45 protein-coding genes and 1 other RNA gene (2 of these 46 running past the window's edge) are annotated in these 57,671 nt (G+C 36.1%); 22 read left to right on the forward strand and 24 right to left on the reverse strand.

Going from position 1 to position 57,671, the window contains the following annotated elements; all coding sequences use genetic code 11:
* Positions 1-667, reverse strand: the beginning of a protein-coding gene (locus AC3IS6_RS19190) for a M43 family zinc metalloprotease (protein WP_489161739.1). It extends 4,637 nt beyond the left edge of the window; 667 of the gene's 5,304 nt are visible here — the first part of the coding sequence; the start codon lies at positions 665-667; its stop codon lies beyond the left edge, outside the window.
* A gap of 533 nt (positions 668-1,200) precedes the next feature.
* On the opposite strand from AC3IS6_RS19190, the gene AC3IS6_RS19195 reads away from it, so the two are divergent.
* Positions 1,201-1,617, forward strand: coding sequence for an acyl-CoA thioesterase (locus tag AC3IS6_RS19195; protein ID WP_489161741.1), 417 nt, complete (start codon positions 1,201-1,203; stop codon positions 1,615-1,617).
* 108 nt (positions 1,618-1,725) lie between these two features.
* Here AC3IS6_RS19195 and AC3IS6_RS19200 read toward each other — a convergent pair whose 3' ends face one another.
* Both AC3IS6_RS19200 and AC3IS6_RS19205 read right to left on the reverse strand, forming a co-directional pair.
* A complete protein-coding gene (locus AC3IS6_RS19200) occupies positions 1,726-2,418 on the reverse strand; it encodes an SIMPL domain-containing protein (protein WP_489161743.1) in 693 nt (230 codons plus the stop codon).
* Positions 2,419-2,471: 53 nt separating this feature from the next.
* Positions 2,472-3,110 carry a rhomboid family intramembrane serine protease gene (locus AC3IS6_RS19205; protein ID WP_173964600.1) on the reverse strand — a complete coding sequence of 213 codons (639 nt, stop codon included), beginning with the start codon at positions 3,108-3,110 and terminating at the stop codon, positions 2,472-2,474.
* Between the two features lie 113 nt (positions 3,111-3,223).
* On the opposite strand from AC3IS6_RS19205, the gene AC3IS6_RS19210 reads away from it, so the two are divergent.
* Positions 3,224-4,096 carry a lysophospholipid acyltransferase family protein gene (locus tag AC3IS6_RS19210; RefSeq protein ID WP_489161745.1) on the forward strand — a complete coding sequence of 291 codons (873 nt, stop codon included), beginning with the start codon at positions 3,224-3,226 and terminating at the stop codon, positions 4,094-4,096.
* Between the two features lie 77 nt (positions 4,097-4,173).
* Here AC3IS6_RS19210 and glmM read toward each other — a convergent pair whose 3' ends face one another.
* Entirely contained in the window at positions 4,174-5,562 is a 1,389-nt protein-coding gene (glmM, locus tag AC3IS6_RS19215; RefSeq protein WP_263361383.1) for a phosphoglucosamine mutase, read from the reverse strand.
* Between the two features lie 184 nt (positions 5,563-5,746).
* On the opposite strand from glmM, the gene AC3IS6_RS19220 reads away from it, so the two are divergent.
* From AC3IS6_RS19220 to AC3IS6_RS19260, 9 genes are all read left to right on the forward strand, one after another.
* Positions 5,747-6,334: an acyl carrier protein phosphodiesterase gene (locus AC3IS6_RS19220; RefSeq protein ID WP_489161747.1), complete on the forward strand. Its 588-nt coding sequence runs from the start codon at positions 5,747-5,749 to the stop codon at positions 6,332-6,334.
* Positions 6,335-6,386: 52 nt separating this feature from the next.
* The gene (gene ggt / locus AC3IS6_RS19225) at positions 6,387-8,072 is read left to right on the forward strand and encodes a gamma-glutamyltransferase (RefSeq protein WP_489161749.1); all 1,686 of its coding nucleotides are present in this window, start codon (positions 6,387-6,389) and stop codon (positions 8,070-8,072) included.
* Positions 8,073-8,148: 76 nt separating this feature from the next.
* The gene (locus AC3IS6_RS19230) at positions 8,149-9,933 is read left to right on the forward strand and encodes a chloride channel protein (RefSeq protein ID WP_173964594.1); all 1,785 of its coding nucleotides are present in this window, start codon (positions 8,149-8,151) and stop codon (positions 9,931-9,933) included.
* A gap of 63 nt (positions 9,934-9,996) precedes the next feature.
* Complete coding sequence (locus AC3IS6_RS19235) at positions 9,997-10,950, forward strand: Fic family protein (RefSeq protein WP_489161751.1); 954 nt, start codon at positions 9,997-9,999, stop codon at positions 10,948-10,950.
* Positions 10,951-11,050: 100 nt separating this feature from the next.
* Positions 11,051-13,882, forward strand: a complete 2,832-nt coding sequence (gene uvrA / locus AC3IS6_RS19240) for an excinuclease ABC subunit UvrA (RefSeq protein ID WP_489161753.1) — start codon at positions 11,051-11,053, stop codon at positions 13,880-13,882.
* 13 nt (positions 13,883-13,895) lie between these two features.
* Positions 13,896-14,969 (forward strand): hypothetical protein, encoded by a 1,074-nt coding sequence (locus tag AC3IS6_RS19245; protein WP_489161755.1) that lies wholly within the window; start codon positions 13,896-13,898, stop codon positions 14,967-14,969.
* 350 nt (positions 14,970-15,319) lie between these two features.
* The gene (locus AC3IS6_RS19250; RefSeq protein ID WP_068845660.1) at positions 15,320-16,048 is read left to right on the forward strand and encodes an LOG family protein; all 729 of its coding nucleotides are present in this window, start codon (positions 15,320-15,322) and stop codon (positions 16,046-16,048) included.
* Positions 16,049-16,348: 300 nt separating this feature from the next.
* Positions 16,349-19,099, forward strand: a complete 2,751-nt coding sequence (locus AC3IS6_RS19255; RefSeq protein ID WP_489164933.1) for a gluzincin family metallopeptidase — start codon at positions 16,349-16,351, stop codon at positions 19,097-19,099.
* 188 nt (positions 19,100-19,287) lie between these two features.
* A complete protein-coding gene (locus AC3IS6_RS19260) occupies positions 19,288-21,699 on the forward strand; it encodes an alpha-ketoacid dehydrogenase subunit alpha/beta (RefSeq protein ID WP_489161757.1) in 2,412 nt (803 codons plus the stop codon).
* 447 nt (positions 21,700-22,146) lie between these two features.
* On the opposite strand, the gene kdsB is transcribed toward AC3IS6_RS19260, so the two are convergent.
* Positions 22,147-22,881 carry a 3-deoxy-manno-octulosonate cytidylyltransferase gene (gene kdsB, locus AC3IS6_RS19265; RefSeq protein WP_489161759.1) on the reverse strand — a complete coding sequence of 245 codons (735 nt, stop codon included), beginning with the start codon at positions 22,879-22,881 and terminating at the stop codon, positions 22,147-22,149.
* Between the two features lie 140 nt (positions 22,882-23,021).
* Here kdsB and AC3IS6_RS19270 point away from each other — a divergent pair, with 140 nt between their 5' ends.
* Complete coding sequence (locus AC3IS6_RS19270; RefSeq protein WP_489161761.1) at positions 23,022-24,359, forward strand: outer membrane protein assembly factor BamB family protein; 1,338 nt, start codon at positions 23,022-23,024, stop codon at positions 24,357-24,359.
* A 191-nt stretch (positions 24,360-24,550) separates the two neighbouring features.
* On the opposite strand, the gene ygiD is transcribed toward AC3IS6_RS19270, so the two are convergent.
* Both ygiD and AC3IS6_RS19280 read right to left on the reverse strand, forming a co-directional pair.
* Positions 24,551-25,381 carry a 4,5-DOPA-extradiol-dioxygenase gene (ygiD, locus tag AC3IS6_RS19275; protein ID WP_489161762.1) on the reverse strand — a complete coding sequence of 277 codons (831 nt, stop codon included), beginning with the start codon at positions 25,379-25,381 and terminating at the stop codon, positions 24,551-24,553.
* Between the two features lie 75 nt (positions 25,382-25,456).
* The gene (locus tag AC3IS6_RS19280; protein ID WP_489161763.1) at positions 25,457-26,881 is read right to left on the reverse strand and encodes an ATP-dependent DNA helicase; all 1,425 of its coding nucleotides are present in this window, start codon (positions 26,879-26,881) and stop codon (positions 25,457-25,459) included.
* Positions 26,882-27,127: 246 nt separating this feature from the next.
* On the opposite strand from AC3IS6_RS19280, the gene AC3IS6_RS19285 reads away from it, so the two are divergent.
* Together AC3IS6_RS19285 and AC3IS6_RS19290 are read left to right on the forward strand one after the other, a co-directional pair.
* The gene (locus AC3IS6_RS19285; protein WP_489161765.1) at positions 27,128-27,949 is read left to right on the forward strand and encodes a DUF3822 family protein; all 822 of its coding nucleotides are present in this window, start codon (positions 27,128-27,130) and stop codon (positions 27,947-27,949) included.
* Positions 27,946-28,551: an RsmD family RNA methyltransferase gene (locus tag AC3IS6_RS19290; RefSeq protein ID WP_173964585.1), complete on the forward strand. Its 606-nt coding sequence runs from the start codon at positions 27,946-27,948 to the stop codon at positions 28,549-28,551. Before AC3IS6_RS19285 ends, AC3IS6_RS19290 begins: the two co-directional genes overlap by 4 nt.
* Positions 28,552-28,788: 237 nt before the next feature.
* On the opposite strand, the gene AC3IS6_RS19295 is transcribed toward AC3IS6_RS19290, so the two are convergent.
* Positions 28,789-28,920: a hypothetical protein gene (locus AC3IS6_RS19295; RefSeq protein ID WP_489161766.1), complete on the reverse strand. Its 132-nt coding sequence runs from the start codon at positions 28,918-28,920 to the stop codon at positions 28,789-28,791.
* A 402-nt stretch (positions 28,921-29,322) separates the two neighbouring features.
* On the opposite strand from AC3IS6_RS19295, the gene AC3IS6_RS19300 reads away from it, so the two are divergent.
* Together AC3IS6_RS19300 and AC3IS6_RS19305 are read left to right on the forward strand one after the other, a co-directional pair.
* On the forward strand, positions 29,323-30,681 hold the full coding sequence (locus tag AC3IS6_RS19300; protein WP_489161768.1) for a sensor histidine kinase: 1,359 nt from the start codon (positions 29,323-29,325) through the stop codon (positions 30,679-30,681).
* A 10-nt stretch (positions 30,682-30,691) separates the two neighbouring features.
* A complete protein-coding gene (locus AC3IS6_RS19305) occupies positions 30,692-31,381 on the forward strand; it encodes a response regulator transcription factor (RefSeq protein WP_489161769.1) in 690 nt (229 codons plus the stop codon).
* A 335-nt stretch (positions 31,382-31,716) separates the two neighbouring features.
* Here AC3IS6_RS19305 and AC3IS6_RS19310 read toward each other — a convergent pair whose 3' ends face one another.
* The 3 genes from AC3IS6_RS19310 to rnpB all read right to left on the reverse strand — a co-directional run bounded on the left by AC3IS6_RS19310 (position 31,717) and on the right by rnpB (position 33,525).
* Positions 31,717-31,953, reverse strand: a complete 237-nt coding sequence (locus AC3IS6_RS19310; protein ID WP_489161770.1) for a hypothetical protein — start codon at positions 31,951-31,953, stop codon at positions 31,717-31,719.
* Positions 31,954-32,096: 143 nt separating this feature from the next.
* Positions 32,097-33,017 (reverse strand): ketopantoate reductase family protein, encoded by a 921-nt coding sequence (locus AC3IS6_RS19315; protein ID WP_489161772.1) that lies wholly within the window; start codon positions 33,015-33,017, stop codon positions 32,097-32,099.
* A gap of 190 nt (positions 33,018-33,207) precedes the next feature.
* An RNA gene (gene rnpB, locus AC3IS6_RS19320) (RNase P RNA component class A) lies at positions 33,208-33,525 on the reverse strand.
* Between the two features lie 124 nt (positions 33,526-33,649).
* Between rnpB and AC3IS6_RS19325 the strand changes: the two genes are divergently transcribed.
* Complete coding sequence (locus AC3IS6_RS19325) at positions 33,650-33,943, forward strand: SH3 domain-containing protein (protein ID WP_173964579.1); 294 nt, start codon at positions 33,650-33,652, stop codon at positions 33,941-33,943.
* A 349-nt stretch (positions 33,944-34,292) separates the two neighbouring features.
* Here AC3IS6_RS19325 and AC3IS6_RS19330 read toward each other — a convergent pair whose 3' ends face one another.
* Both AC3IS6_RS19330 and AC3IS6_RS19335 read right to left on the reverse strand, forming a co-directional pair.
* A complete protein-coding gene (locus AC3IS6_RS19330; protein WP_489161774.1) occupies positions 34,293-34,742 on the reverse strand; it encodes a nuclear transport factor 2 family protein in 450 nt (149 codons plus the stop codon).
* A gap of 163 nt (positions 34,743-34,905) precedes the next feature.
* Entirely contained in the window at positions 34,906-35,304 is a 399-nt protein-coding gene (locus AC3IS6_RS19335) for an NIPSNAP family protein (protein ID WP_489161776.1), read from the reverse strand.
* Positions 35,305-35,588: 284 nt separating this feature from the next.
* Here AC3IS6_RS19335 and dnaX point away from each other — a divergent pair, with 284 nt between their 5' ends.
* A complete protein-coding gene (gene dnaX, locus AC3IS6_RS19340) occupies positions 35,589-36,674 on the forward strand; it encodes a DNA polymerase III subunit gamma/tau (protein ID WP_263361398.1) in 1,086 nt (361 codons plus the stop codon).
* 13 nt (positions 36,675-36,687) lie between these two features.
* Here dnaX and AC3IS6_RS19345 read toward each other — a convergent pair whose 3' ends face one another.
* Positions 36,688-36,879: a hypothetical protein gene (locus tag AC3IS6_RS19345; RefSeq protein ID WP_489161777.1), complete on the reverse strand. Its 192-nt coding sequence runs from the start codon at positions 36,877-36,879 to the stop codon at positions 36,688-36,690.
* On the opposite strand from AC3IS6_RS19345, the gene AC3IS6_RS19350 reads away from it, so the two are divergent.
* Complete coding sequence (locus AC3IS6_RS19350; protein ID WP_489161778.1) at positions 36,869-37,312, forward strand: DNA polymerase III subunit gamma/tau; 444 nt, start codon at positions 36,869-36,871, stop codon at positions 37,310-37,312. The two genes, AC3IS6_RS19345 and AC3IS6_RS19350, sit on opposite strands and share 11 nt — an antisense overlap.
* 3 nt (positions 37,313-37,315) lie before the next feature.
* On the opposite strand, the gene AC3IS6_RS19355 is transcribed toward AC3IS6_RS19350, so the two are convergent.
* The 7 genes from AC3IS6_RS19355 to AC3IS6_RS19385 form a co-directional block, all read right to left on the reverse strand.
* A complete protein-coding gene (locus AC3IS6_RS19355) occupies positions 37,316-37,894 on the reverse strand; it encodes an NAD(P)H-dependent oxidoreductase (protein WP_489161780.1) in 579 nt (192 codons plus the stop codon).
* 6 nt (positions 37,895-37,900) lie between these two features.
* Entirely contained in the window at positions 37,901-38,929 is a 1,029-nt protein-coding gene (locus AC3IS6_RS19360; RefSeq protein ID WP_489161781.1) for a saccharopine dehydrogenase family protein, read from the reverse strand.
* Between the two features lie 61 nt (positions 38,930-38,990).
* Positions 38,991-39,551: a Crp/Fnr family transcriptional regulator gene (locus AC3IS6_RS19365; protein WP_489161782.1), complete on the reverse strand. Its 561-nt coding sequence runs from the start codon at positions 39,549-39,551 to the stop codon at positions 38,991-38,993.
* Between the two features lie 17 nt (positions 39,552-39,568).
* On the reverse strand, positions 39,569-40,150 hold the full coding sequence (locus AC3IS6_RS19370) for a TMEM175 family protein (protein ID WP_489161784.1): 582 nt from the start codon (positions 40,148-40,150) through the stop codon (positions 39,569-39,571).
* 130 nt (positions 40,151-40,280) lie between these two features.
* Positions 40,281-41,171: a Ppx/GppA phosphatase family protein gene (locus tag AC3IS6_RS19375; RefSeq protein WP_173964570.1), complete on the reverse strand. Its 891-nt coding sequence runs from the start codon at positions 41,169-41,171 to the stop codon at positions 40,281-40,283.
* Positions 41,172-41,214: 43 nt separating this feature from the next.
* Complete coding sequence (ppk1, locus tag AC3IS6_RS19380; protein WP_489161785.1) at positions 41,215-43,284, reverse strand: polyphosphate kinase 1; 2,070 nt, start codon at positions 43,282-43,284, stop codon at positions 41,215-41,217.
* Positions 43,285-43,289: 5 nt separating this feature from the next.
* On the reverse strand, positions 43,290-43,775 hold the full coding sequence (locus AC3IS6_RS19385) for a SixA phosphatase family protein (RefSeq protein WP_173964568.1): 486 nt from the start codon (positions 43,773-43,775) through the stop codon (positions 43,290-43,292).
* Between the two features lie 501 nt (positions 43,776-44,276).
* Here AC3IS6_RS19385 and AC3IS6_RS19390 point away from each other — a divergent pair.
* The 3 genes from AC3IS6_RS19390 (at position 44,277) to AC3IS6_RS19400 (ending at position 55,227) form a co-directional block, all read left to right on the forward strand.
* Complete coding sequence (locus AC3IS6_RS19390; protein WP_489161787.1) at positions 44,277-52,199, forward strand: choice-of-anchor L domain-containing protein; 7,923 nt, start codon at positions 44,277-44,279, stop codon at positions 52,197-52,199.
* A gap of 158 nt (positions 52,200-52,357) precedes the next feature.
* On the forward strand, positions 52,358-53,275 hold the full coding sequence (locus AC3IS6_RS19395) for a PorP/SprF family type IX secretion system membrane protein (protein WP_489164934.1): 918 nt from the start codon (positions 52,358-52,360) through the stop codon (positions 53,273-53,275).
* An 11-nt stretch (positions 53,276-53,286) separates the two neighbouring features.
* A complete protein-coding gene (locus tag AC3IS6_RS19400; RefSeq protein WP_489161788.1) occupies positions 53,287-55,227 on the forward strand; it encodes an OmpA family protein in 1,941 nt (646 codons plus the stop codon).
* A gap of 156 nt (positions 55,228-55,383) precedes the next feature.
* Here the strand turns inward: AC3IS6_RS19400 and AC3IS6_RS19405 are convergent, their stop codons facing one another.
* The 3 genes from AC3IS6_RS19405 to AC3IS6_RS19415 all read right to left on the reverse strand — a co-directional run.
* Positions 55,384-55,896, reverse strand: coding sequence for a CAP domain-containing protein (locus AC3IS6_RS19405; RefSeq protein ID WP_489161789.1), 513 nt, complete (start codon positions 55,894-55,896; stop codon positions 55,384-55,386).
* A 177-nt stretch (positions 55,897-56,073) separates the two neighbouring features.
* On the reverse strand, positions 56,074-56,718 hold the full coding sequence (gene pdxH / locus AC3IS6_RS19410; protein WP_395342965.1) for a pyridoxamine 5'-phosphate oxidase: 645 nt from the start codon (positions 56,716-56,718) through the stop codon (positions 56,074-56,076).
* A gap of 137 nt (positions 56,719-56,855) precedes the next feature.
* A protein-coding gene (locus AC3IS6_RS19415; protein WP_395342967.1) for a ribonuclease Z crosses the window boundary here: on the reverse strand, positions 56,856-57,671 show its 3' portion. It continues 90 nt past the right edge of the window; 816 of the gene's 906 nt are visible here — the last part of the coding sequence; the start codon falls outside the window, past its right edge; the stop codon is at positions 56,856-56,858.

Below are 57,671 nucleotides of genomic sequence, written 5' to 3' on the forward strand. Positions count from 1 at the left end.
CCAAATAAGCTCCATTATAAACGCATCGTGCCAAATTATTATCAGACATCCAGGAATCCGGATACCAGCATACTCCCGAATTGTTGGTTGCTCCATCCGCATACAAATCGTTTTGAATGTAAACGTTCATGTATTTGTAGTTGTCCCATGCATCTGCCTGGATCTGGTTGTCGTAACCGCCTCCGTTACCGTAACCGTCTTTTTTTCTTTCAAAAATTACTCCAGTGGTACATTTTCCGCTAGGATCGATTTGTGCCAGCCTGAACTCAATATTTAAAGTTCCCCTTCTGGCCTGAAAAAAGGGTTCAACGGTATTGAAATCATCATTCAACCCCTTAAAATCATCATTAAGATTTTTTAATGCAGCTTGTATTTTTTGAAGTGTAACCGTTTTACCATTGAATGAAGTCCCATACACATGAAAAACAACCGGTATGATGTAGGTCGTATTTTCGGAACTCTTTCTAGTACTCATCTTTTTAGCATACTCTTTACTAAAAAGATTAAAAGCTTTATTCTCTTTTAAAGAACCGGGGTGATTCTTCAATTGCAATTCATTGACCTCCTTTGTGCGACAGCTGTGCGAAGGCTCAATTAAGTCTTGTGCTCTAATTCCCTGGGCGCTCCAGAGACAGCACAACACTAATAAAAGTAGTTGCTTTTTCATAATACTTGTTTTTGGTTATCTTTTTTGTTGTTTTGTTAATTATTTGCAATACAGATAATTTAAATCTTAATTTATTGAGATTTAAGCCAAAGTATTTAACCTGTATTGCAAATTTATCTTTCAAATCTAATCCTAACCCAAGTGTTATTTTTATGTTATATTATTATCAAATGATATTATATTATTGTTTTTTGCTCTAATCTTACTTTTTAACACAATTAATCTTCATTCTTACAATTAAAAACAAAATATGTAAGTGTTTTTTTTCGTTTAAAAAGACACTAAAAATCAGCGGTTTAATTGGTTCTGAAACTTTATGCTTTTTCTATTAATAAGCTCAAATTTTAAATGCTGACAACTTCACTTCGTACTATCGAAAATTGTAGTACGCTTTCAGATTTGAATTCTCCTATTCTAAATTAAAAGTTTATACTTTAGATCTATTTTTACGTGAAAACTATCTAAAAAAACAAGAATCATATCGTAATAAACTGTAAGGAAATACGTTTAACACATTCTAACTTTAATTATATATGGAATATTTAAAAAATTACACTGTTGCAGAAGGACACATAGACGTACAAGGCATTATGGACGGCTTATATTACCCATTTTATATGGAAGAATGCCGTCATGCCTTTATAAAAGATATTTTAGGTTTTGATTTTGTACAACAGGCAGAAAACGGCGTGTTTATGGTTTTATCTGAATACAGTATAAAATTTATCCGGTCATTAAAAAAAGGCGATAATTTTGATGTTAACTGTGCTGTTTATACTGATGCTCAAGGATTACCCCGTTTACATTTCAAACAATCAATCATAAAAAACGGAAAGATAATGGCTTCAGCAGTATTTACAGGAACCTGTATTCCTGCTGCGGGAGGCAGACCTTATTTGCCTGAAGAACTGAAAGCAAATTTTAAGGATACTCCTTCCCTGCAACTATAGACTTGAGAAATTCTAAACATTTTCACCACAATAAACAAAAAATCCCAAACTCCAGTTTTAAATTGGAATTTGGGATTTGTAATTTGAGATTTTTATTTTTTTTTAAATCTAGTCTAACACAAAACTTACACTTACGTTTGCTGTAATTTCAATTTCTCCAATTGCAAGCGTTTCATTTTCAGCACCACCGTTAGTATCCATAGCCATTGATTTCATAGCTGCATACATTGGTCTTGGATTGTACACCTGAGAATTGTCTGAGATTGTAATAGCTTTACCAACTTTTTGTCCTAAAACCGAAACATAATCTTCTGCCTTTGCCTTAGCATCTTTAATCGCTAATTTACGAGCTTCTGATTGATATTGCGCTAATTTAGAAGATTCAAAAGAAACATTATCCAAACGATTGATTCCTTGTTGAACTAAACCTTCCATTACTTCATCGTATTTAGATAAATCTTTCAATACAATTTCTACAGTCTGAGTAGCATTATAATTTGTTTTCTTTTTTTCGTAATCGTATTGCGGATTAAGCGAAACTTGCTTCGTTTTGTAATCAGCAACAGGAACATTCATTTTTTTAATGAATTTCAAAACAGCGTCGATTTTTTCGTCGTTTTGTTTTTTGACATCTTTAGCATTATTCCCTTTTGTCTCAACCGTAGCTGAAATACAAACCTGATCTGGTGCTATTTTTATCTTTCCTTCTCCATTTACATTGATTTGAGGAATTTGTTTGGTTTCTTGTGCGTACGACATAGACATAAACATGATTGTTAAAAATAATACTACTTTCTTCATTTTTGTTATATTTAAATTATTTGATTAGTGACCTTTCAAAAGTTGTGCCATTGTTACAATTTTCCCAATTTGGCCATTACGAAAAGGATCAAAATTGGGATTGCCAACAATATCACCATCATGCTATGATCTACAAATAAGGAAGGTTCTTTGATCAAAGTTATCAAATATCCTCCAATAGCACCTCCAAAATGCGCTGTATGTCCGATATTATCATTTTTAGCCTTCATTCCGTATATCGAATACAATAAATATAAAATTCCAAATAAATAGGCTGGCATTGGTATGACAAAAAAGATACCCAACATCATATCCGGTTGTAATAATATCGCAGAATATAAAACTCCCGTCACCGCACCCGACGCTCCTACAGCTCTATAACTATAATCGTTTTTATGAAACAGCATTGTTAATAAACTTCCAAATATTAAACTTCCGAAATAAATCAACAGAAAAGAAAAATTACCCAGCCATTGCAGTACCACCGGAGCAAAAAACCAAAGCGTAAGCATATTAAAAAGTAAATGCATCATATCGGCATGTAAAAAACCAGATGAAAGCATTCTTATTTGTTCTCCCGAGCGAATACTTCCTACATGAAACTCATATTTTCTAAAAAAAGCAAGATTGTTGAAACCCTGATAACTAATCAAAACATTGGCAACTATAATTCCAATCAAAATGGTATTCATAAAAAACATTTAATGTGAATTGTAAATATAGTCATTCTTAAACATATGTTAGCATCAATCCAAAATATCGATCGTAATTCATTTTTGCTTTATATTTGTAAAAAAAACAATACATGCAATTTCTCGTTTATATAATAGCCTATCCTTTTCTATGGCTTATCTCTATTCTCCCATTCCGAATATTTTACTGGTTTTCTGATTTTGTCTGTTTTCTGATTTACAGAATCGTAGGCTATCGTAAAAAAGTAGTACGAGAAAACTTAAAACTTACTTTACCACATTTAAACGATGCTGAGCGAAAAGAAATCGAAAAGAAATTCTATAGCCACATGTGTGATATGTTTCTGGAAATGATCAAAACGATGAGCATTTCGCCTGAAGAGATGGAAAAAAGATTTAAGACTACAAATATTGAGCTTGTAAACGAGTATGCAAAAAAAGGTAAAAGCACCATTCTGGTAGCTGCGCACTACGCCAGTTATGAATGGCTTTTAACTATGAACACAAAAATTGCTTTTCAGGGTATAGCGGTCTATAAAAAAGTGGCCAATCCATACTTTGATAAATTGGTTCGAAAAATACGTTCTAAATACGATACCGAATTGGTTGAAACCAGAAAAGCAATTCCAACAATGGCTCAAAACCAACGTGACGGAATTTTAAGCATGTATGGTTTAGCAAGCGATCAATCGCCAAAACTGGATCGAATTTTTCACTCGATGAAGTTTATGGGAATCGAAGTTCCAGTGCATACAGGTGCCGAAATGCTGGCCAAAAAATACGATCTAAGTGTTATTTTTGTAAAAGTAAAAAAAGTAGCCAGAGGTTATTATGAAGCTACCTTTGTACCGATAGCAGACAATCCAAATGATTATGAAAACTTTGATATTACTGAAAAGTACTTAAGAGAAGTAGAAAAACAAATTTATGAAGCCCCTGAATTCTATTTATGGACACACAAAAGATGGAAACATCGTATTGAATAATTCAGCGCTTACACCAAATAAAAAACACCTTTTTCATTGACGAAAAAGGTGTTTTTTGTTTATAAACGATCCAAAACTTAGATTCCTGCAATCGCTTTTATTTCATCAATGATTCGAAGTGCCAATACGTCGGCTTTTTCCTGAGAAGGAGCTTCTGTATAAATCCTAATGATTGGCTCTGTGTTAGATTTTCTTAAATGAACCCATTCTGTAGCAAAATCAATTTTCACACCATCAATTGTACTGATATCTTCATTTTTGTATTTTTCGGTCATGGCTTCCAAAATTGCATCAACATCAATTTGCGGTGTTAATTCAATTTTATTTTTACTCATATAATATTCAGGGTAAGAAGCTCGTAATGCCGAAACTGACATTTTTTTATTTGCTAAATGTGTCAGGAATAAAGCAACTCCTACCAAACTATCTCTTCCGTAATGAGATTCAGGATAAATAATTCCACCGTTACCTTCACCTCCAATAATAGCATTGTTTTTCTTCATTAACGCTACTACATTTACTTCACCTACAGCACTTGCTTCATATTTCCCGCCATGAGCAACGGTTACGTCGCGCAAAGCACGTGACGATGACATGTTTGAAACCGTATTTCCAGGAGTTTTACTCAACACATAATCCGCACAAGCTACCAAAGTGTATTCTTCTCCAAACATTTCTCCGTCTTCAGAGATAAATGCTAAACGGTCTACGTCCGGATCAACAACAACACCTAAATGTGCTTTCTCTTTCACAACCAGTTCAGAAATATCCGTTAAATGTTCTTTTAACGGTTCCGGGTTATGAGGGAAATGCCCGTTTGGTTCGCAGTATAATTTTACAACTTCAACGCCCATTAATTCTAGTAATTTTGGAATAATGATTCCTCCAGAAGAATTTACTCCATCAACTACTACTTTAAATTTCGCAGCTTTTACTGCTTCAACATCTACCAAAGGCAAGTTTAAAACCTCGTCGATATGGATATCCATATAGGCGTCATTTATGGTAATTTCACCCAAACTGTCCACATCCGAGAAATCGAAAGCTTCTGCTTCGGCAATTTCAAGAATTTTAGCGCCTTCTTCTCCGCTTAAGAATTCACCTTTTGCATTCAGCAGCTTTAAAGCATTCCATTGTTTTGGATTGTGAGAAGCCGTTAAAATGATTCCTCCATCTGCCTTTTCTAAAGGAACAGCTACCTCTACAGTTGGTGTAGTAGAAAGCCCAAGATCAATTACATTAATTCCTAAACCTATTAAAGTATTCACTACAAGGTTATGAATCATTGGCCCCGAAATTCTGGCATCACGACCAATTACTACTGTAAGTTTTTCTTTTGATGTATTGTTTTTCAGAAAAGTTCCATATGCCGATGCAAATTTCACAGCATCAACAGGAGTCAGGTTATCTCCTACTTTTCCACCGATTGTTCCTCTTATTCCTGAAATTGATTTTATTAAAGTCATTTTTGTGAGTTATGGTTATTTTTTGTCACAAATATAGAAAAGTTACTAAGATTCTAAGTTGCTAAGGTTCTAAGTTTTCAGATTTTAAATACGAAGTGATCTATCATTCCTTAAAACGATGTCAAAAAGTTTTCATACTTTTACTAAAATAACTTAGTTTCTTAGAACCTCAGGACCTAAACAAATGAATTTCCTAGCCCATATATATCTTTCCGGCGAAAATGATCTGATCAAAATTGGCAACTTTATGGCCGATGGAATTCGTGGAAAACAGTTTGAGCATTTTCCTGAAGATGTTCAAAAAGGTATTCTCTTACATCGTTCTATAGATACCTACACCGATTCGCATGATGTTTTCAGACAAAGTACCAAACGTTTACACGAAAAATACCATCATTATGCCGGTGTTATCGTAGATATTATTTACGATCATTTCCTTGCAAAAAACTGGGAAAAGTACTCCGATGAAAAATTGGATCGTTTTGTTAACCGATTTTACAGATCTTTGCATGAAAATTATCCTATTTTAACAGAAAAGACACAAGACTTAATGCCTTATATGATCAAACAAAACTGGCTTTTAAGTTATCAGTCTGTTGAAGGAATACACCAAATTTTAACTCAGATGGACCGAAGAAGGTCTAAAAACCAATCCAATATGCAATTTGCCAGTGCAGAACTAGTCGAATTCTATCCGGAATTTGAGCGTGAATTCACACTCTTTTTTGAAGATATCAAAAGTCACTCCAGCCAAAAATTACTTTCTCTTTAGTACCGCTTTTTACAGAAAAAGCACCAATATTACATTTTAATTTTACATCAGCATGAAAAAAATAACTTTCTTAGTTACCCTAATCTACATTAGCTGTACCGCGCAGCAAAACCCAATAAAACCAACAGGACTTGTAGTTTCAAAAGCCATGGTGGTATCGGCACGTGCAGAAGCTTCAAAAGTTGGAGCAGACATCATGAAAAAAGGCGGTAATGCCTTTGACGCAATGGTCGGTACTGAGCTGGCTTTGGCTGTTGCATTCCCGTATGCTGGAAATATTGGCGGTGGTGGTTTTATGGTTTATCGAAAAGCAAATGGCGAAGTGGGCTCACTGGATTATCGAGAAAAAGCACCTCTTGCCGCAACAAAAGATATGTTTCTGGATAAAGATGGAAATGTCATTAAAGGAAAAAGTACCGAAACAGCTTTAGCAATTGGAGTTCCGGGAACTGTGGCCGGGGTTTTCGCTGTTCATAAAAAACTAGGATCTCTCCCGATGTCCGAAATATTAAAACCTGTTATTGCCCTTGCCGAAAAAGGTGTAATTGTAACCTTAAAACAGCAAAAGCAACTGGAAGCTTATCATGACGCCATTGTAAAAGTAAACGGTCCGAATACACTTATGGCCGGAAAATTCAAAGAAAACGACACCATCAAATATTCTGCTCTCGCCAGCACTTTAAAGCGCATTCAAAAGAATGGAAAAGATGAGTTTTATAAAGGTCAAACTGCTAAAACCTTAGTAAATTATATTCAGAAAAAAGGAGGCATCATAACGCTTAAAGATCTGGAGAAATACGAGGCCAAATGGAGAAAACCATTACAGTTTGATTATAAAGAATTAAAAATCACTTCGATGGCACCACCAAGCAGTGGTGGAATTTGTCTGGCTCAAATCATGAAAATGATTACTCCTTATGATTTATCCAAAATGGGACATAATTCAGTAGAATCCATTCAGGTTATTGTTGAAGCCGAGAGAAGAGCTTACGCTGACAGAAGTCAATTTTTAGGTGACCCTGATTTTGTAAAAATTCCAATGAAAGCTTTGCTATCTGATACGTATTTAAAAGACAGAATGTCGAGTTTCAATACCGAAAAAGCCAGTTTATCCTCTGAAATAAAAGAAGGAAAAGTAACATACAATGAAAGTACCGAAACTACTCATTATTCTATCGTTGATGCACAAGGAAATGCTGTAGCTGCAACTACCACAATAAATGACGCATTTGGATCTAAATATTACTGTGACGAGCTGGGTTTCTTTTTAAACAATGAAATGGACGATTTTAGTGCAAAACCTGGATCTCCTAATATGTTTGGTTTAGTAGGAAATGAAGCCAACAGTATTGCACCGCAAAAAAGAATGCTAAGCTCAATGACTCCAACGATTGTCGAAAAAAACGGAAAACTGTTTATGGTGGTAGGTACTCCGGGCGGATCGACTATTATCACTTCTGTATTACAGGCAATTTTAAATGTATACGAATACAATTTAAGCATGCAGGAAGCTGTAAATGCTCCCCGTTTTCACCACCAATGGCTTCCGGATCTGATTACATTTGAACCTAACGCCTTTAGCAATGTTACGATTGACAAACTAAAAGCAAAAAACTATCTGATCAATGAAAAAAATGCTCCTGTAATTGGCAAGCTGGATTGTATCCTGATTCTCCCAAACAATTCTCTTGAAGGCGGTGCTGATTTTCGCGGTGACGATACAGCGGTTGGTTTTTAATATTAGTTCTCTATTTTCGTGAGTTTTCAAACATTATAGACTAAATTTGTATTTTCCCTAACCTTTTACAAACAGCATGCTAAAAAAATATTTTAGAAAACTAGAAAACATTATCGCTTTAGGACAATCGTTAATGACTCCAAAGCAATTTATTTTCCTGTCAAGCGTTTTAATTGGTATCTCCTGCTCTCTGGCAGTAATTGTTTTAAAAACTTTTGCCCATAGTGTTTTTTCATTCGCCACTTATATCAACGGAATTTTAAAACTGAGTTTTATTAACAGTATACTTCCAATTATTGGTATTGTACTTACTGTTTTTGTTGTCAAAAGAGTTCTAAACGGTAGCATCGAAAAAGGAACATCACAAATATTGTATGCTGTTGCAAAAAAAGCGAGTATTATTCCCAGAAAACAAATGTATGCCCAAATCGTTACAAGTTCCTTAACGGTTGGCTTGGGAGGTTCCGCGGGTCTTGAAAGCCCCATTGTGGTTACAGGGGCCGCTTTTGGGTCAAATTTTGCTCAAAATTACAGATTACCTTATAAAGACCGGACTTTACTGATTGGCTGTGGTGTTGCAGCTGGAATTGCCGCTGCTTTTAACGCTCCTATTGCCGGAGTTCTTTTTGCAATTGAGGTTTTGCTGGTAGATGTAAGTATTTCAGCTTTTACTCCTATCATGATTTCGGCCGCAACAGGGGCTTTAGTTTCGGCTATTGTTTTGGACGAAACGATTTTATTATCCTTTAAAAAACAGGAAGCATTTAATTATCATAATATTCCATTTTACGTACTTTTAGGAATTTTAACCGGTTTTATGGCCGTTTATTACGCCCGAAATTTTCAAAGAATTGAGCATTATTTTGCCAATCTAAAAATGGGAGCCTACAAAAAAGCATTAATAGGAGCTTCGTTATTGGCCTTACTAATTTTTGTTTTCCCAACACTCTTTGGAGAGGGTTATGAAAGTATAAAAACACTATCCGAAACCGATCCCGGAAAAATATTAAACAATACCCTGTTTGAAGATTTCAGAAACAATCAGTGGGTTTTATTATTATTTGTAGGATGTACTATGATGGTCAAAGTTTTTGCCTCGGCATTAACTATTGGTAGCGGTGGAAACGGTGGTAATTTTGCACCTTCCTTATTTCTAGGATCTTATTTAGGTTATTTTTTCTCTAAATTCATTAGTCTTATCGGTTTATCAAAACTGCCAATCAGTAATTTTACAATGGTTGGAATGGCGGGAATTTTAAGTGGATTGTTTCATGCACCTTTAACCGCTATCTTCTTAATTGCTGAAATCACGGGAGGTTACAGCTTAATGATTCCACTGATGATTGTATCATCAATCAGTTTTGCAATTTCAAAACGTTTTGAAAAATATTCACTAGACGTTAAAGGTCTTGCTAAAAAAGGACACGCTTTTACAAGCAATAAAGATTCAAATATTTTATCAACTTTAGATATCGACACCATTATTCAATGTGACTATCTAACAGTACATCCAGAGGAGAACTTAAGCAAACTGGTCGATCTTATTTCCCACTCCAACCAGGTGGTTTTTGCAGTTGTAAACAATGAAAAAGAGCTTGTTGGTATTGTTCATTTTAACGATATAAGGGAGATTATTTTTAACTCTTATCGTGTCAAGTACACTTTAATTAAAGACGTCATGAAAACGCCGGCAGCTACCATTTCTTCTACTGACAGTATGGAAATTGTAATGAGCAAATTTGAAATATCAAAAACAGCATTCCTTCCCGTTATCCGAAACGAAAAATACTATGGCTTCATCTCCAAATCTATAGCACTTGAAGCCTATAGAACCAAACTGCGTTCTATGACAATTGAGTAGCCTTAATATCGGATAGGTTATTTTTTTGAATTATCCGATATTAAGAAGTACCTTTGGCAAGTAATGTGGAATATAGACTTAACATATAGAACTGAATTTCAATCAACATTTGATCGATTGTATCAAAAAAGGCTCGATCTGCAAAACAGCAGACCACTGCCCAATATTGCTTTGCATAAAATTCGAGAGAGTTTATCTTTAGAATGGACATACAACTCGAACAGCATAGAGGGAAACACCATGAGCTTGCGGGAAACCCAAATGGTCATCCAGGAAGGCATTACCATCAAAGGAAAATCACTTCGGGAACATTTTGAAACCCATAATCATGATAAAGCTATTGATTATCTATATCAAATTGTAGACGATACGTACAAACTTCGAAGCATCGATATTTTCTCTATTCACGGATTGGTTTTACGTTCTATTGAAGATGATTTTGCCGGTCGTTTACGCAACGGAGGTGTCCGCATTTCCGGAGCTAATTTTATGCCTCCCAATGCAAACAAAGTTTCAGATTATCTTGATGAACTAATCGATTTCATCAATACAAATCCATTAGAGCTGAACGATATTGAACTAGCTACGATTTACCATCATAAACTAGTTTGGATTCATCCTTTTTTTGATGGAAACGGACGTACAGTTCGTTTGAGTATGAATTTATTACTAATGCGTTGTGGTTTTCCGCCTGCCATTATTCTTAAAAACGATCGAAAGAAATATTATGAAGCACTCAATCAGGCTAATAACGGTAATTATCAAAAACTAACCCTTTTGATGTGTCAGGCTTTGGAACGTAGTTTAAATATTTACCTAAGTGCAATGCCCGGCAATGATTATGATTACCAGAAAATATCTGATATTGTAAGTGAACCAGAAACTCCATACGGTCAGGAATATGTAAGTTTACTAGCCAGAACAGGCAAAATAGACGCTTATAAAGAAGGCCGAAACTGGTACACCACCAAAGAAGCCATCGAAGAATATATGCTTACCCGAAAAAGAAAACGCTAACTTTGGTTAGCGTTTTTTGTTACTATTTGTAACATAAACTTTTGCACTCCAGTATCAAAAGAACAAATCAAAATGGTAACTTTGCTTTTTGCTCAAATTTATGTTAGAAAAAGACAATACTATTGAAGTTCTTGGTGCAAGAGTTCATAATCTAAAAAATATAGACATTTCAATTCCGCGCGAAAAACTGGTTGTTATTACCGGTTTATCAGGCTCGGGAAAATCATCTTTGGCATTTGATACCATTTATGCCGAAGGACAGCGTCGTTATGTAGAAACTTTTTCGGCTTATGCCAGACAGTTCCTTGGCGGCTTAGAACGTCCCGATGTAGATAAAATCGATGGACTTTCGCCCGTAATTGCAATTGAACAAAAAACCACCAGTAAAAGCCCACGTTCTACCGTAGGAACTATTACTGAAATTTACGATTTCCTGAGGCTTCTTTATGCTCGTGGTGCCGACGCCTATAGTTACAACACCGGCGAAAAAATGGTTTCCTATTCTGACGAGCAAATTAAAGATTTAATCATTCAGGATTTTAATGGAAAGCGCATCAATATTCTGGCTCCGGTAATTAAAGCCAGAAAAGGACATTACGCTGAATTGTTTCAACAAATTACCAAACAAGGATTCCTAAAAGTACGTGTCAATGGGGAAGTTCAGGATTTAGTTTCCGGAATGAAACTGGATCGTTACAAAACACACGACATAGAAATTGTGGTCGACAGAATGTTGATCGAAGATAATGAAGACAACCAAAAACGTCTGGCCGAAAGTATCAATACAGCGATGCATCACGGCGAAAATGTTCTGATGATTTTGGATCAGGACACTAACGAAGTGCGTTATTTCAGTAGAAATTTAATGTGCCCTTCAACTGGTATTTCGTATCAAAATCCGGAACCTAATTTATTTTCTTTCAACTCCCCAAAAGGAGCTTGTCCGCATTGTAATGGTTTGGGAACTGTACATGAAATCAATGTCAAAAAAATTATTCCAAATCCTAAATTATCAATAAAAGCAGGTGGTTTTGCTCCGCTTGGTGAATACAAATCATCCTGGATTTTTAAACAATTAGAGGTTATTGGTGAGAAATATGGTTTTAAGATAACAGACCCTATTGAGAAAATTCCGGAAGAAGCCATGACTGTTATTTTACATGGTGGAAAAGATAAATTCACGGTAAATTCAAAAGATCTTGGCGTTACCCGAGATTATAAAATAGATTTTGAAGGAATTTCTCATTTTATCAAAAATCAATACGATGAAAGTGCTTCAACAACTATCAAACGTTGGGCAAAAGATTTCATGGACGAGGTTAATTGCCCAGTTTGTGAAGGCTCCCGTTTGAAAAAAGAAGCTTTGTTTTTCAAAATCAATGATAAAAATATCACAGAGCTATGTGATATGGATATTTCTGATTTAACAACCTGGTTTCAGGATCTAAATACGCACTTAACCGACAAACAACTTTTGATTGCCTCAGAAGTCGTTAAAGAAATCAAGGACCGTTTAAATTTCCTAATGAATGTTGGCTTGAATTATCTGGCATTAAGCCGAAGTTCAAAATCACTTTCAGGCGGTGAAGCACAGCGTATACGTCTGGCGACTCAAATTGGATCACAGCTGGTTGGTGTTTTGTATATTCTGGACGAACCAAGTATTGGTTTACATCAAAGAGACAACGAAAAACTAATTAAATCATTAGAACAATTACGTGATATTGGAAACTCGGTTATTGTGGTGGAACATGATAAAGACATGATTGAAACTGCCGATTATGTAATTGATATTGGCCCAAAAGCCGGTAAATATGGCGGAGAAATCATCAGCATTGGGACTCCGGCAGAAACATTAAAATCCAACACCATTACTGCTCAATATCTGAACGGTAAAATGAAACTCGAGATTCCGAAGGAACGTCGCAAAGGAAATGGCAAGTCCTTAAAACTAACGGGAGCAACAGGAAACAACTTAAAAAATGTTTCTATTGAACTGCCTTTAGGACAACTGATCTGTGTGACGGGAGTTTCAGGAAGTGGAAAATCAACTTTGATTAACGAAACGCTTTATCCAATTTTAAATGCTTACTATTTTAATGGTGTTAAAAAACCACAGCCCTATAAAAAAATTGAAGGACTAGAACATATCGATAAAGTAATTGATATCGACCAAAGTCCGATTGGAAGAACACCACGTTCTAATCCGGCGACCTATACCGAAGTTTTTACAGAAATCAGAAACCTGTTTACTATGACTTCCGAAAGTATGATTCGAGGTTATAAAGCAGGACGATTTAGTTTTAACGTAAAAGGTGGACGCTGTGAAACCTGCGAAGGATCTGGCGTGAGAACCATCGAGATGAACTTCTTACCTGATGTTTATGTAGAATGTGAGACCTGTCAAGGCAAACGTTTTAACAGAGAAACACTGGAGATTCGATACAAAGGAAAATCCATTTCCGATGTTTTAAATATGACCGTTGATGAAGCGGTTCCGTTTTTCGAGAACATTCCGAAGATTTACAGAAAAGTAAAAACTATACAGGATGTTGGTTTAGGCTATATTACCTTAGGTCAGCAAAGTACAACATTGTCAGGTGGTGAAGCGCAACGTATTAAACTGGCTGGAGAACTGTCAAAAAAAGATACCGGAAACACTTTTTATATTCTAGACGAACCGACAACTGGTTTACATTTTGAGGATATTCGCGTTTTAATGGATGTCATAAATAAATTAGTGGATAAAGGAAATACAATTTTAGTAATCGAACATAACATGGACGTTATTAAACTTGCGGACTATATTATCGATATTGGTCCAGAAGGCGGAAAAGGCGGCGGACAATTGATCGCTAAAGGAACTCCGGAAGAAGTTGCGAAAAGCAAAAAAAGTTACACCGCTAAGTTTTTGAAAAAAGAATTGGAGTAATATTTTTAAATATATGAAGAAAATCTTTTTCCTTTTTCTATTGGTAAGTCACACTATATATAGTCAGCAGATAGAAACTTTTAACGATCCTAAAGATTATTATCGAGTTGCAATATGGGATTTTAAAATCAATCCCACACTAAATCTTTTTCCAACTAACCTAGAAAATCTTAATTTAAAAAAGGCAAAGCCTATTAAAAATATCAGCTGTTATTATTATGACAATAATACAAAAACGTATTATATCGAATTTAACCCTGATGGTAAAATAACGCGGAGTGAGGATTTTTATAGAAATGAAAAAATCATATTTAATTATTCTCAAGAAATCATCACCAGACAGCGTTATGAAATTAGGAACGACAAGTCAGAAAGATTATGCTCTATAGATAGTATCGTTTATGATCACAACCATAATATCATAAGAAAATCATCAACTAACTATGATTTAAAACAAAAAATTTATGAGAGAAATATTAAAGATTATGAATATCTTGAAAAAAACAAATTAGCAAAAAAGTATCAATATAGCATCGTGGAAAACACGCCCTATGTTGCTGGAAATTTATCTATTTATGAGAATAAAATAAATTTCATTATAGAAAAAATTCATCATTTTGAAAACAAAAATCATAATGCGAAAGAATTAAAAAAGGACTCAGTAACAATTAATTCCAATTTCGATAAAAATGTCTATCACCTAAACAAAAAAGGGGAAATTTCAAGATTTGACCAATTTCTTAGAGATGATCGTATAGAAAAATCGACTAATCTAAAATATGACAATTTCGGAAGAATTAATTCAATTACTGCTACTCGATTTGAAGATTCTGACAATGATACCTTTCTATTTGACATTAACAACAATCTTATTGAACTGGCTTATGACGGAGCAGTCCGAAAATGTAAATATGACAAAAACAACAATCTTATATCTGATATATTAACAGATAAGGAGAGTAATAAAAATATTTACACCTTAAAACAAAGCTATCAGTATGACATAAATAATAACTGGACTTCAATTTTGATTTTTAAAAATGGATCTTTCGATACAAAAATGACTCGAGAAATAAATTATTACTAAAATAGTTTTTATTACCTTATAGATAACTGATATTCAGAACAAATCGACGAAACAAACTTCGTCAAACCATTTTTGAGATCTAATAATTATCTATTTCTATGACAATTCTAGAAAAAAGAGTTAATTTAGTAGTCGCTTTTTCAAAAAAAATCAAATTTTTAAGAAAAGACTCTTTTCAACTAAACCAATAATTTATTTGAAAACTAATGGCCTAGCCTCGATGGGAACGGCATCCTTTTGTAACGCGGTTCGACACAAAAGATATAGTGGACAGCGGGAAATAGCTCCTTCTGCCCCTACTAAACTTGACACAGCTAGAAATAAAAATATAAATAATTAAAATACCTAAAATGAGATTAGAAGATTTTGATAATGATGAGGATAAAGTAATTCAGGACCGTTTAAAACAAAAAACGTGGAATGAAATCAGAACCAACGACAGCTGGGCGATTTTTAAAATCATGGCTGAATTTGTAAACGGTTATGAAAGTATGGGACGTATTGGTCCATGTGTATCTATTTTTGGATCCGCAAGAACAAAACCAGACGACAAATATTATTTATTGGCAGAAAAAATTGCTTATAAAATCAGTAAAGCAGGTTACGGAGTAATCACAGGAGGTGGTCCCGGAATCATGGAAGCTGGAAACAAAGGAGCACATTTAGGTGGCGGAACTTCTGTTGGACTAAACATTGAATTGCCTTTTGAGCAGCATTTCAATCCTTATATTGATCACGACAAAAACCTGAATTTCGATTATTTCTTTGTGAGAAAAGTAATGTTCGTTAAATATTCACAAGGTTTTGTAGTAATGCCAGGAGGTTTTGGAACTCTTGACGAAATGTTTGAAGCCATCACTTTGATTCAAACTAAAAAAATTGGAAAATTCCCAATTATATTAGTTGGAGTTGAATTTTGGTCAGGATTAATCGAATGGGTTAAAACTGTACTTGTAGAAAAAATGCATACAGTAAGTCCTGAAGATTTAAACTTATTCAAGATTGTAGACACTGAAGATGAAGTAGTTGATGTATTAGACAAATTCTACAAAAAATACGATTTGAGTCCAAATTTTTAATACAATTATCAATTTTACAAGTGATATAAAAATTTAAGTTTCCTGCTGAACAGGCAGAAAACAAGAGAAACTCATATCGGCTATAAAATTACATTAAATAAAATACTACAAAAATTAAAAGCTGTTTTTTAAACAGCTTTTTTTATACTATTTTTACAAAAAACCAAAATCATTATTTACGCTTGAGTTTATTTACAATTTAAATTATTTACTCTATCCTTGAAATCATTTTATAAAATCATATTCTATATTTTCGTTTTATTCAGCTCGATAAAACAATACGCACAACATCAGTCTAAGATGGAGGTTGCCGTTAATCTTGAGCTCAAAACCCTGAATATAAAACAAGACATCACCTATTACAACACTTCAAATGATTCTTTGATTTCGATTGTCCTTAACGATTGGAACAATGCTTTTTCCGATAAAAATACGCCATTAGCCCGACGATTTTCCGACGAATTTTACAGAGGTTTTCATTTGGCAAAAACTACAGAAAGAGGAAGTACAACGGTTTTAAGCCTAACCGATTCAGATAACGCTGCACTTGAATGGGAAAGAACAGCAAAAAATCCGGATTATATTGTAGTAAAACTGAATCGTAAATTACGTCCGGGAGAAAAAATCGATTTGCATATAATTTATATTGCCAAAATACCGAGTGATAAATTCACCCGTTATGGTTTTGATCAAAATGGCGGTATGAATTTAAAAGACTGGTTTTTAAGCCCGGCGCGTTTTGAAAATCATCGTTTTATGAAATACAACAATTTCAATTTAGATGATATTGCCAATGCCGGTACCGATTACGAAATTGAAATAAAAGTACCGCAACAGTACTCTGTAACTTCTGATTTGAATCAGATTTCAGAAGACAATGCAACTTCATCTTTTAAAACCTATGTACTTGCAGGGAAAAATAGAAATGATTTCACCTTGTTTATCGAAAAGCAAAATAGTTTCAAAAACTACGAAAATGGTTCGCTTCAGGTACTTACAAATCTTAAAAACAAAAGACTGACTGATATTCAAAGTGCCATCATCATCAATAAAGTAGTTACTTTTGCCAATTCTTTTATTGGAAAATATCCACATCAAAAAATCACAATCTCACAGGTTGATTATGATCGAAATCCGTTCTACGGGCTGAATCAGTTACCCTCATTTATTAGTCCGTTTTCAGATGATTTTGTCTTTGAAATTACGTTCCTAAAAACCTATCTGAACAATTATCTAAAAAATAGTTTGCGTTTGGACCCCCGAAAAGACAACTGGGTTTATGACGGTATTCAGATCTATACAATGATGAAATACATTGAAGAAAATCATCTGGATCAAAAAATGCTAGGAAGGCTTTCTGATATGAAACTTTTTTCGAGTTTCAATATTACTAATCTGACATTCAACGAGCAATACAGCTATTACTACATGCTTATGGCCCGTAAAAATCTGGATCAGCCGTTGGGAGATCCGAAAAACACTTTAATCAAATTTAACGAACAAATTGCAAGTAAGTATCGTGCAGGTTTAAGTCTTAGCTATTTAGATGATTATTTAAACCACAATATTGTTCCTGAAAGTGTTCAGCAGTTTTATAATTTAAACAAATCAGAACAGACCAATCGATACGATTTTGAAAAAATACTGACTAAAAACAGTCCCAAAAAAATTGACTGGTTTTTCAACACCATTATAGGCTCCCGTGATATTATTGATTATAAATTCACCCATGTTTCCAGAACTAAAGACACTGTAGCATTTCGAATTAAAAACAGAACCGGCATCTATGCTCCGATTCCTATTTATGGAATTAAGAAAGATGAAGTTGTTTTTAAAGAATGGGTCGAACCCAAAACAGCTGATTCGACCTATACTTTTGTTCGAAAAAATGCCGACAAGATTGTTATAAACTACGACAATGAGGTTCCGGAATACAACCAAAGAAACAATTGGAGATCACTAAAAAGTCTGGTAATCACCAATCGTCCTATAAAATTTAATTTTGCCAAAGATCTGGAAGATCCATATTACAATCAGATTTTATACATTCCAACGCTAACGTATAATTATTATGATGGTTTTACTCCCGGAATGCGTTTTCACAACAAGACAATTCTAGACAAACCTTTTACATTTGACATTAATCCGGCTTATTCACTTAATGCAGGAACGCTATCAGGTTCTTCTTCTTTTTCCTGGAATCAATACTACCGAAACAGTACCTTATATAATGTGCGATACTCGATCAGTCAAAACTATTACCACTATGCGCCTGATGCGACTTACTTAAGGTTAAATCCAATGGTGCAATTCAGAATCCGTGAAGAAAATTTCAGAGATAACAGAAAGCAACTGATTATGTTTAGGCAGGTTATCGTAAATAGAGAAGCCAGTACCTATATAACAGACAATTCAACTCCAAATTATTCTATTTTTAATGCGCGTTATTCCAATACAAAAACGGAGTTAGTGAATCATTTTAATTTTATGACTGATGTCCAGTTCTCCGGAAACTTCGGAAAATTGGCTGCAGAAATTGAGTACAGAAGGCTTTTTGAAAACAATCGTAAATTAAATTTAAGATTATACGCCGGAAGCTTTATGTACAATACAACAAATTCCGATTATTTCAGTTTTGGTTTAGACCGTCCATCAGATTATATGTTTGACTATAACTTTTTCGGAAGATCAGAAAGTACTGGGATTTTTAGCCAGCAGTATGTCATAGCCGAGGGCGGATTTAAATCCAAAATTGAGCCAAGATATGCCAATCAATGGATGGCAACCCTAAACGCCAGCTACGCGATCTGGAACTGGATTGAAGTTTATGGCGATGTTGGTTTAATGAAAAGCAAACATGAAAGTGAAAAATTCAGATATGATAGTGGTGTCCGGTTAAATCTGGTTCCGGATTATTTTGAACTGTATTTTCCTGTTTATTCTAATAATGGATGGGAGATTTCTCAAAATAAATACAGTGAAAAAATACGATTTGTGGTCACATTTTCACCAAAAACATTACTTAATCTTTTCACTAGAAAATGGCTTTAATCGAATGAATTACCTGTAAAAACATACATTATTCCCATTAAAAAAGCAAAAACACCAAACATTACACAAAAAACACACCTGCTTTTAGCAATTTAATTACAGATAATTAAATTATATTTACTTTAATGAATTATGATTATTAATACTTTTTAATTATTTTTGCTGCGTAACATGACCCATTTGAGATTATGATTAAAGAAAAAAATAATACTACACTTACTTTCGAAGATTTCAAGACTGAAGTAATGAACGATTACAAAATTGCGGTTACCAGCCGCGAATGTAGTCTTTTAGGACGTAAAGAGGTTTTGACAGGGAAAGCTAAATTTGGAATATTTGGAGACGGTAAAGAAGTCCCACAACTTGCAATGGCGAAAGCCTTCAAAAACGGAGATTTTCGTTCCGGATACTACCGCGATCAGACTTTTATGATGGCCATTGGCGAATTGACTCCAAAGCAGTTTTTTGCAGGTTTATATGGTCATACAGATTTAGATTTTGATCCAATGTCCGCCGGAAGACAAATGGGCGGTCACTTCGTTACCCATAGTTTAAACGAAGACGGTTCCTGGAAAGATTTAACAAAACAGAAAAATTCAAGCGCAGATATATCTCCTACTGCCGGACAAATGCCAAGATTATTGGGATTAGCACAGGCTTCAAAAATCTACAGAAATGTTGACGGAATTACTGTTAAAGACAAATTTACAGTAGACGGAAATGAAGTTGCCTGGGGAACTATAGGAAACGCAAGTACTTCTGAAGGCTTGTTTTTTGAAACTATAAACGCCGCAGGAGTATTACAGGTTCCAATGGTAATGAGTGTTTGGGATGATGAATACGGAATTTCGGTTCACGCCAGACATCAGACTACGAAAGAAAATATCTCTGAGATTTTAAAAGGATACCAACGCGATGAAGATGCTAAAGGTTATGAAATTTTCAGAGTTAAAGGCTGGGATTATGCCGAACTTGTTTCGACATACGAAAGAGCGGGTGCCATTGCACGCGAAGAGCATATTCCGGTTTTAATTCACGTAAACGAATTAACACAACCACAAGGACATTCTACTTCAGGTTCACACGAGCGTTATAAAAATGCCGAAAGACTGGCTTGGGAAAAAGATTTTGACTGTATTCGTCAGATGAGATTATGGATGATTGCTATCAATATTGCATCTCCTGAAGAATTGGCTGAAATTGATTTTGATTTGAAAAAAGAAGTTCTAGAAGCTAAAAAAGAAGCTTGGAATTCTTTTATCAATCCAATTATTGAAGATCAGAAAAATCTTTTGGCTTTATTAGGGCAAATTGCTGAAGCGAGCATAAACCATAAAGAAAGAATACAAAAATATATTTCAGAATTAAGCGCTATAAAATCCCCTTTAAAAAAGGAAATGCTTGCCATAGCAAGAAAAATATTGCGTTTTATTGAAGTTCCAAACAGCAAAGTTTTATTATCAAACTGGATTACAAATTATATTGAAATTACACAGCCACGATTCAGTAGCCACCTATACTCTGACTCTGATTTAAATGTGTTTTCAGTTGAAAAAGTACTTCCGGAATACGCCGAAGATGCTAAAGCTGATTTGGATGGAAGAATGATTTTGCGTGACAATTTTGATGCTTTGTTTACTAAATATCCGGAAACTTTGATATTTGGAGAGGATGTTGGAAATATTGGTGACGTAAATCAGGGATTAGAAGGTATGCAGGAAAAATACGGAGAACTTCGTGTTGCCGATATCGGAATCCGTGAAGCTACCATAATTGGTCAGGGAATTGGAATGGCGTTGAGAGGCTTACGCCCGATCGCTGAAATTCAATATTTAGACTATTTACTATATGCCATCCAAATCATGAGTGATGATTTGGCGACATTACAATACAGAACGGTAGGAAAACAAAAAGCACCGTTAATCATCAGAACCCGCGGACACCGTTTAGAAGGTATCTGGCACTCAGGTTCGCCAATGGGAATGATTATCAATGCTATTCGTGGTATTCACGTTTTAGTACCAAGAAACATGACTCAGGCTGCAGGATTCTACAACGCGCTTTTAGAGTGTGACGAACCGGCTTTAGTAATCGAATGTTTGAATGGTTACCGCTTAAAAGAAAAAACACCACTAAACTTTGGAGAATTCAAAACACCAATTGGTGTCGTTGAAACTTTAAAAGAAGGTTCGGATATAACTCTTGTTTCTTACGGATCGACTTTAAGACTCGTAGAACAGGCTGCAGTTGAGTTGTTAGATTTAGGAATTGATTGTGAGGTAATCGACATCCAGTCACTTCTTCCGTTTGACATTAATAAAGACATTGTAAAAAGTATCGCAAAAACCAACCGTTTGTTAGTAATTGACGAAGATGTTCCTGGTGGAGCTTCAGCGTTTATTTTACAACAAATTCTGGAAGAACAGGATGCTTACCATCACTTGGACAGTAAACCGCAAACTCTTGCTGCAAAAGCGCACAGACCAGCTTATGGAACTGACGGTGATTATTTCTCAAAACCTTCAGCCGAAGACATCTTTGAGAAAGTATACACAATGATGCACGAAGTTAACCCATCTAAATATCCAAGTTTATACTAAGAATTTAGTTCAGTTTTCGATATAAAAAAGCTCCAATCTTAACGATTTGGAGCTTTTTCTTTACATTATTCTATGTCTGCAGTTTACCATTTCGATCGAAAGGAGAAATGACAAAAACGTTGTCTATAACACAAAAAACTGTTTAGTAGTTCAAGCTTCGACTTCGCTCAGCCTAACATCAACAAATATCAAAACTTAATACTAAGAAATCCAAGCCTTCGCATAAGCAAATCCGTGTCATCCGTGTGCCATTTCGCAACTAAGACTTTGCTGAATCTAACCTAAGTAAACAAAAAAATCCGCGACAATCCGTGTCTTCGCGTAAGCGAATCCGTCTCATTCGTGTACCATTTCACAACTAAGACTTTGCTGAATCCAAAATAAGTAAACAAAAAAAATCCGCGACAATCCGTGTCTTCGCGCAAGCGAATCCGTCTCATCCGCGTACTACCTAGAAGCCAAAATTGCTCTCGCCTTCTCCAGATCTTCTGCCGTATCAATCCCGATTCCAATATGCGTCGTTTCGACCATTTTAATACGTTTTCCGAATTCTAAATAGCGTAGTTGCTCTAGTTTCTCAGAAGCTTCTAAAGATTTCATTGGCAAGCTGTAAAAATCCAGTAAAGCCTGTTTTCTAAACGCGTAAATTCCGATATGCTGAAAATAACGAACCCCAACATCTTTATCCCTAGGGTATGGAATTACTGATCGTGAAAAATACAATGCAAACTGCGACTGATCAACTACCACCTTCACATTATTCGGATTATTAATTTCCATTTCCTCTGTAATCTCGCGCATTAAAGAAGCCAAATCTATTTTGTGATCTTCATCGTTTTTAAATACCGACAAAACCTGCTCTAAAGGCCCCGCTTCGGTAAAAGGTTCATCACCCTGTACATTTACAACAATATCCACATCAAGACCCGCAATAGCTTCTGCAATTCGATCACTACCGGATTCGTGTTCTTTGATACTCATAATAGCTTTCCCGCCCTGGTTTACAATTTCATCAAAAATTAAATCTGAATCAGTTACTACAAATACATCATCAAACAATTTTGTCGCAACGGTTGCTTCATAAGTTCTTAAAATCACCGACTTTCCTCCCAGATCCTGCATGAGTTTAGCAGGAAAACGTGTTGATGCATATCGCGCCGGAATTACAGCTATTATCTTCATTTTATTTTTATTTTTTAAACTTCTAAACAAATGTAACTATTCAGAATTAATAAGTTTAAAAAAATATTCCTAGCCGCATTTTATAAATCTGAAGAACAGCAATTTAAAAAATATATTATATTTATGAGAAAAAAACTACTATGAAAAAACACCTGATTTTGCCCTTACTTTTATTGAACTTAACTTTTATTCCCTCGGCCTTCTGCCAAAAAAAAGCAACAATAAACAATGCTTTTACAGATCGAGTTTTTGACGGACAGGGCTATCAGCCAACTTCTAATCTGAAATGGAAATTCAAAACTGACGGTAAAATTTTCTCCTCTCCAATTGCAAAAAACGGCACTGTTTATATAGGCAGCGAAGACGGTTTTCTCTATGCTATTGAAGAAAAATCAGGAAAAACAAAATGGAAATTTAAAACCAATGGAGCTATTCATTGTACTCCCGGCATTTATGGAAACTCTATTTTCTTTGGAAGTTTTGACGGAAATTATTACGCCGTAAATACCCAAAACGGTAAATTAATCTGGAAATTTAAAACTGGCGGTGAACACTGGCTAGGAGAAAACGGCAGGTTCGGAATGCAACCTTCAACACAGTATATGGACGATTTATGGAGTTTTTATATATCATCTCCCGCAGTTTATGAAAAAGGAAAACAGGCAGTTGTCCTGTTTGGGAGCAGCGACGGAAACATCTATTCGCTGGATGCTAAAACCGGAGATTTAAAATGGAAAATCAAAACCAATGAACCTGTACATGGAACTCCGGTAATCGATAAGGATAAAATTTATATCGGTGGCTGGGATGCTGTATTGTATGCACTTAATATTGAAACCGGCAAGGAAGTCTGGCGTTTTGCAACCGGAACAAAACCAGGTTTTAAAGGAATCCAATCCGCTGTTGCTGTTGCTGACGGGAAGCTTTATTTTGGAGCCAGAGAACCTTTCTTTTTCGCTTTAGATGCCGAAACAGGAAAACTACTCTGGAAATACGATGCCGAAAATTCCTGGTTTTTAAGCACAGCTGTTATTCAGGACAACACCGTTTATGTAGGAACCTCAGATACTTATGCTTTATTGGCTCTGGATGCTAAAACGGGTGCAGAGAAATACCGATTCAAAACTAATGGTTATGTTTACGGATCGCCTGGTATAGCAGGTAATACCGTTTATTTTGGCGATTTTACCGGAAATTTCTTCAGTCTGGATCTACTTTCTAACGGAAAAAAATCTAAAATCGTAAGCACCGAAAACCGCAAACAATTGGCCTCTTCTACATTAAAGAATGATCTTTTAGATTTTTCCTACGCCGGCCGTAACGCAGATCTTTCGCTGTATGATAATTGCAAAAAGGTGATGGATGATTTTTATAAATTAGGAGCTATTGTTTCTTCTCCATTTATCAGCAACAACACGGTGTATTTTGGAAGCGCCGATGGTTACCTCTATGCTTATAACTTAGAAGAGGAAAAGTAATCCTAATAATGTATTTCACAGAGATTCACGAAACCTTCAAGGAGATCCACAAAGTTTTTTGGTAGGGAACTTAATTTTTCTCACGCAGATTTTCTTTATAAAATTTCGAACGAATTTGAATCACTTCAATATGCTAAAATCAGCGTGAATCTCTGTGCAATAACCCTCCCTTTAGGACTCCTAAAGTCGTATTACATTATTTCAACTGAGGTCATACTCAAAGAACCAGCTAATAGTTTATCATTAAACAAGCTAAGTTCTTCTGATTTTCCTTTTAATCCCAAAGTGTAGAGTAATGGCAGATAATGTTCTGGTGTAGGAATCGCCAGTTGAACTGCTTTATTCATTTTTTCGAAGTCAATCAAAGGCTGAAAATTATCGTCCAGCAAATACGAATTGATTGTTTCGCGTGCTTCAATTGCCCAATCGTAACCATAATTATCTTTATCAAAGTTCCTGAAATCGACCATTCGTAAATTATGAACGATGTTTCCGCTTCCAATAATCAAAACACCTTTATTGCGTAAGGATTGTAGTTTTTGCGCCAATTCAAAATGATACTGTCCTGACTTCGTATAGTCTATACTCAACTGAATTACAGGAACATTGGCTTGCGGATACAAATGTTTGATTACACTCCAGGCACCATGGTCCAGTCCCCAGTGTTCATCCAGATCTACTGGAACTGGTTCTAATATTTTTTTAGTTTCATGTGCCAGTTCCGGACTTCCTTTTGCGGGATACTGCACATCAAAAAGAGCCTGTGGAAATCCTCCAAAATCATGAATTGTTCTGGGCATCTGCATCGACGTTACTTTGATACCGTTGGTAAACCAGTGAGCCGAAATACACAAAATTGCATTTGGCTGCGGCAGTGTTTTGGCTAAATTCCGAAAACCGGTTACAAACTGATTTTCTTCAATTGCATTCATAGGACTTCCGTGTCCTAAAAACAGGACCGGCATTTTATCAGTATTCGAAAATGCTGACGAAATCGAATGTAAGTCGTTTAGTGTTGTCATTGTAAATGGTTCTAACACGAATTTCACTAACGTTAAATTTAAGAAAAATCCGTGAGAATTAGTGAAATTCGCGTTTTACTCCTCAAAACTCTCGTCTTTAAATCCTATCAAATATAGCTTATTTTTAGCACGTGTCATAGCGGTATACAGCCATCTAATATAATCACGATCAATTCCGTTAGGCAAATACGGCTGTTCAATAAAAACCGTATCCCATTGACCTCCCTGCGATTTATGACAGGTTATAGCATACGAGAACTTCACCTGCAAACCATTAAAATATTCGTTCTCTTTTACCTTCTGAAATTTTTTATACTTGGTCGTTTCGTTTTCATAATCTTTCATTACTTCCTCATACAAGCGGTTGGATTCTTCATAGGTTAACGATGGAGATTCACTTTTTATCGTATCTAAAATCAATACCGTTTCAAAAGGCTTCTGATCCGGATAATCGACCATTCTGATTTTTACCTTTGCAAAATTAAATCCGTACAACTCCTTGATTCCAAAAAGTTCAAGGACTTCGATAATATCACCATTAGCAATAAATCCTGCTTCATCTGTTTCTTTCAGCCAGAAATAATTATTCTTTACTACCATCAGGAAATCTCCTGCTGACAGCTCACTTTCTTTAAATAAAATTCTGGTTCGAATTTGTTCATTGTACTGATTGGCTCTTTTGTTCGAACGGACAATAAAAGCGGTATCTTCAATACTATAATTACTATAAGCCGAATTAATAGCATCCTGAATATCATATCCATCGGTCAATCGAACAATATCTTTGAATTTTTTAACATTGAATCTAAATTCAGTAATAAAACTCTCTTTCAGCAGCTCCCTTAATTCTGTTGCGTTAAACAAAATTCCTGAGCTTTCCTCCTGACGCATTACCTCATCGAGTTCGATATGTTCAATTTCTTTACCGTAATGAATCCCTAAAGTGTGAGTATCCAAAGCGGGGCTAATATCTAAATTAACCGGAGGCAGCTGCGCTGTATCTCCCAGAAGAATCATTTTACAATTTGTTCCCGAATACACATACGAGATCAAATCATCCAGCAGCGATCCGTTATCATACATTTTGGAATCGGAATTACTGTCGGAAATCATCGAAGCCTCGTCGACGATAAAAATGGTGTTTTTATGTTTGTTCTGCTGTTTGGTGAAGGCTACGCCCCCTCCCGAAGATTTCTTAGGAAAATATATTTTTTTATGAATGGTAAATGCAGGCGTATTCGAGTAATTGGCAATTACCTTTGCCGCACGCCCGGTTGGTGCCAGCAAAACAAACTTTTTATTGATATCGCCCAAATTGTTTACGATGGTCGAAATCACGGTTGTCTTTCCCGTTCCTGCGTATCCTTTCAGTACAAAAATGGTATCATTAGCCGGTTCGGTCAAAAAAATAGCAATTTTTTGAAAAAAAATATCCTGTTTGTATGTTGGAGCAAAAGGAAATTTTTTTTGCAAAACGCCGTAAAACAATGCTGAATTCATAGGGTAAGTTTGAGGCACAAAGTTCGTCTTTTTTAATGGCAATGCCAATTTAAAATTTCGCCTCTACAACTCATTTCTAAAATTAAGGCTTCCCTTTTTCAAAAAAAATTCTTTTCTTAACCTTCTTTTAAAATGTAAGTGAAATTGTTTTTTGAAATTGCAATTATTATTGTTCCTTTTTAATTTGTAAGTTTGTGGTCGCCTAAAATTCTTTCTTGTAAAACAGGTAACGAATTGTAAATCAATATGTCATTACAAAACACTAACATCACTTCAAAAAAATACAAAAAGCTTTCTATTCAGGTTTCCTTGACCGGATTGTCATTTTGTTGTTTTGATACTTTAAATAATACCATCTCTTCTTTAAAAGAAATTCATTTTGAAACGTTTCACAAAGCGACCAAAATAGAAGAACTGTTTGGCGATGCTTTTAGAAACCATCCGGAACTACAGGAAACTTATGACGAAGTTTTGGTAATTCACAATAATAATCTTTCCACCTTTGTTCCAACGGCTTTGTTTGATGAGAACTACCTTGGAAGTTATCTGCAATACAACACAAAGGTTTTTGAAACTGATTTTTTTGCTTTCGATCAAATTTCAAAATATCAAATGAATGCGGTTTACATACCGTATGTCAATATCAACAATTTTTTCATCGATCAGTTTGGGACTTTTGACTACAAGCATGCCAACAGTATTTTAGTCGAAAAAATTCTGGATGCTTCAAGAAACAATGACGATAAAAAAATGGTCGTTAATTTTAATTATGGGCATTTTGAGGTGATTGTAGTGCAAAATCAAAAACTATTATTGTTCAACTCATTTGAATACCAGACACCCGAAGATTTTATTTATTATTTGCTTTTTACTGCCGAACAATTGAGTTTGAATCCAGAGAGTTTCCAACTTGAATTATTAGGTACAATCGACCAAAACGATCCGTATTATGCCGTTGCATATAAATACATTCGTCATATATCCTTTTTGGATGTAAGCAACTTACAGCAAAGAAATAGCTTCACAACAGCCGAAAATCAAAAACATTATATCCTATTCCAATCATGAGAATCATTTCAGGAAAATACAAAGGTCGCCGCATCTTTCCACCAAAAAACCTTCCTGTAAGACCGACAACCGATATGAGTAAAGAAGCATTGTTTAATGTTTTGAACAATCATTTTAGTTTTGACGGCCTAAAGGTACTGGACTTGTTTTCAGGAACAGGTAACATCAGTTTTGAATTCGCTTCACGCGGAAGCGCTCCAATTACCTCTGTAGATGGTGATTTTGGATGTGTAAAATTTATCAAGCAGGTTTCATCAGAATACGATTTTGATATCGCTGCAACTAAAAGTGATGTTTACAAGTTTCTGGACAACTGTAAAACTTCTTACGATATTGTTTTTGCCGATCCGCCTTACGGATTAGATCAGACCGCATTTGAGAAGATTGTAGTAACAGTTTTCGAAAAAGAACTACTTCATGAAGACGGTATGATGATTATCGAACATTCAAAATATACCAAAATGGATCACTTGAGTAATTTTTCTTTTCAAAAAAGCTACGGAGGATCTTTCTTTAGTTTTTTCGAATTGAACTCAACCGATGACGACGAAGAATTACCGGACGATTTATCGACCAAAATAACAGAAGAAGACGAAGGGTAATTTTTTCTCTGTAAACAAAGTCATGTCGAGCGAAGCCAGAACAATCTAAGGTTCAGGCTTCGCTCAGAAAGACAAGTATCAGCTTCTATTTTTTATCTAAGCCGATCTGAATTCTCCTCCATACTTTTTCCTTTGAATTCCGTTTCCTTCACCTTCCCAAAAGAGTATTTAACTGAAACCGAAATCTCCCGCTCATCGAGCAGATATCTTGCTTTTGAACTATTAGTAAAGGTCTTTTTACGGGCAATCACAATCGCTTAATGTATTCGAAAGACCGTCTTTTGGAGTTTCATTTTGTGCATATCCTGTCAAAGAAAACAAGAACAAAAAGAGAATTAAAAAAAGTTTTACCAGCAAATTAATGTTCATTTCGGATTTGATTTTAGATTGTAGTCCTGCAAAAATGCTTCTAAAAAAGAGTTCCGAAAGTTAATTGAAGGTTAATGCGGGGTTAATGTGCCTATTGTCTCTTAAAAGCTTTATTTTTGAATTGGTAATAGCCCACGGATTTACTCCTGTTTAGTAAATAAATCCCATCGCGGTCATTAAAAAATTTATCAAACACATAGAAACATAGATTTCTATTTTTAAAAGAGGTTATAAAAGAGAAATATATTTCTTTCGCATAGCGTTATGCGTTTTATTTAAAGTGAAACGACTTTCTCAGCATTTAGAACTATGTTTCTATGTGTTAAAAACAATTACAACGGGCTGAAAAAACCAGCACAGACCAGTTCAATCTGTGTGATTAGCATACCAATAAAACAATCCATGAAACAAAGAATCAATTTACTAATAGCCTTTTCTATCCTCGCTCTCATTGTTTTATCGACAGTGCAATGTTATTTGGTAAAAACAACATACGATTATAAAGTAGCGCAGTTTCATACTGAAATTAAAAATAAAATTGCCGGGATTACCAATGATTACAGCGATATAGATTCGGTAATCGTTGCCAAAAAAGAAGCCCTTTACCAACAATTATCCGAAAATTACATTCAAGGAAAAAACAGCAAGTTTGAGATTAAAAACTATATTCTCGGAAATGAATACAGCGATGCTTTGACACAAAAAATCCAGCGTAAATTCAAAAGAGATTTACCCAACTTAAAAATAGATTTTGCCATTGTTCTGAATAAATTTGTTCTCTACCAAAACACCAAAAAAGCAGACACGATTTTCTCCGAAAAGCCTTTTATCCAAAACAAACTGTACGGAAATCTTATCTCATTAAATCATGCCTTTCTAGTTCGGAATTATGTTGGAACTACTAACGGAACTTTTGAAAATAAGGGCTACAAATTGCTAACCGAGGATTCGATGTACGTTTCAGTAATCGACTGGGAAATAATTATTTTAAGACGAATGACTTTCGTTTTAATTTTGTCTTTACTTTCTATAGCAACTCTTATCACGCTTTTTTTCATTGCCATAAAAGCTTTAATCAAGCAGAAGAAAGCCAACGATATTAAAACCGATTTCATCAATAATATTACACACGAACTAAAAACACCTTTGACGACTTTAGGCATTTCGACCAGGATATTAGAGCGAAAAGACATCCGGGATAATGATGAAAACTTTAGTGCTATTGTCAATACAATTTCACGTCAGAACAATCGTTTACAGAATTTGATTGATCAGGTAATGGCAAATTCTTTGGCTGAAAACGGAATCGAATTGCAAAAAGAAAAAATAGAAACCGAAGAGTTCCTTCTTACGATTGTAAATGATTTTAAAATCACCTACCCTAAAATCGACATTAAAACCAATTTTCATACGCAGAAAACCAATCTCATTCTGGACAAATTTTATCTGACTACTGCTCTTTTGAATGTATTGGAAAATGCCGTAAAATATGGTTCAACCACCATTACAATAAAAACAAATCTGAACCAGAATCAATTTTCAATTAGTGTTGAAGATGACGGAATCGGAATTGAAAAGAACAAACAATCGCTTCTTTTTGAAAAATTCTATCGTGTCGAACAAGGAAATCTTCATAATACAAAAGGATTAGGATTAGGATTGTATTATGTCGATCAGATCATAAAAGCGCATCAGGGCTCTGTTAGCGTTGTGAGTGACTTAGGAAAAGGAACTCAGTTTACTATTTTATTAAAAGTTTAATACCCTTATTTTGAAAAAATTACTTTTAGCCGAAGACGATTCTGATTTTGCGGCAATTTTAAAACAATATTTAGAACTGCATCAATTTGAAGTAATCTGGGCAGAAAATGGAGAAATAGCTTTAGACTATTTTGCAAAGCAGACATTTGACATTTGCGTTCTTGACGTTATGATGCCAAAGTTGGACGGATTTTCACTGGCCGAAAAAATAATTACAATCGACCCCGAGATTCCATTTATTTTTCTAACAGCAAGAAAATTAAAAGAAGACAAAATCATTGGATTAAAACTAGGTGCAGACGACTATATCATAAAACCTTTTGAAGTCGACGAACTCGTTCTGCGTTTACAGAATATTCTAAAAAGAATCGAACAAAAGAGAAGTCTGAACGGAAATAATATAATTGAAATTGGTTCTTATGTTTTTGATAATGAAAGATTAACCCTAAACAATAAAAATCACGTCCAGCAGCTCACAGAAATGGAAGCTTCTCTTATTGAGTATCTATATCTGAACCATAACCAGTTATTAAAGAGGGATCAAATTTTAATGTCGGTCTGGAAAAAAGATGATTATTTCTCAGGACGAAGTATGGATGTTTTTATTAGCAGACTTAGAAAATATTTTAACTCCGATCCAAAAATCAGCATTGAAAGCACTCGAAATATTGGACTGGAATTTAAAATAGAAAAACCTTGACGAATCAAGGTTTTTCTATTCTTATGATTATTTTCCAATAACCCAACCTAATGTAAAATTAGCTACCGGAACAAATTCAGTATTGTATTTATCAATATTTATTCCGGGCCCCAGGTTAAATTCCATATTAAATTTTCGATTGTACGTTCGTTGCAATCCCCAAAGTACCGCAAGCGTTGTTGATGGTACACGCTCTCTATATCTCTCGTTAGTCGAAACCGTTCGGAAATTATATTGGCCATTTAGAGCAAAAAAATTAGCCGAGTTATGAGCTGTTCTCTTTCCTTTTTTCGTTCTCTTTTCTAAATTGTAATAATGGCGAAATTGCTCACTGATTAACGGGAAAAATAGACGTTTGACTCGTTATAGAAACTGTTATAACTGTAACCAACTCCTAAGCTAATTTCTGAATAAAGGGTGTTATTAGCCGTAAAACCATGCTCATAAACGAATCCCGGAGAAATCATATTTATTTTAAATTGATTTTTTTCTACTGAGGGTGCTTCATCTTGCGCCTGAATCACATTGATAATAAGAACAGATAAAAACAAGAGCAGATACTTTTTTTTCATTTTGATTGTTAAATTAATTGTGCCAAAAATAAGATAAAAACAATAAAAACAAACCTTAAAAAAAATACTTCTTTTCTTACATTAATATCGCTCTTACCATCAGGAAAATCTGCTTCGTTCACTGCACAAATGAATCACAAATTCTAAGGCAGCAATACCTTAGTAATTTTTTCATAAAGCGGTGTTTTTACACCATACTTCATCCCTTCGTTCAATACAAACTTAGTAAGTGAAAGGGCTTCGGTATTCTTGCCTGCCAGTAGATCTCTGTGCATCGATGATGTTGCTTCGCGTGGTGATTTTTCCAACTTAAGTACGGTCTGATTTACGATATCTTCCGGCAGCTTTAACCCTTTTGCTTTAGCTACTGCATCAATTTCATGTAGCAATTCAACATAGACCGCCATAGCATCTGCATTGTCCAAAATTTCACCAATATACTGATTCAGATACGAAGTCGTCGACGCTAGTGCCGAAATAAAAATAAACTTTTCCCATACTGTTTCTTCAATATTCTCAACCAAATAACTTTCAATTCTGGCCTGCTGAAAAATTTCTTGTAATTCTTCTAATTTTGAAGCAGAAACCATCTTAGATCCAAAAAATAGCTTTTCATAAAAACCCATTTTTCTGATAGTTCCGGGTAAAGTAATCATCGAAATAATATAAACACAACCGTGCAGAATATCGTTATGAGGAAATATTTTCTGAATGCGTTCAGGTGCATCAACTCCATTATACAAAGGAAGAATAACTGTTTTAGCAACAATACAACTTTGAAGTGAAAGCAGACTTTCCTCAATGTCATACGTTTTGGTTGCGCAAATCAAATAATCTAACTCTCCAATTTCTTTTGGATCATTTGAAACTAATTTTGAATGTACAATAATCTCCGAATCGTCGGTCACGATTTTCAGTCCGTTTTCGGTTATTGCCTGCTGAGTAGCTCCGCGCGCAATAAAAACAATCTCAATCTCTTCAGACTCCTGATAAGCCTTTGCCAAAAGTCCTCCAAAATAACCACCTACTCCACCAAGTCCTAAAATTCCAATTCTTTTTTTCATAATAAATTAATTAAAAAGGGGTTATCACAAATTACATGAATTTTGAATCCTAAATTTTAATTTTCAAAAAAAGCAATTCACTTATTTTTAAAAATCAATACTTTCGCAACAGTAAATCCGATATAGTTTATGTGTTATTGTTTTGAAGAAGTCACGTTTATGAAAAAAGACTAAAAAGTTTCATAAACATAAAAAATGCAGACCTATAAGCCGGATTCTGTCTCTGATAAATCAGAGCCTTATCATTTATCTAGATCCTGTATTACTACAGGACTCAAGCTACCTACCCTTCAACAACGGACGAGAAGCCCTTAAATGCTGATATACTTGGTATTTCACCGCATAGAGTTTACCTGGTTTCACTACAGCATTACCTGTACATACTTTCTGTTGCACTTGTCCTTGCGCTATTACTAACGCCGACGGGTGTTACCCGCTATGCTTCTCTGTGGTGTCCGGACTTTCCTCCCTTCCGATAAATCGGAACGACGATAAGGCGGTCTGCGGGGCAAAAGTAGCAATTTATCTACTAAGAATAATGATTTTAAATTTTAGATTTTCGGCCTATTTTCATAACAATTTAATTTTAAATTGGTTATCTTTAAAATCCATAATTTTAAAATTCAATTATCATGACTAGAATGTATCACTACGCAACTGTTTCAAAAGCTTTAGATCAATTGAATGAAAAAGGATTCACGTTTGATTTTAACTTAAACTCAGACCTGATAAAAAAGAATCCTGAAAAATTTGAAATTGTTCATGTGTATCGATACGAAGGGAATTCAGACCCAGGCGATGAGGCAGTTGTATACGGAATTAAATCAACATCAGGTAAAAAGGGGGTTTATGTTGCAGGTTTCTCTGCCGACTCCGATCAGGAAACGGTAAAATTTTTATCGGATTTAAGCATTAAAGGAAGGTGATTTTCAGAAGCCAATCCTGCTATCCGCTTTATCTTTTCCTTGCTAAAGGAGCAAGAAAAAGGATACCGCTCCTATCAGGGCTAGGGCACTTGGTTTCAGAAGAAAATTATACCTTCTGATTTAATAAAGCGACTAATAATAATGTCTTCTCAAGGAACGAGAAATCTCCGTAAACAGTTCGCCAAAGATTAACTTTTTTCTTTACAGCGTTTGCATAAAAATCTTTCGTTCCTTGGAAAGACAAAAACACGGATCGAATCAAAAGTATAATTCCAAATTTCAGATAAATCTTCACCGCTTTATTACTTCAATAATAATTGCAAAATTTCCATCGAAAAAAAGAAATTACTTACTCATGCTGCGTTACATCATTGTATTGCCACAGCACATTTATAATCTTCCATTCCCCATTTGTTTTTACAATGTGCATATAATCGATCCAGGCATCAGCAATCAATTTAACAGACGCTGTTCGTGCCGAGACATCCAGTAATTTCACTTCTTTTCTTGGATTTTTAGGAAACTTATCCCCTTTTGCATTGTAAGTTTCTGCCAGAATCACCATGTTCTCTGCAAAGTATTCTGAGATATAATCTTTTTTGGCAGCTTTACTTCTAAAAACAGACCGTTTTACCAATCTGGGATGCAAAGCACCTTCCATCAATTTCGGATTCGGATTATGCTGTGCCTCGATATAAGCCAAAGCAACACGTTTGATATCAACCGAATCCTGAGCGGTTTGCGCCTGAAGAGTAAACGAAAAAAAAACAAATGCAATTACCAATAAATAGTTTTTCATAAAAATTAAGGAGTTAAAATGAGATTGCGGCTAAACTTACCAACGAGACGCACGTTTTAAATATTTTTAAGCAGAACCCACGACATACTTGCTGCTTAAGTAGTACTTTCTATACATTTCGGGGTATAAACTCTCTAAACAGTCCTTGAAAAAAGTACAGGGATCATTTTGGAGAATAGTCTGTCTTTGTCAAAATCCGATCTTCAATATTCCCAACTACATCGCCATATTTTGCTGTAAATTCTTTTTTAATCGCGATCCATTCCTGATCTGTTTTAAAACCTTCCCAGGCTTTTTTCATAGTGGTTTCGTCCGGCCATTCCAGAAAATAAACAAATTCTGTTTTTTTGCCCGATTTTGATTCCCAGATGGAGGTGATCTTAAAATTATACTTCTTCATGATACGCATTGCGTGATCGCGAAAACGTTCATGGAACTGATTTTTATTAGACTCAAAAATCTCATAGATACGCAGTTGATAAACCGGACTGCTGGTAGCTGCAGTTTGAGATTTTACAATAAATGTGGTAACCAAAAGCAAAGTCGATAAAAATAATTTCATATCCGGCAATTTTAATTGGTTTTAGATTTCCTTAAAGGATTGCATCAAAAATATAAATTTAAACCTGAATTCTTACAACTATATCGAAATCAGTTTCATAAGAAAAAGTTAAAAATGAGGAGCAAAAAAATACATCTTCTGATTTTTTTTCAGTGCCAAAAATCAAATTCTAAAACGTTACTTTCTCATATTCAAAACACTTAAAAACTACTCCAACATTTATCAATTTCAGATTTGTGATTTGGCAATTTTCGGCCTATATTTGCTATCGAATAAAATAGAACATGGAACAATTTGTAGTATCGGCCCGTAAGTATCGCCCACAGACGTTTAAGGATGTAGTGGGACAAAAAGCCATTACCAACACTTTGCTGAATGCTATTGACAGCAATCACCTTGCTTCTGCCCTTTTGTTCACCGGACCTCGTGGTGTTGGAAAAACAACCTGCGCGCGTATCCTGGCCCGAAAAATCAATCAGCCCGGATATGATGATCCTACTGAAGATTTTGCTTTTAACGTTTTTGAGTTAGATGCTGCTTCAAACAACTCTGTTGATGACATTCGTAATCTGATTGATCAGGTTCGAATCCCGCCACAAACCGGACAATATAAAGTCTATATTATTGACGAGGTCCACATGTTGTCTTCGGCAGCTTTTAATGCTTTTCTGAAAACATTGGAAGAACCGCCAAAACATGCCATTTTTATTCTGGCTACAACAGAGAAACACAAAATTATTCCAACGATCTTATCTCGTTGTCAGATTTTTGATTTCAAAAGAATTACGGTAAAAGACGCTAAAGAACATTTAGCAGATGTTGCCGCAAGTCAGGGAATCAATTTTGAAGACGATGCTTTGCACATTATCGCCCAAAAAGCTGATGGTGCAATGCGTGACGCTTTATCTATTTTTGATCGTGTGGTTTCGTATTGCGGAACTAACTTAACACGTCAGGCCGTAACCGAAAACCTAAACGTTTTAGATTACGAAACTTACATTAGCATCACCGATTTACTTTTAGAAAATAAAATCCCGGATCTTTTACTGGCCTACAACGACATACTTGCAAAAGGTTTTGACGGACATCATTTTATTGCCGGACTTGCATCTCATTTCAGAGATTTACTGGTAAGCAAAACTCCTGCTACAATCGCTTTACTTGAAGTAGGCGAACAGGCACAACAAATGTATGGAGTTCAGGCACAAAAATGCTCACAGGATTTTCTATTAAAAGGGATCGACATTGCCAACGACTGTGATTTAAAATACAAATTAAGTCAGAACCAACGCCTTTTAGTCGAGTTATGCCTTATGCAATTGGCCTCTATCAATTTTGATGGAGAAAAAAAAAAGTTGAGCAATTCATAATTCCTCCCACTTATTATAAAAATGGCGGATATTCTATCGTTGAAGTTAAAACTCCAAAGACAGAAACTCCCCAAACGACTGTACCCGGAACCGAAACTTCAAAAAACAAAGAAACAGCTTCAGCTCCAAAACCTGAAGCTCCATCAACTCCAAAATCTGAAGTAAGCACAGAACCAAAAGTTTCTGCCTTTTCTTTGTCAAGCATCCGCAAGAAAAAAGAATTAGAAGCGGCCAATAAAACTTATGTAAAACCTACTTCTGTAATGCCTACAGAAGAATTTACAGAGACTGAAATGTTAGTTCAATGGAACAAATACGCACAACGTCTAGGCGATAAAGGTCATAAAATTATGCAGTCGTTATTATTAATCAATGACCCAAAGTTAAGCGGCACAACTATTACTTTCGAATTACCAAATGAAGGTTCTAAACTAGATTTTGAAGGTCAGATTCATGGGCTTTTAGGCCATCTAAAAGGACATTTACACAATCACGATATTACAATTGAGGTTAATGTTAATGAAGCAATCGAAGTTAAACGCAGTCTTAATGATCAGGACCGATACAATCGTCTGATGGAAATCAACCCAAATATAGACCTTTTGCGTACTACATTTGGATTGGATTTACACACCTAGTTTTTATTTATGCTGCACCCCAAAATTATATACTTTTTGCAACCATTTTTTCCTTTGTGATTCATCAGCTGTTTTTATAATTCCAATATAACTCACTTTTACAGGCTTGATCCCGCAGAATTCTAAAGTAGCCTTTCTTAGCTGATTGACACTTGGTCTTGCATAAAACAATCTGTAGTACCATCCGGGCTGATCTAAGGTAGTGATAATATGAGCCGTTTTTCCTTTTAACAACTTATCCCACCAAACCGAGTTTTCACGGTACTGGAAAGCCATACCCGGTAAAAACAACCTATCAATAAAGCCTTTTGTAATCGCGGGCAATCCACCCCACCAAACCGGATGAATCCAGACTAAATGATCTGCTTTTTTTATTTTCTCCCAAGACTCTAACAAATCGGGCTCTAATTCGGTACGCTTTTGATAACCAAACTGTAAATTCGGATTGAAGTTTAGCTTCGCAATTGTAATTGTATCTACTTCCGCTTTAGACTCAATTACCCCTTTAAGATAAGAGTCAGCTATTGCAAAATTAAAACTGGACGGATTGGGGTGACCGTTGATAATAAGAATCTTTTTCATATTCAATTAGCTTATATTAACATTAATTGTACTGTAAGCACTTAAGGCCTCATAAATTTCGGCAGATGAGTGTATTTGGTGGCTAAAGTAAATTCCTTCTTCTACACTTTCGCTCAATAGCTTTTCGACATGCAAAACTGCCGAAAATGCCGTTAATTCTGCCTGACCTTTTAAACTCTGCAAACCGATGCGCTTTGTTTTGTTCTGAGTTTTAACCATGACTTCAAAAACTGTCTGATCTCCTTTTCCGCTCGAACCAAACAAAAGCTGCCTTTCTTTTAACGACATGATATTAAACACTTTCAGCCCTTGGAGGTACCCCATGAAACGCGTAACTATTTTAGAATTATAAGTCATCTTAACCGAAACGGTTGGTATTTTTTCGATCTGATTTAATATGAATAAATCCGGAACATCAAGATTGTAAACTTGTCGTTTTCCTATTCCAAATGAAAAATTAAAATTTTCTGAGTCAGAAAAATGCCTGACATTTTTAGATTTGTCATTCTCATAAACCACAAAGGATTTACACACATTTTCTGCTAAAAAATGAGCAGAGCTTTTCCCCGCCGAATCTTTGATCGAATAATAAATATACAGATTTGTTTCCTGAATTTTAGAAGTATCGGGTTCGACAAGATCAACCAAACTGCTGACGATTCCACCCATCCAGCCCGAACTAAAAACGATTCGGCTTTCAATTTTTTGTTTATTGACTTTAGCAAAATCATACGCAGCCATTAAATCCGGAGTCGGTTTTGTAATATCAAGATAATCCAGACCATTTTCTATAGCAAACTGCAAGATTTTATTACTACTATCTTTTGTACACATTACAATCAAATCGATCTTATGATCTGTAATTGAAGTAAAGGTGTCAGGATTGTTCACATCTACTACTAAAGCACTTCCGCTTTTTCCTGGATTACGGCTCCCGATAAAGACCTTATAATCAAAATTTCTTCCTTTAAGGATGCGTAAAATAACTTTACCGACTAATCCTGTTCCACCAATTATTAAAATATTTTTCCTCATTAATACATTTGTTTGGAACAAAAATAATGAGGAAACCCCTTCCGCGAACCGGACAAATGTCCTATAAAATTGCTTTCCGGATTCGGCTTAAATGCCTTGGTGTAACACCTAAATAAGAGGCCAAATATTGAAGTGGAATTTGTTGAATGTAATTTTTATGATTTTGATAAAGTTCTTCATAACGCTGGGTCCCTGACAACTTCTGAAAAGAAATCATTCTTTTTTGCAACGTCACATATTCAATTTCAGCAATTTTACGACCTACTTCCTGCCAGTAAATACTTGAGCTGTAAAGTTTCTCTATTCCCTCTTTTTGTATCACCTCGATTTCAGTATCTGTAAGTGCCTGAATATTTTCCTCCGCAACTTTTTGTGTTATAAAACTCGAAAACGAGCCCATAAATTCATTTTCAAAAGCAAAACAATTCGTTATTTCATTGCCCTGATGATTAAAAAAGAACGATCTTAAAATTCCTTTTTTAATCAAAACAATTTCATTACAAACCTGATCTTCTTTCAGTAGAAAATCGCCTTTTTTAAGTTTTCGGACCGTAATTAAATCATCTAACTGATCTAATACCTCCTGCGGTAAATTCTTTATGGATTGAAAAACTGATTTCATGATATTCCTGAAATGAATTAATTTTTAGAAGCAAAAATCCTTTCTATTCTCTTGTCCGGAATAAGCCATAATAAAGCAACGATAAAATAAGCCGCCCCCGAAATCCATTCGTTATAAAATGAAAATACAATTCCCAAAATGTACAAAACTGAAGAAGTATGTCCTTTTACATCTCGTCCTATCGCTTTTGCCAGGGTCGAATCTGTACCTTCATTAAGAATTATAATGCGCTGTAAAATAAAATATGCAATTGAACACAACAATAAGACAGTACCATACAAAGCCATAGATGCTTTGGCAAAGTTATGTTCGCCCATCCAACCGGTTGCCACAGGAATTAAGGAAAGCCAAAATAGCAAATGCAAATTGGCCCAAAGAATTTTTCCATTAACCTTACCCAGACTATGAATTAAATAATGGTGATTGTTCCAGTAAATACCAACATAAACAAAACTCAGAACATAACTTAGAAACTTAGGAATCAGTGGCTTTAAATCCGTAAATTCATGACCTGCCGGTACTTTAATTTCTAAAATCATAATGGTTATAATGATAGCCAAAACACCATCACTAAAAGCCTCAAGTCTGGTTTTATTCATTGAAAATCAATTTTAGTATTAATAAAAAAACGCCACGAATTTCCACGAATTTATTTTGGGTGAAAATTCGTAAAAATGCTTTGTCTATACGCGATCACTCGGGTTGTGGCAAAAAAATTAGTTGATATCCCTAAATTTTACCGTAATACATTGCTTTTACAATTCCATCTGAAAGTCCAATTTTTGGAACATAAATCTGGCGTGCACCACTCCATTTCATGGCATTCAGATAAATTCTGGTTGCATGAATAATTACGTCGGCGCGATCTGAATTCAGACCTAACTCGGCGATTCTTTGCTCGTAACTTAAAGAGTTCAAAAAAGCATATTGTGAATTGATGTAAATGTATGAAAGTGGTTTTTCCTGCTGTTTTCCAGACATTTTAAACAATTTATTGATGTTTCCTCCCGAACCGATCAAAGTTACTTCTTCATAATCTTCGGTATTGGTCTTGATCCATTTTTCGATTTCATCCCAGACCACATCGTGTACCATATTATTTAACAAACGAACGGTTCCGGCTTTGAAAGATCTGGAATTGATCATTTTTCCATCAGAAAACAAAGTAAATTCGGTACTTCCTCCTCCTACATCCACAAAAAGATAAGTTTCATCTGTTTTTAGTAAATGATGTAAATCTGTAGAAGCTATAATTGCAGCTTCTTTTTTACCATCAATAATTTCGATTTTTATGTCGGCTTTTTTCTTGATCAAAGCTACAACTTCCTTCGCATTATATGCCTCGCGCATCGCCGAAGTTGCAAACGCCATATAACGTTCTACTTTATGTACTTTCATCAAAAGGTTAAATGCTTTCATAGCATCTACCATTCGATCTATATTCTCTGCTGAAATTTCTCCTACGGTAAAGGCATCTTGTCCCAAACGAATTGGCACACGAACAAGTGAACTTTTGTTAAACTGCGGTTCTTTTCCATCTTGTTCTACAACATTTGATATCAGTAGCCTCATGGCATTGGATCCAATATCTATCGCTGCAAATTTCCTTATATTAATCATGCTCACTTATGATTTTATTTTATTGTTTTTATTAATTGATACGTTATACGACTTCTTCCTGAACCATTATTTTATTTTGATAATATTTATAAGTTTCAAACTGCGCTCTAAATGGAGCATGATGATTTCTAGGCTTATACTTATTGTCTAATTTATAGGAATGATATCTCACTTTGACATTCCCTTTCCAGGCAATATTGAAATTGTCTACTAGTTCTTTCTTTATTGCAAGATCATAAATTGGGCAGGTAACTTCGACTCTTCCGTCAAGATTTCGGGTCATGAAATCGGCCGATGAAATATACACTTCTGTTAATCCTGCATTTCCAAAAATATAAACTCTTGAATGTTCCAGATAATTGTCGACGATACTTATGGCTTCAATGTTTTCGCTCATACCCGGAATTCCCGGAATCAAAGAACAAATTCCTCTTACCTGAAGCTGAATTTTAACTCCTGCATTACTGGCTTCGTACAATTTATCGATCATTTTAAAATCAGACAAACTGTTCATTTTTAATTTAATATGCGTTTTTCTGCCAGCCAGTGCATGCAGAATTTCACGATCGATCAGTTTGATAAATTTTGTTCGGGTATAATGTGGGGACACAATTAAATGTTTGTATCGGTGCACCCTGTAATTGATATCAAAAAATTCGAATATTTTAGAGATGTCTTTCAAAATTTGCTGATGACAGGTAAACAAAGTTACATCTGTATAAATTTTGGCCGTCGATTCGTTAAAATTTCCGGTTGATATAAAGCCGTAGCGACGTGTTTTGCTGTCTTCTACTCTTTCGATGACACAAATTTTACTGTGTACCTTTAAGCCTTTTATTCCAAAAATAAGATCAATTCCTTCTGTCTGCATTTGCTCGGCATAGGAAATATTGGATGCCTCATCAAATCGTGCCTGAAGCTCGATCTGAACGGTTACTTTTTTACCATTTTTCGCTGCATTAATCAAAGAACTGATAATCTGTGAGTTCTTTGCCAAACGGTATAACGTAATTTTTATACTGGTTACTTTTGGATCTAAAGCGGCTTCACGCAAAAATTTTGTCAGATAAGAAAATGACTGATATGGAGCATGCAGCAAATAATCTTTTTTACTGATTTTTTCCAAAATACTGCCTTCGAGACTCAAGCCCGGAATTGGCAAAGGTTCGTTTGGCTTATACAATAAATCATATCTTCCTAAATTAGGAAAACTCATATAATCACGTCTGTTGTGATAACGTCCACCCGGAATTATACTATCGGTTTCTACAATTTTCATTTTATCCAAAAAGAAACGCAAAGTATCTTCTTCGATTAAATTGTCGTAAATAAAGCGAACAGGTTCCCCAATTCTTCTGTCTTTTACAGATGATGCTATTTTTTCGAGCATACTCTTACTCAAATCACTGTCGATGTCCAACTGGGCATCGCGCGTAATTTTTATCATGTGTGCCGAGACGCTTTTATAATCGAAAATATTAAAGATATTCTTTAGGTTGTAACGAATCACATCGTCAATCAGTATCACATATTGCTTATCATCATCTGATGGCAGTACTACAAACCTGTTTATGGTCTTTGGAATTTCGATAACAGCATAGCGCACCTCATCGTTGGTATTCATTTCCAAACGAACAGCCAAATAACCCAAGGTATCTTTAAGAACCGGAAATTCAGCCAGATCATTCAAGATGATGGTCACCAATTCAGGACTTAATTTTTGCACAAAAAAATCTTTCAGATAGCTCTCCTGATCTTTTGTTATTTGATCTTCGTTGATAATAAAAATATTTTCGGCTTCCAGCTCTGCTTCGATATTACCTAAAATACGCAAACTTTCGGATTGCTGCTGAATAACAATTTCGGTAATGTCTTTAATTAATTGGTGTGCCGAAACTCCTCCTAAATATTTCTCTCCGGAAATCCCGGAAAGGCTTAATCTTCGAATTGCAGCGTAGCGAACCCTGAAAAATTCATCTAAATTATTTGAAAAAATTCCAACAAAACGTAGTCTGTCTAAAAGTGGAACCGAATTATCTCCAGCTTCCTGAAGTACTCTTGCATTAAACGCCAACCAACTTTTTTCTCTATCGATATATTTCTGTTCGTACACTATATTTATTTTAAATCTTTGGGGAAAATTGTTTTATGAGTTTTACCTTTATTAATGGTGTTCCAACTATCAGCATCAAACTGTAGTGATACAAAGCCTGAAGTAGGTACATTTTCGATAAAAACATCCCCAAATTTATTAACAAAATTTGTAATAGCCTCGTTATGCCCGAAAAGAATAACGCTTTCGAAACTATTATCACATGATTTGATAACTTTTTCGAGCTGCTTGTCATCAAAGGTATAAAGGTCGTCTTTATAAACGATACTTTCTATAGGATAAGAAATATTTTGCGCAAAAATAAGCGCCGTTTCTAAAGCCCTCGCCGCAGTACTACTCCACATAATATAGGTTTTAGGAAGAAATTTTGAAATAGTAGCCGATACTTCATGTGCGTCTAAAATGCCTTTTTTCATCAAAGGTCTGTCGAAATCTTTTAACGGGGCTTCCCAACTTGATTTTGCATGGCGTATTAAAATTAAGTTTTTCATAAGCAGTAAGGTTTACAAACCTCATTAAAAGAGGTTGGTTTTTTATTGAACTTCTAATTTACAAAAGAAATCTTAAACCTTCTCTTTTTTTTATTTCTGTTAACATTTCAACAAAATTTTTAACAACGAACCGAAAACTAAAAATCTTAAATGCTTAACAAAGGAAAACTTCCTTATTTAACAAAAAGTGTTCTTCATCTATTAAATTAAACAGTTAGTCGATATTTTTTATATTCATAAAAAATTAACCAAATAATTGACTATTAATCACTTAAGTGATTTAAAAAACAACCTTTTTAACAAATAAAATAAAAAATTAGCCACTGTTTTTTTGTCAAAAATGACAAAAAAAAGTGTTTTTCACCCCCTTCTTTAACAAAAAAAATACACTTCAACGAGTTTTTAGGTTAGTTACGGAGAAAAAAAATCAAAAGTAATTACACGTTATAAATTTGATTCTGTTAAAATATCACAAGTACTTCAAAAACAAAATCCTAAAATATGAAAACTAAAACTACTCTACAAGAAGTGGGAAATTTCATTAAAAGTGGTAAGTATATTTTCCCGTTTCACAAAAACATTCAACGTGATGTCTTTTCTAAAATTAGTTTAAAATCATTTTTAATTTTAATTTTAGGATTCGTAATGTATTCTTCCGCAATTGTTGCCCAGGAAATAATCCCTGTTAGGATTGGAAATACTATTCCTTCCAATAAGACAACTTCTAAGACAGCAAAAATAGCAGCCACAACAGAAGCTGTTAGTGCACTGGCAGCTGTTGCCGGTTCAATTGATGTCGCTAATCCTTCTGCAGGTTACAATGGTTATAGTGCAGATCAGCTTGTTCGTAATGTACTAACATCCGGATGTTTAACAATCAACAATGTTCGTTACGGATATTACAGAAGAAACAATAACAACACCTGGACCTGGGTAGATCATTCCTGGTCTTCGACTGCCGGAGACCGACAATTGGGGTACTACAGTAAAGGAACTTCTACATTCCCAATAGACGAAGGACTTCTTTTGTCTACAGGGAAAATCAGTTCAGCCATGGGACCCAATACATACACCAACAGGTCTGATGAAATGGTAAACGGGGCAAGCGATCCCGATTTAGCTGGAATTTCAGGCAGAACTATGCACGATGCCTCCATATTGGAATTCAATTTTATTCCGGACGGAAATCTTGTCGAGTTTAAATTTATTTTTGCATCTGAAGAGTATCTGGAATATGTAAATACGCAGTTTAATGATGCTTTTGGATTCTTTTTAAGCGGCACCGGAATTACCGGTACTTATACCAATAATGCGATTAATCTTGCCCAATTACCAAACGGTGATGCAGTGACAATAAACAACATACACTCTGCTGGAACTAACGTAAATAATGTTGCCTTTCCGGCAGTAAACGACGCTTACTACTTAAACAACCCTCCTGGTTCTACGACTATGGAATATGATGGTTCAACTGTCGTTCTTACGGCTACTTATGCTGTTACACCTGGAAATACTTATAAAATAAAAATGGCTATTGCCGATGCATCAGATCAAAGATGGGATGCCGGTGTGTTTTTGAAAGCAAAAAGTTTTGCTACAAACACTCTGGTTATTACTAATCCTGCCCCTGTATGCGTTAATGGTACAGCAAACCTTACTTTACCAGCAGTTACTGCAGGAAGTACTGCCGGACTTACTTATAGCTACTGGCAGGATGCTGCAGCAACTATTCCTTATACCACTCCAACTGCAGCGCCAGTGGGGACTTATTACATTAAAGGTTCAAATACACAATCGGGCTGTTCTGATACGAAACCAGTTGTTGTGAGTCAGACCAATATTGTGATTACCGAAACTGCCGGTTCGCATGTTGATGTAAAATGTAAAGGAACTACAACCGGATCAGCGACCGTAATTGCCACAGGAGGAACTGCACCCTATACCTATTCCTGGGCACCATCGGGGGGATCGGCAGCAACAGCTTCTAATTTAGCCGCAGGAACTTATACCGTAACCGCTACTGATTCAAAAGGATGTACCGGTACCAAACAAATAATTATTACGGAGCCTGCAGCTATCTTGACTGCAACTACTTCACAAACCAACGTACTTTGTAATGCCGGAACTACAGGTTCTGCAACCGCGACTCCTGCCGGAGGAACTGGGCCTTACACCTATTCCTGGGCACCATCGGGCGGATCGGCAGCAACAGCTTCTAATTTAGCAGCGGGAACATATACTGTGACCATTAAAGATGCTAATCTTTGTACGATCACCAAAACGGTTACCATTACAGAACCAACTGCTTTAACAGCTACAACCACACAAACCAACATACTTTGTAAATCTGCAACAACAGGTTCAGCAACCGTAACTCCTGCCGGAGGAACAGGAGCCTATACCTATTCCTGGGCACCATCTGGAGGTTCGGCAGCAACAGCTTCTAATTTAGCAGCCGGAACTTATACCGTGACTATTAAAGATGCTAATCTTTGTACGATAACCAAAACGGTTACCATTACAGAACCTGCAAATGCCTTGACTGCAACCACTACGCAAACCAACGTACTTTGCACATCTGCAACAACAGGTTCAGCAACCGTAACTCCTGCTGGAGGAACTGGAGCTTACACGTACTCTTGGGCACCATCAGGCGGATCAGCAGCAACAGCTTCAAATTTAGCAGCGGGAACATATACCGTGACCATTAAAGATGCTAATCTTTGTACGATAACCAAAACAGTTACCATTACGGAACCTGCAACTGCCTTGACTGCAACCACTTCACAAACCAACGTACTTTGTAATGCCGGAACTACAGGTTCTGCAACCGTTACTCCTACCGGAGGAACAGGCGCTTACACTTACTCTTGGGCACCATCAGGTGGATCGGCAGCAACAGCTTCTAATTTAGCAGCTGGAATTTATACCGTTACCATTAAAGATGCTAATCTTTGTACGATAACCAAAACGGTTACCATTACAGAGCCTGCAACTGCTTTGACTGCGACCACTTCACAAACCAATGTACTATGTAATGCCGGAACTACAGGTTCTGCAACCGTGACTCCTGCCGGTGGAACCGGAGCTTACACTTACTCCTGGGCACCATCAGGTGGATCAGCTGCAACAGCTTCTAATTTAGCTGCCGGAACATATACCGTTACCATTAAAGATGCTAATCTTTGTACGATCACCAAAACGGTTACCATTACAGAACCAACGGCGCTAACCGCTACAACCACACAAACCAACGTACTTTGTAAATCTGCAACAACAGGTGCTGCAACAGCAACACCTGCCGGAGGAACCGGAGCTTATACCTATTCCTGGGCACCATCAGGTGGGTCAGCAGCAACCGCTTCAAATTTAGCTGCCGGAACGTATACGGTGACTATTAAAGATGCAAATCTTTGTACGATCACCAAAACGGTTACCATTACAGAACCTGCAACTGCTTTGACTGCAACCACTTCACAAACCAACGTACTTTGTAATGCCGGAACTACAGGTTCTGCAACCGTAACTGCTGCCGGTGGAACCGGAGCGTATACCTACTCCTGGGCGCCATCAGGTGGATCGGCAGCAACGGCTTCTAATTTAGCAGCCGGAACTTATACGGTAACGATTAAAGATGTCAACCTTTGTACCATTACTAAAACAGTTACCATAACAGAGCCAACTGCTTTGACCGCTACAACTACACAAACCAATGTGGCTTGTAATGCCAGAACAACAGGTTCTGCAACCGTAACTCCTGCCGGAGGAACCGGAGCGTATACGTACTCTTGGGCACCATCTGGAGGTTCAGCAGCAACAGCTTCTAATTTAGCTGCCGGAACATATACCGTTACCATTAAAGATGCTAATCTTTGTACGATCACCAAAACGGTTACCATAACAGAGCCAACTGCTTTGACCGCTACAACTACACAAACCAATGTAGCTTGTAATGCCGGAACAACAGGTTCTGCGACAGTGACTGCTGCCGGTGGAACCGGAGCCTATACCTACTCCTGGGCGCCATCAGGTGGATCGGCAGCAACGGCTTCTAATTTAGCAGCCGGAACTTATACGGTAACGATTAAAGATGCCAACCTTTGTACCATTACTAAAACCGTTACCATAACAGAACCAACTGCTTTGACCGCTACAACCTCACAAACCAATGTGGCTTGTAATGCCGGAACAACAGGTTCTGCAACCGTAACTCCTGCCGGAGGAACCGGAGCGTATACGTACTCTTGGGCACCATCTGGAGGTTCAGCAGCAACAGCTTCTAATTTAGCAGCAGGAACTTATACCGTGACTATTAAAGACGCTAATCTTTGTACCATTACTAAAACCTTTACCATAACAGAGCCAACTGCTTTGACCGCTACAACTACACAAACCAATGTGGCTTGTAATGCCGGAGCAACAGGTTCTGCAACCGTAACTGCCGCCGGAGGAACCGGAGCTTACTCTTACTCTTGGGCACCATCAGGTGGTTCAGCAGCAACAGCTTCGAATTTAGCTGCCGGAACATATACCGTAACTATTAAAGATGCCAATCTTTGTACCATTACTAAAACAGTTACCATCACGGAATCATCTACTTTGACCGCAACAACCTCACAAACCAATGTGGCTTGTAATGCCGGAACTACAGGTGCTGCAACCGTAACTGTTGCCGGAGGAACTCCTGGTTATACTTACTCCTGGGCACCATCAGGTGGTTCAGCAGCAACAGCTTCTAATTTAGCAGCAGGAACTTATACCGTGACTATTAAAGATGCCAACCTTTGTACCCTTATTAAAACCGTTACCATAACAGAACCAACCGCTTTGACCGCTACAACTACACAAACCAATGTGGCTTGTAATGCCGGAACAACAGGTTCTGCAACCGTAACTCCTGCTGGAGGAACCGGAGCTTATACGTACTCCTGGGCACCATCAGGTGGATCAGCAGCAACGGCTTCTAATTTAGCAGCAGGAACTTATACCGTGACTATTAAAGATGCCAACCTTTGTACCATTACTAAAACAGTAACGATAACAGAACCAACTGCACTAACCGCTACAACTACACAAACCAATGTCGCTTGTAATGCCGGAACTACAGGTTCTGCAACCGTAACTGCTGCCGGAGGAACCGGAGCTTATACGTACTCCTGGGTACCATCAGGTGGATCAGCAGCAACAGCTTCGAATTTAGCAGCCGGAACATATACGGTAACTATTAAAGATGCTAATCTTTGTACCATTACTAAAACAGTTACCATTACAGAGCCAACCGTACTATCGGCCACCACTTCACAAACCAATGTAGGTTGCGGAGGTGACAATACAGGATCTGCTACCATTACTGTTTCCGGTGGAAATCCAGGTTATACTTACTTATGGTCTCCATCTGGTGGAACAGCTGCTACAGCAAATGCACTTGTTGCCGGAACATATACTGTAACTGCAACAGATGCGAACTCTTGTACAATAACGAAATCGGTTACTATTATTGATGGAGATTCTATTAAACCAATAATAGATCCTCTCCCACAAAGTACTACTATTAATTGTCCTGTAACACCGATATTTGCAACTGCTACTGCAACGGATAACAATGGCGTGATTTCATCATTAACTTATACAGATGTAATTACTCCGGGTGGATGTGCCGGTTCTTACACTCAAACCAGAACTTGGACTGCTGTCGATGCCTGTGGAAATATTTCTCTTCCTGTGGGCCAAGTTATTGTTGTGCAAGATATTTCTGCTCCAACATGGTCTACACAGGCAGCTTCTTTAGACAAAACTATAGAATGTAGTGATACAGCAGCCTTAACTTCTGCACAAGCCTTGTTTCCAACTGCGACTGATGCCTGTGATACCGATGTTTCGAATATCGTAAAAGTAAGCGGTGCTTTTGTAGCCTCTCAGGGTTGTGCTAATGCGGGAACCTATACCAATACCTGGACTGTAAAAGACGATTGCGGAAATACTTCTGATACTTTCACACAAGTGATTACCATTCAGGATACTTCTAAACCAACATGGTCTACTCAAACTGCTTCTTTAGACAAAACTATAGAATGTAGTGATACAGCAGCCTTAACTTCTGCACAAGCCTTGTTTCCAACTGCGACTGATGCTTGCGACACCAATGTTTCAAACATCGTAAAAGTAAGCGGTGCTTTTGTAGCCTCTCAGGGTTGTGCTAATGCGGGAACCTATACCAATACCTGGACGGTAAAAGACGATTGCGGAAATACTTCTGATACTTTCACGCAAGTGATTACCATTCAGGATACTTCTAAACCAACATGGTCTACTCAAACTGCTTCTTTAGATAAAACTATAGAATGTAGTGACACAACAGCCTTAACTTCTGCACAGGCCTTGTTTCCAACTGCAACTGATGCTTGTGATACTAATGTTTCAAACATCGTAAAAGTAAGCGGTGCTTTTGTAGCCTCTCAGGGTTGTGCTAATGCGGGAACCTATACCAATACCTGGACGGTAAAAGACGATTGCGGAAATACTTCTGATACTTTCACTCAGGTGATCACTATTCAGGATACTTCTAAACCAACATGGTCTACTCAAACTGCTTCTTTAGACAAAACTATAGAATGTAGTGATACAGCAGCCTTAACTTCTGCACAAGCCTTGTTTCCAACTGCGACTGATGCTTGCGACACCTATGTTTCAAACATCGTAAAAGTAAGCGGTGCTTTTGTAGCCTCTCAGGGTTGTGCTAATGCGGGAACCTATACCAATACCTGGACGGTAAAAGACGATTGCGGAAATACTTCTGATACTTTCACGCAAGTGATTACCATTCAGGATACTTCTAAACCAACATGGTCTACTCAAACTGCTTCTTTAGATAAAACTATAGAATGTAGTGACACAACAGCCTTAACTTCTGCACAAGCCTTGTTTCCAACTGCAACTGATGCTTGTGATACTAATGTTTCAAACATCGTAAAAGTAAGCGGTGCTTTTGTAGCCTCTCAGGGTTGTTCTAATACAGGAACCTATACCAACACCTGGACGGTAAAAGACGATTGCGGAAATACTTCTGACACTTTCACTCAGGTGATCACTATTCAGGATACTACAAAACCAGCCTTTACCGGAACTTTACCTGCCGACATTACTGTTTCTTGCGATGCTGTTCCGCAACCCGCAAATATGGAAGCCTCTGATAATTGTAATGGTAACTTACCAATTGTTTTCAGCGAAACAAAAAGTAATACTGAAAATCAATGTGCTACAAATTATACTTTAACCCGTAAATGGACGACCAGTGATTGTGGTGGAAATACAATTTCTTACACTCAAATTATAACGGTTAGAGACACCACTCCACCTACAGGAACAGCTCCTCTTAATGTGGCCAATTTGCAAACTATCGCCGATATTCCCGCTGGAAACCCAAGTGAGATCAAAGACGCTAAGGATAATTGCAGCAATACAGTAAACATTACGGTAAGTGACACTAACAATGGCGGAAGCGGCTGCGACGGAAATCCTTACATCCTGACCAGAAGCTATACCCTAACCGATTGTGCAGGAAATAAAACTGTATTGGTACAAACCTTTACAGTAGCCAATAAAGTTTCTGTAAGCGGAGTTGCTACCAATGTGAACTGTCTGGAAGGAAAAAGCGGTTCAATCCTGGTAACCAATAGCCTTGGTTCGACTGTTGTTATTAGAAACGCTAACAACGAAATTGTTGGAAATACCAATTTACCAGTCGGAACCTACACACTTACAGCAACATCCCCAGTAAATAATGCAAATCAAACGTGTACTGCAACTGCAACTGTAACAATCATTGCAATTCCTAATTTAGTAACTAATATTAGCAGTAAAGCCTGTAACGATGATTCAACTATCATTAACCTACTATCCTTGTTACCAGAAAACACTCCTTCTAACGGAACCTGGGTGGACAACAATAATACCAGAAGTATACAAGGAAGTGATTTCAATCCTTTAGGTCTCGCAATAGGTAATTATACATTCGAGTACAAAATACCTGATACGAGCTGTCCAAAAAGTATTGTACTGAATATGGAAATAAATGATGATTGTAAAGTACTTGCATGTGGAAGCGTAGTGGTTCACAACGCCTTTTCACCTAATGGAGACGGAATCAATGATATCTTCAAAATAGACAGTATTGACGACACCACTTGTTATCCTGAGAATGATGTAGAAATTTATAACCGCTGGGGAGTATTGGTATTTGAAACACATAATTACAACAATCAAACCAATGCCTTTGATGGAATTTCAAGAGGACGAACTACCGTCAAACAATCTGATGGACTGCCAACAGGAACTTATTTCTATATTATTAATTATAAATCATTGGACGGAAATAATGTACTTCAAAACAATAAAAAAGATGGGTACTTATATCTATCAAAATAAGAAAGAAAAAATATATCCTATTGCATCACAAACACATAAAGAAGCTTTTTACGATTAATTAATAAAAAAATCCTTATTTTTGAATATACAAATGCATAGACTTTTTTTCGATTCTAATTGATAAAAAAGTAGTACTAATGAAAATAATAAATACCACTATGAGAACAAAATTATTTTTCTTCGTCATTATGTTTGTAACAATTGCAAGTTATGCCCAACAAGACGCACAATTTACGCAATACATGTACAATACTATAAACATCAATCCCGCTTATGCCGGATCACGAGGAGCTTTAAGTGTTTTTGGATTGTACCGCACCCAATGGGTTGGACTTGACGGGGCTCCGGAAACCAGTGCTTTCTCTGTCAATAGCCCTATAAACAACAGTAATCTAGGAGTAGGAGCCTCTTTAGTAAACGACAAAATTGGTCCAACCAATGAAAATAACATTTCTGTCGACCTCTCTTATACTGTTCAGACCTCAGCCGATTTTAAACTTTCATTTGGTATTAAAGGAACAGCAAACCTGTTCAATCTCGATATCAGCAAATTAAATCCGGAGAGTCAGGGAGATCCACAGTTTCAGGATCTAAACAATAAGTTTTCACCAAATGTGGGAGCCGGAGTCTATTGGCATTCTGATAAAGCTTATATCGGTTTGTCTGTACCCAATTTTATCGAAACCAATCGGTTTGATGATAACGACTATGCTATTTATAAAGATAAAATCAATTATTACTTAATAGCCGGTTATGTGTTTGATTTAGACCAATACCAATACATCAAATTCAAACCTGCCTTACTGACCAAAATGGTTGAGGGAGCACCGCTTCAGGTAGACGTTTCTGCAAACTTTATGTTTATGGACAAGCTTGTGGTTGGACTAGCGTATCGTTGGAGTGCTTCAATAAGCGCCATGGTAGGGTTTCAAATAACCGACGGTCTTTATCTTGGTTATGGTTACGATCGTGAAACCACCCGCCTGAACAACTATAATTCAGGATCACATGAGATATTCCTGCGTTACGAATTCTTCAAAAACAATGGTAAAATGACAACGCCACGTTTCTTCTAAAAATAATGATTATGAAAAATTATATACTCCTTTGCTTAACAATTATCTGTTCTTTTTCATCCGGCAGTTATGCGCAACAATCGAAAATTAATACTGCTGATAAAAACTACGATAATTATGCGTATATCAACGCTATTAAAACCTACGAACGTGTAGCCGATAAAGGATACAAATCAGACGATTTGTTTAAGAAGCTCGGAAATTCTTACTACTTCAACTCTAACTTTGAAGCAGCCGCGAAATGGTATGGTGAATTATTTGCTATGAATACCGTTGTCGAGCCTGAGTATTACTATCGATATGCACAATGTTTGAAATCAACCGGGCAAACAGCTAAGGCTGCTAAAATCATGGAAGAATTTTCGGCTAAATCCAAAAACGACGACAGAGCGAAATTATATACCGAAGATGTAAACTATCTCGACAAAATTAAAGCCAATTCAGGCCGATACAAAATCGAAGATGCCGGAATCAATTCTAAATACTCCGACTACAGTTCCTTTGTGTATAATGGTAAAATATACTTTGCCTCTGCCAGAGATACCGGAAACTTTTCACAGCGTAAACACAAATGGACCGGAGAGTATTTTACTAATTTGTATTTTGCCGACACTGACCCTGCTTCCAACAGCGTTGTTAAGGTCAACAAATTTAAAACATCCCTCAACACAAAGTTTCACGAATCTTCTCCCGCTTTTACAAAAGACGGAAAAACGGTTTATTTTACGCGAAACAATTACATCAATGGAAAAAAAGGAAAAGATGATAACAAAATTACTTTAATCAAAATATACAAAGCTACTCTTGAAAACGGAAAGTGGACCAACATAACCACACTTCCTTTTGATAGTGATAATTACAGTACTGCGCATCCAACACTGAGTCCTGATGAAAAAACACTGTACTTTGCCTCTGATATGCCTGGAACTGTAGGACAATCAGACATTTACAAAGTGAGCATCAACGGTGATGACAGTTACGGCACGCCTCAGAATTTAGGCAAAGGCATTAACACCCAGGGAAAAGAAACATTTCCGTATGTCACCAGTGAAAATGAAATTTACTTTGCTTCCGACGGACATCCCGGTCTGGGAGGTCTGGATGTTTTTGTGGGTAAAATTGAAGACAACGGAACCATAAGCAGTATACAGAATCTTGGAGCAGATGTCAATTCGCCAAAAGATGATTTTGCCTACATTATTGATCCCGCTTCCCGAAGAGGATATTTCAGTTCTAATAAAGATGGTGGACAGGGTTCTGACGATATTTATAAATTCCTAGAAACCAGAAGACTTCAATGTATACAAGAGTTAAATGGAGTTATTACAGATGCCGAAACCTTAGCGATTTTACCAAATACAAAACTAACGTTATATGACAATCAGGGAGCTATAAAAAGTAATACCATTTCGGACGCAACAGGTTTTTACAGCTTTCCTGTCGAATGCGGAAAAACGTATAATGTAAGAGCCGAAAAAGAGGATTATACAACCAAAGAGATAAACATTACCATTGGAAAACTCACCGGAAAAACCAGTCTTCCTATTGCTTTGGACAAAGCAACCTGCAAAGTCGCTGTTGGTGATGATTTAGGAAAATGCTTTGGAATTAAAATGATCTACTTCGATCTGGACAAATCAAATATTCGTACCGAAGCTGCACTGGATCTGGAAAAAATACTTGATGTATTAAACAGTCATCCAACTATGAAACTTGATATTCGTTCACATACAGACAGCCGCGCTACGCACCAATACAATGCAGCCTTGTCTGACAGAAGAGCAAAATCGACTATTGCATGGCTGGTTAAAAATGGTGTTGCCAAAAACAGACTAACCGGAAAAGGATACGGGGAAACCCAACTGGTAAATGGCTGTTCTGATGGTATACCGTGTACAGAAGAACAACATCAAATGAACAGAAGAAGCGAATTTATTATTACAGCCCTATAGCTTTAAAACTCTAAAAATTCCAAAATTCAAATTCCAAATTCCATGTTCGTGGAATTTGGAATTTGAATTTTGGAATTTATTTTTTTTTATAAAAAAATCGTTGCAATTCTTTGAATTACAACGATCAATAAAAACTAAACCAGTCCAATATTTTCTCTACATCTTCACAAAGATGTTCGTATAGTATTTTTTACCTGTTTGGGAATCAACTGTCACTGACAAACCAAAATGAGTATAATCTCCTTCGATATTTGCTTTATGCCCAGGGCTATCAAGCCAGGCTCTTAAGGCTGCTTCAGAAGTTTTATAATTGTAAGCTACGTTCTCGCCTACTTTTTTAGCTCCTAAAACACTCATGATATTATTAGAACGAGCAGTAAAATCATTATGATCGACTACATTATTTGCAATCATGTATTTGTTATGCTCTTCGCATTTAAATGAAACGTGATTTACTCTTTGCAGAGCATTCAGACCGATACTTACCCTATAATCATTGATAAGTTTCATGGATTCGATTTCAGAATCATTGTAAGTGTAGCTGGCAACAACAGTTTCGACAGTAGTACTGTTTTCGGTAGCCTCTGCACTATCCGCTGAACAGGAGTTCATTGCAACAAGTAGGACAACCATTGCAACGAACCTCATGTTATGCATCATCTTTTTCATAATCACATAGTAGTTTAATTTTTAAAGTAGATGTTGGGGCAAATCCTTTAAACTCTTTATTTAGATAAATTGATCTGTTTCTTTTTCTTACTCAAACATATCAAATATATCGTTAAACTACAAAAAAAATCGATGAACTACATGACAAACCTATAATAAAATATAATTTTCTTACAACTATGAAGATAATCGTTCAATCTTCCATGAAAAATCAGATTGACTCTGGTAACGAATCCTGTCATGTAATCTATTGGGTCTCCCCTGCCAGAATTCTACCTCTAAGGGAGTTACTAAAAAACCTCCCCAATTTTCGGGTCTCGGAATCTGTTTTCCTTCAAATTCTTTCTCTAATTTTTTCAAATTCTCTTCCAGAAAAGTTCGGGACGGAATCACTTCACTTTGCTTCGAAACAATCGCTCCCAATTTACTTCCATCAGGACGAGAATCAAAATAACCATCGGATATGTTCTCAGCTGTTCGGGTCGCAATTCCTTTTATGATTACCTGACGTTCCATTTCCTGCCAAAAAAAAGACAAACAAACATGTGGATTCGCGGCAATTGCTTTTCCCTTTTCTGAATCATAATTGGTATAAAAAATAAAACCTTCCTCAGAAAACTTTTTTAACAAAACCACTCTGGATTTCGGAAAACCGTCCAGTCCAATTGTCGAAACTGTCATGGCGTTGACTTCTCCGTTTCCACCGAAATCTTCCACCTCATGAAACCATCGGTTAAAAAGATTAATTGGATCTTCAGGAATATTCGTTTCTAATAATTCGCTCTTTTCGTAAGATTTCCTATAATTGCTTAAATCGTTCATGATTTTATATTTTAGATTGTACGTTGTGAAATGTGGTTTATTGATTGACTAAAAAATCTACATTATTTTACATTTCATTATTCACCATTCACATTCCATAATCTACATTTCACTATTAACTATTTACATTTTACAACTTAAAACTCAAAACTTCTCCCATCATCTCCTAAAAGGATGTTAGGAAAAACGGTTTCAGCTTCTTCTTTAAAACGTTCGATACCATCATATCGCGTTGAATAATGTCCTAGTACCAATTGTTTCGCGTTTGCTTTAAGTGCAATTGCTGCCGCTTCTTTTGCGGTTGAATGTAACGTTTTGAGTGCTAATGCGGCTTCTGATTCCAAAAAGGTAGATTCGTGATATAAAACATCAACATCCTTTATTAATGGAATTATCGCTTCATGATATACTGTATCCGAGCAAAAAGCATAACTCATTGGAGGAATTGGATCAAAAGACAGCTTTTCGTTTTTTATCACAGTACCGTCATCAAGTGTAACGTCACCACCTCCTTTTATTTTTTGATAATATGCCGTATGAATGTCGTATTGCTGAACAGCCTCTACATTCAATTTTCGGTCACCGGGTTTTTCCTGAAACAAAAATCCGTTAGTGTAAACACGATGTTTTAACGGAATCGTTTTTACAATTACCTTGGTGTCTTCAAAAATAACTTCACTTTCTGTTGATTCCAGTTCATGAAAAAACAAATCATAAGTGGTCCAGGAATTGGACAATCTCAATTGCAGAGTAATGATCTCCTTCACTCCTTTCGGTCCATAAATATGTAAATCGGTAGTACGTCCTAAAAGTGCAAAAGTCGAGATCGTTCCAATCAATCCAAAAAAGTGATCTCCATGCAAATGCGAAATAAAAATATGATTTATTTTAGAGAATTTAATTTTATTCTTACGCAGTTGCACCTGCGTCCCTTCGCCGCAATCAATTAAAAA

It is taken from the genome of Flavobacterium sp. KH_035 (assembly GCF_057839565.1).

Bases quoted from the DNA above. Each gene is read 5' to 3' on its own strand.
- AC3IS6_RS19195 (WP_489161741.1), top strand. From the start codon at position 1,201: ATGGAATATTTAAAAAATTACACTGTTGCAGAAGGACACATAGACGTA.
- AC3IS6_RS19200 (WP_489161743.1), bottom strand. From the start codon at position 2,418: ATGAAGAAAGTAGTATTATTTTTAACAATCATGTTTATGTCTATGTCG.
- AC3IS6_RS19205 (WP_173964600.1), bottom strand. From the start codon at position 3,110: ATGAATACCATTTTGATTGGAATTATAGTTGCCAATGTTTTGATTAGT.
- AC3IS6_RS19210 (WP_489161745.1), top strand. From the start codon at position 3,224: ATGCAATTTCTCGTTTATATAATAGCCTATCCTTTTCTATGGCTTATC.
- glmM (WP_263361383.1), bottom strand. From the start codon at position 5,562: ATGACTTTAATAAAATCAATTTCAGGAATAAGAGGAACAATCGGTGGA.
- AC3IS6_RS19220 (WP_489161747.1), top strand. From the start codon at position 5,747: ATGAATTTCCTAGCCCATATATATCTTTCCGGCGAAAATGATCTGATC.
- ggt (WP_489161749.1), top strand. From the start codon at position 6,387: ATGAAAAAAATAACTTTCTTAGTTACCCTAATCTACATTAGCTGTACC.
- AC3IS6_RS19230 (WP_173964594.1), top strand. From the start codon at position 8,149: ATGCTAAAAAAATATTTTAGAAAACTAGAAAACATTATCGCTTTAGGA.
- AC3IS6_RS19235 (WP_489161751.1), top strand. From the start codon at position 9,997: ATGTGGAATATAGACTTAACATATAGAACTGAATTTCAATCAACATTT.
- uvrA (WP_489161753.1), top strand. From the start codon at position 11,051: ATGTTAGAAAAAGACAATACTATTGAAGTTCTTGGTGCAAGAGTTCAT.
- AC3IS6_RS19245 (WP_489161755.1), top strand. From the start codon at position 13,896: ATGAAGAAAATCTTTTTCCTTTTTCTATTGGTAAGTCACACTATATAT.
- AC3IS6_RS19250 (WP_068845660.1), top strand. From the start codon at position 15,320: ATGAGATTAGAAGATTTTGATAATGATGAGGATAAAGTAATTCAGGAC.
- AC3IS6_RS19255 (WP_489164933.1), top strand. From the start codon at position 16,349: ATGGAGGTTGCCGTTAATCTTGAGCTCAAAACCCTGAATATAAAACAA.
- AC3IS6_RS19260 (WP_489161757.1), top strand. From the start codon at position 19,288: ATGATTAAAGAAAAAAATAATACTACACTTACTTTCGAAGATTTCAAG.
- kdsB (WP_489161759.1), bottom strand. From the start codon at position 22,881: ATGAAGATAATAGCTGTAATTCCGGCGCGATATGCATCAACACGTTTT.
- AC3IS6_RS19270 (WP_489161761.1), top strand. From the start codon at position 23,022: ATGAAAAAACACCTGATTTTGCCCTTACTTTTATTGAACTTAACTTTT.
- ygiD (WP_489161762.1), bottom strand. From the start codon at position 25,381: ATGACAACACTAAACGACTTACATTCGATTTCGTCAGCATTTTCGAAT.
- AC3IS6_RS19280 (WP_489161763.1), bottom strand. From the start codon at position 26,881: ATGAATTCAGCATTGTTTTACGGCGTTTTGCAAAAAAAATTTCCTTTT.
- AC3IS6_RS19285 (WP_489161765.1), top strand. From the start codon at position 27,128: ATGTCATTACAAAACACTAACATCACTTCAAAAAAATACAAAAAGCTT.
- AC3IS6_RS19290 (WP_173964585.1), top strand. From the start codon at position 27,946: ATGAGAATCATTTCAGGAAAATACAAAGGTCGCCGCATCTTTCCACCA.
- AC3IS6_RS19295 (WP_489161766.1), bottom strand. From the start codon at position 28,920: ATGAACATTAATTTGCTGGTAAAACTTTTTTTAATTCTCTTTTTGTTC.
- AC3IS6_RS19300 (WP_489161768.1), top strand. From the start codon at position 29,323: ATGAAACAAAGAATCAATTTACTAATAGCCTTTTCTATCCTCGCTCTC.
- AC3IS6_RS19310 (WP_489161770.1), bottom strand. From the start codon at position 31,953: ATGAAAAAAAAGTATCTGCTCTTGTTTTTATCTGTTCTTATTATCAAT.
- AC3IS6_RS19315 (WP_489161772.1), bottom strand. From the start codon at position 33,017: ATGAAAAAAAGAATTGGAATTTTAGGACTTGGTGGAGTAGGTGGTTAT.
- AC3IS6_RS19325 (WP_173964579.1), top strand. From the start codon at position 33,650: ATGACTAGAATGTATCACTACGCAACTGTTTCAAAAGCTTTAGATCAA.
- AC3IS6_RS19330 (WP_489161774.1), bottom strand. From the start codon at position 34,742: ATGAAAAACTATTTATTGGTAATTGCATTTGTTTTTTTTTCGTTTACT.
- AC3IS6_RS19335 (WP_489161776.1), bottom strand. From the start codon at position 35,304: ATGAAATTATTTTTATCGACTTTGCTTTTGGTTACCACATTTATTGTA.
- dnaX (WP_263361398.1), top strand. From the start codon at position 35,589: ATGGAACAATTTGTAGTATCGGCCCGTAAGTATCGCCCACAGACGTTT.
- AC3IS6_RS19345 (WP_489161777.1), bottom strand. From the start codon at position 36,879: ATGCTTGACAAAGAAAAGGCAGAAACTTTTGGTTCTGTGCTTACTTCA.
- AC3IS6_RS19355 (WP_489161780.1), bottom strand. From the start codon at position 37,894: ATGAAAAAGATTCTTATTATCAACGGTCACCCCAATCCGTCCAGTTTT.
- AC3IS6_RS19360 (WP_489161781.1), bottom strand. From the start codon at position 38,929: ATGAGGAAAAATATTTTAATAATTGGTGGAACAGGATTAGTCGGTAAA.
- AC3IS6_RS19365 (WP_489161782.1), bottom strand. From the start codon at position 39,551: ATGAAATCAGTTTTTCAATCCATAAAGAATTTACCGCAGGAGGTATTA.
- AC3IS6_RS19370 (WP_489161784.1), bottom strand. From the start codon at position 40,150: ATGAATAAAACCAGACTTGAGGCTTTTAGTGATGGTGTTTTGGCTATC.
- AC3IS6_RS19375 (WP_173964570.1), bottom strand. From the start codon at position 41,171: ATGATTAATATAAGGAAATTTGCAGCGATAGATATTGGATCCAATGCC.
- AC3IS6_RS19385 (WP_173964568.1), bottom strand. From the start codon at position 43,775: ATGAAAAACTTAATTTTAATACGCCATGCAAAATCAAGTTGGGAAGCC.
- AC3IS6_RS19390 (WP_489161787.1), top strand. From the start codon at position 44,277: ATGAAAACTAAAACTACTCTACAAGAAGTGGGAAATTTCATTAAAAGT.
- AC3IS6_RS19395 (WP_489164934.1), top strand. From the start codon at position 52,358: ATGAGAACAAAATTATTTTTCTTCGTCATTATGTTTGTAACAATTGCA.
- AC3IS6_RS19400 (WP_489161788.1), top strand. From the start codon at position 53,287: ATGAAAAATTATATACTCCTTTGCTTAACAATTATCTGTTCTTTTTCA.
- AC3IS6_RS19405 (WP_489161789.1), bottom strand. From the start codon at position 55,896: ATGAAAAAGATGATGCATAACATGAGGTTCGTTGCAATGGTTGTCCTA.
- pdxH (WP_395342965.1), bottom strand. From the start codon at position 56,718: ATGAACGATTTAAGCAATTATAGGAAATCTTACGAAAAGAGCGAATTA.